The organism is Pseudomonas sp. KCJK8993 (genome assembly GCF_046230915.1).
In the GTDB taxonomy this organism is placed as follows: domain Bacteria; phylum Pseudomonadota; class Gammaproteobacteria; order Pseudomonadales; family Pseudomonadaceae; genus Aquipseudomonas; species Aquipseudomonas piscis.
Genome location: NZ_JBJJLO010000040.1, coordinates 1 through 48,990, shown reverse-complemented (window position 1 = coordinate 48,990; position 48,990 = coordinate 1). Strand labels below are relative to the sequence as shown.

Annotated in this window: 48 protein-coding genes and 2 pseudogenes; 19 read left to right on the top strand and 31 right to left on the bottom strand. The window is 65.2% G+C overall.

Annotated features, from left to right (window positions below):
• Positions 1-127: 127 nt before the first annotated feature.
• The 5 genes from ACK6AU_RS15120 to aceK form a co-directional block, all read right to left on the bottom strand.
• Positions 128-361 (bottom strand): anti-sigma factor, encoded by a 234-nt coding sequence (locus ACK6AU_RS15120; RefSeq protein WP_185698072.1) that lies wholly within the window; start codon positions 359-361, stop codon positions 128-130.
• Positions 355-969, bottom strand: coding sequence for an RNA polymerase sigma factor (locus ACK6AU_RS15115; RefSeq protein ID WP_185698071.1), 615 nt, complete (start codon positions 967-969; stop codon positions 355-357). Before ACK6AU_RS15115 ends, ACK6AU_RS15120 begins: the two co-directional genes overlap by 7 nt.
• Positions 970-1,048: 79 nt before the next feature.
• Positions 1,049-2,170, bottom strand: a complete 1,122-nt coding sequence (locus ACK6AU_RS15110) for a beta-ketoacyl-ACP synthase III (protein ID WP_409299799.1) — start codon at positions 2,168-2,170, stop codon at positions 1,049-1,051.
• A gap of 252 nt (positions 2,171-2,422) precedes the next feature.
• Positions 2,423-6,334: an ATP-dependent RNA helicase HrpA gene (gene hrpA, locus ACK6AU_RS15105; protein WP_409299797.1), complete on the bottom strand. Its 3,912-nt coding sequence runs from the start codon at positions 6,332-6,334 to the stop codon at positions 2,423-2,425.
• A gap of 91 nt (positions 6,335-6,425) precedes the next feature.
• On the bottom strand, positions 6,426-8,147 hold the full coding sequence (aceK, locus tag ACK6AU_RS15100; protein WP_185698068.1) for a bifunctional isocitrate dehydrogenase kinase/phosphatase: 1,722 nt from the start codon (positions 8,145-8,147) through the stop codon (positions 6,426-6,428).
• Positions 8,148-8,393: 246 nt separating this feature from the next.
• On the opposite strand from aceK, the gene ACK6AU_RS15095 reads away from it, so the two are divergent.
• Positions 8,394-9,287 (top strand): DMT family transporter, encoded by an 894-nt coding sequence (locus ACK6AU_RS15095; RefSeq protein WP_185698067.1) that lies wholly within the window; start codon positions 8,394-8,396, stop codon positions 9,285-9,287.
• 19 nt (positions 9,288-9,306) lie between these two features.
• Here the strand turns inward: ACK6AU_RS15095 and ACK6AU_RS15090 are convergent, their stop codons facing one another.
• From ACK6AU_RS15090 to ACK6AU_RS15075, 4 genes are read right to left on the bottom strand one after another with little or no spacing between them, the layout of a single operon-like run.
• On the bottom strand, positions 9,307-10,887 hold the full coding sequence (locus ACK6AU_RS15090; RefSeq protein WP_409299794.1) for an aldehyde dehydrogenase (NADP(+)): 1,581 nt from the start codon (positions 10,885-10,887) through the stop codon (positions 9,307-9,309).
• A 40-nt stretch (positions 10,888-10,927) separates the two neighbouring features.
• On the bottom strand, positions 10,928-11,923 hold the full coding sequence (gene araD1, locus ACK6AU_RS15085) for an AraD1 family protein (protein ID WP_409299792.1): 996 nt from the start codon (positions 11,921-11,923) through the stop codon (positions 10,928-10,930).
• Positions 11,924-11,976: 53 nt separating this feature from the next.
• Positions 11,977-13,152 carry an L-rhamnonate dehydratase gene (locus ACK6AU_RS15080; protein WP_409299790.1) on the bottom strand — a complete coding sequence of 392 codons (1,176 nt, stop codon included), beginning with the start codon at positions 13,150-13,152 and terminating at the stop codon, positions 11,977-11,979.
• 35 nt (positions 13,153-13,187) lie between these two features.
• The gene (locus ACK6AU_RS15075) at positions 13,188-14,513 is read right to left on the bottom strand and encodes an MFS transporter (RefSeq protein WP_409299788.1); all 1,326 of its coding nucleotides are present in this window, start codon (positions 14,511-14,513) and stop codon (positions 13,188-13,190) included.
• Between the two features lie 252 nt (positions 14,514-14,765).
• Here ACK6AU_RS15075 and ACK6AU_RS15070 point away from each other — a divergent pair, with 252 nt between their 5' ends.
• Positions 14,766-15,710 (top strand): LysR family transcriptional regulator, encoded by a 945-nt coding sequence (locus ACK6AU_RS15070; protein ID WP_409299786.1) that lies wholly within the window; start codon positions 14,766-14,768, stop codon positions 15,708-15,710.
• A gap of 76 nt (positions 15,711-15,786) precedes the next feature.
• Here the strand turns inward: ACK6AU_RS15070 and ACK6AU_RS15065 are convergent, their stop codons facing one another.
• The 3 genes from ACK6AU_RS15065 to cysK all read right to left on the bottom strand — a co-directional run bounded on the left by ACK6AU_RS15065 (position 15,787) and on the right by cysK (position 19,124).
• Positions 15,787-16,650, bottom strand: a complete 864-nt coding sequence (locus tag ACK6AU_RS15065) for a DMT family transporter (RefSeq protein ID WP_185698061.1) — start codon at positions 16,648-16,650, stop codon at positions 15,787-15,789.
• Positions 16,651-17,000: 350 nt separating this feature from the next.
• Positions 17,001-17,939, bottom strand: coding sequence for an aspartyl/asparaginyl beta-hydroxylase domain-containing protein (locus tag ACK6AU_RS15060; RefSeq protein WP_409299784.1), 939 nt, complete (start codon positions 17,937-17,939; stop codon positions 17,001-17,003).
• A gap of 210 nt (positions 17,940-18,149) precedes the next feature.
• Positions 18,150-19,124, bottom strand: coding sequence for a cysteine synthase A (cysK, locus tag ACK6AU_RS15055; RefSeq protein WP_022642925.1), 975 nt, complete (start codon positions 19,122-19,124; stop codon positions 18,150-18,152).
• 126 nt (positions 19,125-19,250) lie between these two features.
• Between cysK and ACK6AU_RS15050 the strand changes: the two genes are divergently transcribed.
• The 3 genes from ACK6AU_RS15050 (at position 19,251) to ACK6AU_RS15040 (ending at position 22,659) form a co-directional block, all read left to right on the top strand.
• Positions 19,251-20,327, top strand: a complete 1,077-nt coding sequence (locus ACK6AU_RS15050; protein WP_409299782.1) for a DUF748 domain-containing protein — start codon at positions 19,251-19,253, stop codon at positions 20,325-20,327.
• Between the two features lie 143 nt (positions 20,328-20,470).
• On the top strand, positions 20,471-21,316 hold the full coding sequence (locus ACK6AU_RS15045; RefSeq protein ID WP_022642923.1) for a MoxR family ATPase: 846 nt from the start codon (positions 20,471-20,473) through the stop codon (positions 21,314-21,316).
• Positions 21,317-21,480: 164 nt separating this feature from the next.
• Entirely contained in the window at positions 21,481-22,659 is a 1,179-nt protein-coding gene (locus tag ACK6AU_RS15040) for a VWA domain-containing protein (protein WP_185698058.1), read from the top strand.
• Positions 22,660-22,780: 121 nt separating this feature from the next.
• Here the strand turns inward: ACK6AU_RS15040 and ACK6AU_RS15035 are convergent, their stop codons facing one another.
• From ACK6AU_RS15035 to ACK6AU_RS15015, 5 genes and pseudogenes are all read right to left on the bottom strand, one after another.
• The gene (locus ACK6AU_RS15035) at positions 22,781-23,698 is read right to left on the bottom strand and encodes a biotin-dependent carboxyltransferase family protein (RefSeq protein WP_409299780.1); all 918 of its coding nucleotides are present in this window, start codon (positions 23,696-23,698) and stop codon (positions 22,781-22,783) included.
• Positions 23,695-24,399, bottom strand: a complete 705-nt coding sequence (locus ACK6AU_RS15030) for an allophanate hydrolase subunit 1 (protein WP_185698056.1) — start codon at positions 24,397-24,399, stop codon at positions 23,695-23,697. Before ACK6AU_RS15030 ends, ACK6AU_RS15035 begins: the two co-directional genes overlap by 4 nt.
• The gene (locus ACK6AU_RS15025; protein WP_409299778.1) at positions 24,396-25,148 is read right to left on the bottom strand and encodes a 5-oxoprolinase subunit PxpA; all 753 of its coding nucleotides are present in this window, start codon (positions 25,146-25,148) and stop codon (positions 24,396-24,398) included. The genes ACK6AU_RS15030 and ACK6AU_RS15025 overlap by 4 nt, the downstream gene beginning before the upstream one ends.
• A 68-nt stretch (positions 25,149-25,216) precedes the next feature.
• Positions 25,217-25,336, bottom strand: a pseudogene (locus ACK6AU_RS15020) (hypothetical protein); the annotation flags it as partial.
• Positions 25,327-25,513 (bottom strand): annotated as a pseudogene (locus tag ACK6AU_RS15015) (MFS transporter); the annotation flags it as partial. The pseudogenes ACK6AU_RS15020 and ACK6AU_RS15015, both read right to left, overlap by 10 nt.
• A gap of 133 nt (positions 25,514-25,646) precedes the next feature.
• Here ACK6AU_RS15015 and ACK6AU_RS15010 point away from each other — a divergent pair.
• Positions 25,647-26,567 (top strand): LysR family transcriptional regulator, encoded by a 921-nt coding sequence (locus ACK6AU_RS15010; RefSeq protein ID WP_409299776.1) that lies wholly within the window; start codon positions 25,647-25,649, stop codon positions 26,565-26,567.
• A 16-nt stretch (positions 26,568-26,583) separates the two neighbouring features.
• Here ACK6AU_RS15010 and ACK6AU_RS15005 read toward each other — a convergent pair whose 3' ends face one another.
• The 3 genes from ACK6AU_RS15005 to ACK6AU_RS14995 are packed head-to-tail and all read right to left on the bottom strand — an operon-like array spanning position 26,584 to position 28,423.
• On the bottom strand, positions 26,584-27,126 hold the full coding sequence (locus ACK6AU_RS15005; protein ID WP_185698053.1) for a DUF2937 family protein: 543 nt from the start codon (positions 27,124-27,126) through the stop codon (positions 26,584-26,586).
• Positions 27,127-27,136: 10 nt separating this feature from the next.
• Positions 27,137-27,913 (bottom strand): class II glutamine amidotransferase, encoded by a 777-nt coding sequence (locus ACK6AU_RS15000; protein ID WP_185698052.1) that lies wholly within the window; start codon positions 27,911-27,913, stop codon positions 27,137-27,139.
• 33 nt (positions 27,914-27,946) lie between these two features.
• On the bottom strand, positions 27,947-28,423 hold the full coding sequence (locus ACK6AU_RS14995; protein WP_409299773.1) for an MFS transporter: 477 nt from the start codon (positions 28,421-28,423) through the stop codon (positions 27,947-27,949).
• A 109-nt stretch (positions 28,424-28,532) separates the two neighbouring features.
• On the opposite strand from ACK6AU_RS14995, the gene ACK6AU_RS14990 reads away from it, so the two are divergent.
• Both ACK6AU_RS14990 and ACK6AU_RS14985 read left to right on the top strand, forming a co-directional pair.
• Positions 28,533-30,587 carry a S9 family peptidase gene (locus ACK6AU_RS14990; RefSeq protein ID WP_409299771.1) on the top strand — a complete coding sequence of 685 codons (2,055 nt, stop codon included), beginning with the start codon at positions 28,533-28,535 and terminating at the stop codon, positions 30,585-30,587.
• Positions 30,588-30,668: 81 nt separating this feature from the next.
• Entirely contained in the window at positions 30,669-31,142 is a 474-nt protein-coding gene (locus ACK6AU_RS14985; RefSeq protein WP_185698049.1) for a cyclic nucleotide-binding domain-containing protein, read from the top strand.
• 18 nt (positions 31,143-31,160) lie between these two features.
• Here ACK6AU_RS14985 and ACK6AU_RS14980 read toward each other — a convergent pair whose 3' ends face one another.
• On the bottom strand, positions 31,161-31,454 hold the full coding sequence (locus ACK6AU_RS14980; protein WP_185698048.1) for a hypothetical protein: 294 nt from the start codon (positions 31,452-31,454) through the stop codon (positions 31,161-31,163).
• A 181-nt stretch (positions 31,455-31,635) separates the two neighbouring features.
• Between ACK6AU_RS14980 and ACK6AU_RS14975 the strand changes: the two genes are divergently transcribed.
• The 3 genes from ACK6AU_RS14975 to ACK6AU_RS14965 all read left to right on the top strand — a co-directional run bounded on the left by ACK6AU_RS14975 (position 31,636) and on the right by ACK6AU_RS14965 (position 33,039).
• Positions 31,636-32,013, top strand: coding sequence for a YajD family HNH nuclease (locus tag ACK6AU_RS14975; protein ID WP_185698047.1), 378 nt, complete (start codon positions 31,636-31,638; stop codon positions 32,011-32,013).
• 100 nt (positions 32,014-32,113) lie between these two features.
• A complete protein-coding gene (locus ACK6AU_RS14970) occupies positions 32,114-32,581 on the top strand; it encodes an RNA methyltransferase (protein ID WP_185698046.1) in 468 nt (155 codons plus the stop codon).
• 83 nt (positions 32,582-32,664) lie between these two features.
• Complete coding sequence (locus ACK6AU_RS14965; RefSeq protein ID WP_185698045.1) at positions 32,665-33,039, top strand: DUF2892 domain-containing protein; 375 nt, start codon at positions 32,665-32,667, stop codon at positions 33,037-33,039.
• 10 nt (positions 33,040-33,049) lie between these two features.
• On the opposite strand, the gene ACK6AU_RS14960 is transcribed toward ACK6AU_RS14965, so the two are convergent.
• Positions 33,050-34,285 (bottom strand): hypothetical protein, encoded by a 1,236-nt coding sequence (locus tag ACK6AU_RS14960; RefSeq protein ID WP_409299768.1) that lies wholly within the window; start codon positions 34,283-34,285, stop codon positions 33,050-33,052.
• 62 nt (positions 34,286-34,347) lie between these two features.
• Complete coding sequence (locus tag ACK6AU_RS14955) at positions 34,348-34,797, bottom strand: YcgN family cysteine cluster protein (protein WP_022642907.1); 450 nt, start codon at positions 34,795-34,797, stop codon at positions 34,348-34,350.
• Between the two features lie 270 nt (positions 34,798-35,067).
• Here ACK6AU_RS14955 and ACK6AU_RS14950 point away from each other — a divergent pair, with 270 nt between their 5' ends.
• Positions 35,068-35,661, top strand: a complete 594-nt coding sequence (locus tag ACK6AU_RS14950; protein WP_185698043.1) for a nitroreductase family protein — start codon at positions 35,068-35,070, stop codon at positions 35,659-35,661.
• A 33-nt stretch (positions 35,662-35,694) separates the two neighbouring features.
• On the opposite strand, the gene ACK6AU_RS14945 is transcribed toward ACK6AU_RS14950, so the two are convergent.
• The 4 genes from ACK6AU_RS14945 to ACK6AU_RS14930 form a co-directional block, all read right to left on the bottom strand.
• Positions 35,695-36,627 (bottom strand): D-2-hydroxyacid dehydrogenase, encoded by a 933-nt coding sequence (locus ACK6AU_RS14945; protein ID WP_185698042.1) that lies wholly within the window; start codon positions 36,625-36,627, stop codon positions 35,695-35,697.
• Positions 36,628-36,746: 119 nt separating this feature from the next.
• Positions 36,747-37,040, bottom strand: a complete 294-nt coding sequence (locus ACK6AU_RS14940; protein WP_031321118.1) for a YcgL domain-containing protein — start codon at positions 37,038-37,040, stop codon at positions 36,747-36,749.
• Positions 37,037-38,170 carry a ribonuclease D gene (rnd, locus tag ACK6AU_RS14935; RefSeq protein ID WP_185698041.1) on the bottom strand — a complete coding sequence of 378 codons (1,134 nt, stop codon included), beginning with the start codon at positions 38,168-38,170 and terminating at the stop codon, positions 37,037-37,039. Before rnd ends, ACK6AU_RS14940 begins: the two co-directional genes overlap by 4 nt.
• Before the next feature lie 124 nt (positions 38,171-38,294).
• Positions 38,295-38,951: a class I SAM-dependent methyltransferase gene (locus tag ACK6AU_RS14930; protein ID WP_409299764.1), complete on the bottom strand. Its 657-nt coding sequence runs from the start codon at positions 38,949-38,951 to the stop codon at positions 38,295-38,297.
• Between the two features lie 174 nt (positions 38,952-39,125).
• Between ACK6AU_RS14930 and ACK6AU_RS14925 the strand changes: the two genes are divergently transcribed.
• Complete coding sequence (locus ACK6AU_RS14925; protein ID WP_409299762.1) at positions 39,126-39,908, top strand: transporter substrate-binding domain-containing protein; 783 nt, start codon at positions 39,126-39,128, stop codon at positions 39,906-39,908.
• Here ACK6AU_RS14925 and cynR read toward each other — a convergent pair.
• Entirely contained in the window at positions 39,887-40,774 is an 888-nt protein-coding gene (gene cynR, locus ACK6AU_RS14920) for a transcriptional regulator CynR (RefSeq protein WP_409299760.1), read from the bottom strand. The genes ACK6AU_RS14925 and cynR overlap by 22 nt on opposite strands.
• Before the next feature lie 108 nt (positions 40,775-40,882).
• On the opposite strand from cynR, the gene ACK6AU_RS14915 reads away from it, so the two are divergent.
• The 5 genes from ACK6AU_RS14915 to ACK6AU_RS14895 all read left to right on the top strand — a co-directional run bounded on the left by ACK6AU_RS14915 (position 40,883) and on the right by ACK6AU_RS14895 (position 45,469).
• Complete coding sequence (locus ACK6AU_RS14915; RefSeq protein WP_185698037.1) at positions 40,883-41,542, top strand: carbonic anhydrase; 660 nt, start codon at positions 40,883-40,885, stop codon at positions 41,540-41,542.
• A gap of 35 nt (positions 41,543-41,577) precedes the next feature.
• A complete protein-coding gene (cynS, locus tag ACK6AU_RS14910) occupies positions 41,578-42,048 on the top strand; it encodes a cyanase (protein ID WP_068586127.1) in 471 nt (156 codons plus the stop codon).
• 178 nt (positions 42,049-42,226) lie between these two features.
• Positions 42,227-43,411, top strand: coding sequence for a cyanate transporter (locus ACK6AU_RS14905; RefSeq protein ID WP_185698036.1), 1,185 nt, complete (start codon positions 42,227-42,229; stop codon positions 43,409-43,411).
• A gap of 31 nt (positions 43,412-43,442) precedes the next feature.
• Positions 43,443-44,363, top strand: coding sequence for a DMT family transporter (locus tag ACK6AU_RS14900; RefSeq protein ID WP_185698035.1), 921 nt, complete (start codon positions 43,443-43,445; stop codon positions 44,361-44,363).
• A 167-nt stretch (positions 44,364-44,530) separates the two neighbouring features.
• On the top strand, positions 44,531-45,469 hold the full coding sequence (locus ACK6AU_RS14895) for a LysR family transcriptional regulator (protein ID WP_409299757.1): 939 nt from the start codon (positions 44,531-44,533) through the stop codon (positions 45,467-45,469).
• A 34-nt stretch (positions 45,470-45,503) separates the two neighbouring features.
• Here ACK6AU_RS14895 and ACK6AU_RS14890 read toward each other — a convergent pair whose 3' ends face one another.
• The 3 genes from ACK6AU_RS14890 to ACK6AU_RS14880 all read right to left on the bottom strand — a co-directional run bounded on the left by ACK6AU_RS14890 (position 45,504) and on the right by ACK6AU_RS14880 (position 48,158).
• Positions 45,504-45,869, bottom strand: coding sequence for a 5-carboxymethyl-2-hydroxymuconate Delta-isomerase (locus ACK6AU_RS14890; RefSeq protein ID WP_409299755.1), 366 nt, complete (start codon positions 45,867-45,869; stop codon positions 45,504-45,506).
• Between the two features lie 78 nt (positions 45,870-45,947).
• The gene (locus ACK6AU_RS14885) at positions 45,948-47,135 is read right to left on the bottom strand and encodes a low temperature requirement protein A (RefSeq protein WP_409299753.1); all 1,188 of its coding nucleotides are present in this window, start codon (positions 47,133-47,135) and stop codon (positions 45,948-45,950) included.
• Positions 47,136-47,231: 96 nt separating this feature from the next.
• Complete coding sequence (locus tag ACK6AU_RS14880; RefSeq protein ID WP_185698031.1) at positions 47,232-48,158, bottom strand: LysR substrate-binding domain-containing protein; 927 nt, start codon at positions 48,156-48,158, stop codon at positions 47,232-47,234.
• Between the two features lie 152 nt (positions 48,159-48,310).
• On the opposite strand from ACK6AU_RS14880, the gene ACK6AU_RS14875 reads away from it, so the two are divergent.
• A complete protein-coding gene (locus ACK6AU_RS14875; RefSeq protein WP_312026247.1) occupies positions 48,311-48,976 on the top strand; it encodes a GntR family transcriptional regulator in 666 nt (221 codons plus the stop codon).
• Positions 48,977-48,990: the final 14 nt, after the last annotated feature.

The following is a 48,990-nucleotide window of genomic DNA, read 5'->3' as shown; positions in this document are numbered from 1 at the left end:
TTATTTTTGTGCGAACCGACGCGCAGCGAGCACGACGCGGGCGGGAATCACGGACGTGATTCCCAGGCAGGAACAGGCAGAAAAACATCGCGGCGGATGCCTGGCGACATCCGCGGCTGCATGACGCTCAGCGCTCGCGTCTACTCTCGGCGGCCAGGCGTTCGGCCAGTTCGTCGAGACCTTCCAGCGGTGGTTCCGGCAACACGCGCAAGGTGGCCTGCAGCAGGCGCATCTGGCGAATGAAACGCCGGCAATTGGGGCAGAACAGCAGGTGATGGCGCATCAGCAAGCGTTGGCGAAAGCTCAGTTGGCCATCGAGATAATCGCTGGAGCGCGCCACTTGTTCCTTACAGGTCAGCATTGGCCGGTTTCCTCAAAATGCTCCACCGTGGCGAACACCTTCAACCGCGCCCGGTGCAACAGTACCCGGACATTGGACAGGGTGATCCCCAGAAGATTACAGATTTCCTCGAGCTCCAATCCCTCGCGCTCGCGCAGCGTCAGCACGCTGCCTTGTAGCTCGGAAAGACTGAGCAGGGTGTGCTCCAGGCAATCGCGCAGCTCGGCCTGGGTCAACAACGCTTCGGGAGTGTCTTCGTGCCAGGCGAAGGGCGCCACCAGCCAGTGGCCGTCGCTGGAGGAAAACCGCTCGTCGCCCACCGTACCGTGGGGCGCGGGCAGGTCATCGAGCAGGACTTCGCGGCGATGTTGCTTGTAGCGGCCCTTGGCCGCGTTGGCGGTGATGGTCAGCAGCCAGGTCTTGAGGCTGGAACGCCCCTGGAAGCCCGACAGGTTGCGCACCACCGAAAGCCAGGCGTCCTGCACCACCTCGTCGGCGTGCCGATTGCCGACGATGGCGTAGGCTACCGCGCGCATGGCGCTCTGGTAGGTACCGACCAGTTCCTTGAAAGCCTTCTGTTCGCCCGCCAGAAGGCGCTTGAGCAGTTGCGTGTCATCAACAGCAGCCATTCGTGCCTCGTTCAATCATGCGGGGTTGCCCGGGTGTGACGCCTCGCAGGCGCCTCGCGCCACACCCGGCCCGCGCCGATCAACGCTTGCGCAGGAGCACGCTGCCGATGGAATAGCCCGCGCCGAAGGAGCTGAGCACCGCCAGGGCACCACTGGCCAGGTCGTCCTGGTACTTGTGGAAAGCGATCACCGAACCCGCCGAACTGGTGTTGGCATAGGTATCGAGGATCACCGGCGCCTCTTCCAGCGTAGCCTCGCGGCCCAGGAGTTTCTTGACGATCAGGTGGTTCATGCTGAGGTTGGCCTGGTGCAGCCAGAAGCGCTTCACGTCGCTGACGTTGAGCTGGTTTTCCTCCAGGTGGACGGCGATCAGCTCGGCCACCATCGGGCAGACGTCACGGAATACCTTGCGGCCTTCCTGGACGAACAGCTTGTCCCGGGCCCCGATGCCTTCCTCGGCTGCGCGGTTGAGGAAACCGAAGTTGTTGCGGATGTTGTTGGAGAACTGGGTCAGCAGCTTGGTGCTGACGATCTCGAACTGGTGGGCCGAAGTGGCCTGGTCGGCCCGCTCGATGACCACCGCGGTGGCAGCGTCACCGAAGATGAAATGGCTGTCGCGGTCGCGGAAGTTCAGGTGCCCGGTGCAGACTTCCGGGTTGACCATCAGGATCGCCCGGGCCTGGCCCAGCTGCACGCTGTTGCAGGCGGCCTGGATGCCGAAGGTGGCCGAGGAACAGGCGACGTTCATGTCGAAACCAAAGCCCTGGATACCCAGCGCGGCCTGGACTTCGATGGCAATGGCCGGGTAGGCGCGCTGCAGGTTGGAACACGCGACGATCACCCCGTCGATGTCGGCGGCAGTGCGGCCGGCCCGTTGCAGGGCTTGCTCGGCGGCGGCCACGGCCATCTGGCAGAGCACCGACCATTCGTCGTTGGAGCGTTCCGGCAGGCGTGGAGTCATGCGTTGTGGATCGAGGATGCCGTCCTTGTCCATGACGAAGCGGCTCTTGATGCCCGAGGCTTTCTCGATGAAGGCGGCGTTGGATTCGGTCAGGGCCTGCACTTCGCCACGCTCGATGGCGGCGGCGTTGTCGCTGTTGAACTGGTGGACGTAGGTGTTGAAGGACTCCACCAGCTCTTCGTTGGAAATGCTGTTGGCCGGGGTAAACAGGCCGGTGCCGCTGATGACGACGTTATGCACGGTCGTTCCTCTAGTGTGTATGAGGCAGAAGGTATTGGCACTCTCGTGCCAAACCGTAAAGGGAGCGCCCCGCTGCTCAGGCTGTGCTGGGGCGCGTTCCAGGCATCGCTTTATTCCGCTTCGCCCGGGCCGCCTGGGTTACAGGCAACCGGGGCCGGCATTTATGACGGCGAAGTTTGCCATAACCTCTGGCGTTTCGCCGCAATTGCAAGATCGACGGAGCCCGGCTCCGGGGAGCCGGGACTGCATGGATCAGGCCTCCACCTGGCTCCACTGCTTGTTCAGGCGCTTGTCGGAGATCGGCACCTTGGTCCCCAGTTGCTGGGCGAACAGCGATACCCGGTACTCCTCCAGCCACCAGCGGTACAGCTCCAGCTGCGGGTCACGCTTGCCTTCCTGGGCGTGCTTCTGGGCCCGGGCCTGGTATTGGGTCCAGAGCCCGGCGAGCTCGGTGCTCCACACCCGGTCCTTCTGCACCTGGCTGCCCAGCTTGTCGAACCGCAGCTCCACCGCCTTGAGGTAACGCGGCAGTTCCTTGAACCACAGGGCCGGGGTTTCACGAACGAAGCCCGGGTACACCAGGTTGCCGAGCTGGGCCTTGATGTCGTTGAGGGCCACCGCCTGGGCCAGGTCGATCTTGCCCTTGAAGCGCTTCTGCAGGCCGTGCCAGAGCTTGAGGATCTCCAGGGCCAGGCGCGCCAGGCGCTCGGCATGTTCGGTCCAGGCGCCGCGCTTGCGTTCGGCCAGGGAGGCCAGGCCCGCGCCATCCCGGGGCAGGCTGGCCTCGCCGTCGAGGATGCAGCTGTCGAGGCTGGCCAGGAGGATATCCTCCACCAGGGCCTCGATTCGCCCCAGCTCGCGGTACAACAGGCCCAGCTCGGTGAGCCCCGGCAGCTTGCCGCGCAAGAACTTGGCCGGCTCGGCCAACTGCTGCAACAGCAAGCGCTGCAAGGCCCGGCGATGCTGGAACTCGGCCTCGGCGGCGGTGGAGAAGCGCCCTTCCTTGACCGTCCCGGCTTCTTCCACCAGGGCCGGATAGACCGTCATCGACAACCCGGCGATCTTCTGCTGGGTCTTCTGCGCCACCGCGGCGAACACCTTGGCTTCCACCGGCTGCTGGCTCTTGGCGGTCTGCGGCACCGCCAGGGCCGCCTGGCTGGCCTCGGCGAAGCGCGCGGTGAGCTCGGCCAGGTCCCGGCCTTCGCCGAGGAACTTGCCCTGGGCATCGACGATTTCCAGGTTCATCCGCAAGTGGCTTTCCACCTGCTGCGCGGATTCGCTCCAGGCTTCGTCGCTGACCCGCGCGCCGGTCATGCGCAGCAACTCGCGCCCCAGGGCCTGGGGCAGCGAACCGTCGGCAAAGTCCATGCGCTGCAAGGCCGCCTTGACGAAGTCCGGCACCGGCACGAAGTTCTTGCGCAGGGCCTTGGGCAGGTTGCGTACCAGGGCGATGCACTTGGCCTCGATCAGGCCCGGCACCAGCCATTCCAGGCGCTCGGCAGGCAGCGCCGGCAGCAGCGGCGCCGGCACCCGCAGGGTCACGCCGTCGCGGGGATGGTTGGGCTCGAAGTGATAACTCAGGGCCAGTTCCAAATCGCCGATGTGCAGGGTGTCCGGGTACTGCCTGGCGGTGACTTCGCTGGCCTCGCGGGCCAGCACGTCTTCCTCGCGCATGATCAGCAGTTGCGGGTCCCTCTGGCTGTTGACCCGGTACCAGCTGTCGAAGGTGGCGGTCTGGTGAATTTCCGCCGGCAGCCGCGCATCGTAGAAGGCGAACAGGGTTTCCTCGTCCGCCAGGATGTCCCGGCGCCGGGCCTTGGCTTCCAGGGCGTCGAGCTGCTCCAGCAGGCGGGTATTGGCCGCCAGGCACTTGGCCTTGGACTGGATCTCGCCCCGTACCAGGGCCTCGCGGATGAACAGCTCGCGAGATACCACCGGGTCCACCGGGCCGTAGTGCACGGGCCGGCGGCCGACGACGATCAGGCCGAACAGGGTGATCTGCTCGTAGGCCACCACTTGGCCGCGCTTCTTTTCCCAATGGGGTTCGAAGTGGTTCTTCTTCACCAGGTGGCCGGCCAGGGGTTCGATCCAGTCCGGCTCGATCTTGGCCACCATGCGCGCATAGAGCTTGGTGGTCTCCACCAGCTCGGCGGTCATCAGCCACTGCGGGCGTTTCTTGCCCAGGCCCGAGGACGGGTGGATCCAGAAACGCCGCTGGCGGGCGCCCAGGTAGTCGCCATCCTCGGTCTTCTGGCCGATCTGGCTCAGCAGGCCCACCAACACCGCCTTGTGCAGTTTCGGGTAGTCCGCCGGTTCCTTGTTCAGGCTCAGCTGCAGGTCACGGCAGATCAGGCTCAACTGGCGATGGGCGTCGCGCCACTCGCGCAGGCGCAGGTAGTTGAGGAAATTCTTGCGACACCAGTTGCGCAACGGGCTGGCCGTCAGGGCCTGGCGCTGTTCTTCGAAACCACGCCACAGGTTGACCAGTGCGGCGAAGTCCGAGTCGGCGTCCTTCCACTGGGCATGGGCCTGGTCCGCCGCCTGCTGGCGCTCCGGTGGGCGTTCGCGCGGATCCTGGATCGACATCGCACTGGCGACGATCAGCACTTCCTGGAGACTGCCCAGGCGCGCCGCCTCCAGCAGCATGCGGCCCATGCGCGGGTCCACCGGCAAACGCGCCAGCTGCCGGCCCAGGGGCGTCAGCTGGCTGTTGCGATCCACCGCCGAGAGTTCTTGCAGCAGGTTGAAGCCGTCGCTGATGGCCTTGCCGTCCGGCGGCTCGATGAAGGGGAAGGCGGTGATTTCACCCAGGCGCAGGTGGAGCATCTGCAGGATCACCGCCGCCAGGTTGGTCCGCAGGATTTCCGGATCGGTGAACTCCGGCCGGGCGAGGAAATCCTCCTCGCTGTACAGGCGCACGCAGATCCCCGGTTCGACCCGCCCGCAACGGCCCTTGCGCTGATTGGCGCTGGCCTGGGAAATGGCCTCGATGGGCAGGCGCTGGACCTTGGCCCGGTAGCTGTAGCGGCTGATGCGCGCGGTACCGCTGTCGATCACGTAGCGAATGCCCGGCACCGTCAGCGAGGTCTCGGCGACGTTGGTCGCCAGCACCACCCGCCGTCCCGGGTGGGACTGGAAGATGCGCTGCTGTTCGGCCGGCGACAGCCGCGCATACAAGGGCAGGATCTCGGTGTGCTTGAGCTGGGCCTTGCGCAGCATTTCCGCGGCATCGCGGATTTCCCGCTCGCCCGGCAGGAACACCAGCACGTCGCCGGGGCTGCGGCGCTCGCTGCGTTCATGGGCGGCGATCTCGTCGAGGGTGGCGAGGATCGCCTGGTCCACCGTCAGGTCGTCCTCGACGCGGTTGCCCTCCTCGTCCTGCTCCAGGGTCAGGGGCCGATACCAGGTTTCCACCGGGAAGGTACGACCGGAGACCTCGACGATCGGCGCATCGTCGAAGTGCCTGGAGAAGCGCTCCAGGTCGATGGTGGCCGAGGTGATGATCACCTTGAGGTCCGGGCGCCGTGGCAACAGGGTCTTGAGGTAGCCGAGGAGGAAGTCGATGTTCAGGCTGCGCTCATGAGCCTCGTCGACGATGATGGTGTCGTAGCGCTCGAGGAAGCGGTCGTTCTGGGTTTCCGCCAGCAGGATGCCGTCGGTCATCAGTTTGATCAGGGTGCTGGCATCGCTCTGATCCTCGAAGCGCACCTGGTAGCCCACCAGCGAACCCAGGGGCGTGGCCAATTCTTCGGCGACCCGGCTGGCGACGCTGCGGGCGGCGATCCGCCGGGGCTGGGTATGGCCGATCAGGCCGTGCTGGCCGCGACCGATTTCCAGGCAGATCTTCGGCAACTGGGTGGTTTTCCCCGAGCCGGTCTCACCAGCGATGATCAGCACCTGATGCTTGAGCAGCGCGTCCTTGATTTCGTCGCGCTTGGCGGCGATCGGCAGGCTGTCGTCATAGCGGATAGCGGGCACGCTGTCGCGCCGCGCCGTCACCAGGTTGCACGACGCCTGCATCCGCTCCAGCCACTGGGCGAGCTTGGCCTCGTCGGGCTTCTTGCGCAGTTCGAGCAGCTGCCGACGCAACCGGTGGCGGTCGGCGAGCATGGCTTGATCGAGGTTTTTCAGTAGTTGGTCGATAGCAGGCGATTGGTCGGTCATGGGAAAGCAGCGACTGGCTTCAAGCGAAAAGCCGCAAGGTTAACGCAGCTTGGCGCTTTTAGCTTGCAGCTTGTGACGGCCTTTCGCCGCGTTATTCCTCGTCGCGCCCCTTGCGCCGATACGGGAAGACATCGATCACCTTGCCGGCGAGGATCGCCTCCTGCAGTCCCTTCCAGTAATCGGCGTTGTACAGCTCGCCGTGCAACTGGTCGAACAGACGGCGCTGGCCGATATCGGCGAACAGGAACGGCGGGAACTCCTCGGGGAACACATCGTGGGGGCCGATGGAGTACCAGGGCTCGGACGCCATCTCGTCCTCTGGGGTGCGCGGTGCCGGGATATGGCGGAAATTGACCTCGGTGAGGTAGCTGATTTCATCGTAGTCGTAGAACACCACCCGGCCGTGGCGGGTGACCCCGAAGTTCTTCAGCAGCATGTCGCCAGGGAAGATATTGGCCGCCGCCAGTTGCTTGATGGCCAGGCCGTAGTCTTCCAGGGCCTCGCGCACCTGGGCCTCGTTGGCGTGCTCCAGGTAGAGGTTGAGCGGGGTCATGCGCCGTTCGGTCCAGCAGTGGCGGATCAGCACCGTATCGCCCTCCACCACCACGGTGGACGGCGCCACCTCCAGCAGCTCCTCGAGGCAGGCCGGATCGAACTTGGACAGGGGGAAGCGGAAGTCGGCGAACTCCTGGGTATCGGCCATGCGCCCTACCCGGTCGACGCTCTTCACCAACCGGTACTTCTCGATCACCGTGGCCCGGTCGACGTTCTTGGACGGCGAGAAGCGGTCCTTGATGATCTTGAACACGGTGTTGAAGCCCGGCAGGGTGAACACGCTCATGACCATGCCGCGGACCCCGGGCGCCATGATGAAACGATCGTCGGTATTGGCCAGGTGGTTGATCAGCGCCCGATAGAACTCCGACTTGCCGTGCTTGTAGAAACCGATGGAGGTGTACAGCTCGGCGATGTGCTTGCCCGGCAGGATGCGCTTGAGAAAGCCGATGAACTCCACCGGCACCGATACATCCACCATGAAGTAGGAACGGGTGAAGGAAAAGATGATCGAGACCTCGGCCTCGTCGGTGATCAGCGCGTCGACCTGGATGCCCCGGCCTTCGCGGTGCAGCAGCGGGATCACCAGCGGCCACTGCTCCTCGTGGGTATAGATGCGCCCCACCAGGTAGGCGCCCTTGTTGCGGTAGAGCACCGAGGAAAACAGCTCCACGGTCAGTTCCGGGTCCTTGCACACCCAATCCGGCAGGTTCTCGCGCAGCTGCGCCTCCAGGCGCCGCATATCCCCGGACAGGTCGGCGTAGTCCACGCTGAAGCGATAGTCGGTCAATATCTGCCCGAGCATGCTCGACAGCTCTCCCCGAGGCATGTAGCTGCGGGTCTGGGCGGCCCGGGCGCGGCGCAGGCTGGGCCGGGTGGTATGGATGAACATGCAGCCGTCGCTGATCAGGTCATGGCTGAACAGCCCGCAGAAGATCGAGTTGTACCAGGTCTCGGAGAGTTCATCGTCCAGGCGCAGGTCGATCATGCCGATGCAGGCGCTCTTGGCCAGCGGCCATTGGCTGACGTCCATCAGCACCTCGTCGCTGAAGGCCTGGTGCAGCCGCGCCACGGTTTCCCCGACCTTCTCCTCGTAGAGGTTGATCCGCGCGGTGGAGGCCCTCTGCGCTTCCTGCCATTGCGCTTGTTCGAAGCGGTGCCGGGCGCCATCGGCAATCCGGCGGAAGTTGTCGCGGTAGTCGTCGAAGCCACTCAAGATGATTCGAGCGATGTCGGCGGCGGGCCATGACTGCGGCATAGGAAGACCTCTACGGGAATTTGGATTGCCTGAGCTTAGCCACTGCAATGGCCCGAGGAGAAGCGCATTTTTGTGACCCGACGGTCGCCTCGCCCTGTATCGGTCGCCAGAGATCGGCCCCGGGAAAATCCGCCACGACCATCGAACGCAACAATCGGAGTGCAGGCTTGGCCCGTGCGCCAATAAGGTTTGCCATGCCCACCCGCGCTGGGCAAGATTCCCGCCCTGCCACCCAAGGAACCTTCCGTGAGACCTGTCGATCTGTTGCGCCTGTTGTCGCTAGCCGCCATCTGGGGCGCGAGCTTTCTGTTCATGCGCATCATCGCCCCGGTCCTGGGCAGCGTGCCCACCGCCTTCTTTCGGGTGTCGATCGCCGCCGCCGGCTTGCTGGCCATGCTGGCGCTGATGCGGGTCGGCTGGAACTTCCACGGCAAGTTCAAGACCGTCCTGCTGCTGGGCGTGATCAACTCGGGGCTGCCCGCCACCCTGTACTCGGTGGCGGCCCTGGTGCTGCCTGCCGGCTACTCGGCGATCTTCAACGCCACCACGCCGCTGATGGGGGTGCTGATCGGCGGCCTGTTCTTCCATGAGCGCCTGACCCCGGCCAAGCTCGCCGGCGTGTTCCTGGGGCTGCTCGGGGTCGGCATCCTGAGCCGCGCCGGGCCGGTGGCCTTCGATCATGAACTGCTGCTCGGCGCCCTGTCCTGCCTGCTGGCCACCACCTGCTATGGCTTCGCCGGCTTCCTCGCGCGGCGCTGGCTGGACCAGGCCGGGGGCCTGGACAGCCGCCTCTCGGCCCTGGGCAGCATGCTCGGCGCCACGCTGTTCCTGTTGCCGCTGTTCGCCTACAGCGCCCTGAGCCAGCCACCGGCCAGCTGGGGTGGCGTGAGCGTCTGGCTGTCGTTGCTGGGCCTGGGCCTGGGTTGCACCGCCTTCGCCTATGTCCTGTACTTCCGCCTGCTGAGCTCCATCGGCCCGGTGCGCTCCATGACCGTGACCTTCATGATCCCGCCGTTCGGCGTGCTCTGGGGTGCCCTGTTGCTGGACGAGCCGCTGTCCATGGGCCACCTGTATGGCGGGGTGCTGATCGCCGCGGCCTTGTGGCTGGTCCTCAGGCCAGCGGCGAAGACCGCGGCCTGAGACCGCCGGGCATCCGGCTTCAAAGAGCGGCGCTGCTGGGCTCTCCGTCCACCAAACGGCGGATACCCAATGGGTTGGCATCCTGCAAAGCCCTGGGCAAGAGCGCATCGGGGTAGTTCTGGAAGCACACCGGGCGCAGGAAGCGCTCGATGGCCAGGGTGCCCACCGACGTTCCCCGTGGGTCCGAGGTTGCCGGATAGGGGCCGCCGTGGACCATGGCCTCGCAAACCTCGACACCGGTGGGATACCCGTTGATCAGCAGACGGCCGACCTTCTCCTGCAGGCTGTCGCTCAGCCAACGCTGCGCCAGCAGCTCCTGCTCCTGGCCGATCAGGGTCGCGGTCAACTGTCCACGCAAGCCCTGCAGGGCCATGGCCAGCTCGGCCATATCGGCCACTTCGATGATGATGCTGGCCGGCCCGAAGACCTCTTCCTGCAACAAGCCATCGCCCTCCAGCAGCAGGCTCGCATCGGCCTGGAACAACTGCGGGCAAGCCTGGCCGCCCTGTTGCGCCTGGCCCGCCAGCCGCCGAACCCGCGGGTGCCGAGACAGGGCCTGCACGCCCCGGCAATAGCTGGCCAGGGTGCCACTATTGAGCATGGTCTGCGGCGGCTGCTGGTTCATCTGCGCGACCAACTGTTCAAGGAACGAGCTGAAGGCCGTTGAGCGCAGGCCAATGATCAATCCCGGATTGGTACAGAACTGGCCACAGCCTTGGGTCACCGAACCTGCCAGCTCAGCGGCGATCTGCGAGCCACGCGCCTGCAAGGCCTCGGGCAGCAGGATCACCGGGTTGATGCTGGACATCTCGGCGAACACCGGGATCGGCTGTGGTCGGTTCGCCGCCATCTGGCACAGGGCATTGCCGCCCTTGAGGGAACCGGTGAAGCCCACGGCCTGGATGGCCGGGTGCTTGACCAGCCACTCTCCGACCCCGGCGCCATAGACCATGTTGAACACTCCGTCGGGCATCTGGCAGCGCTGCGCCGCACGGATGATCGCATCGGCCACCCATTCGGCGGTCGCCATGTGCCCGCTATGGGCCTTGAACACCACCGGGCAACCGGCGGCCAGGGCTGCCGCGGTATCGCCACCGGCGGTGGAGAACGCCAGGGGAAAGTTGCTGGCGCCGAACACCGCTACCGGTCCCAGGCCAATGCGGTACTGGCGCAGGTCGGGCCGCGGCAGGGGTTGGCGCCGGGGCTGGCCACGATCGATCCGCGCCCCGAGATAGTCACCACGACGCAGGACCTTGGCGAATAACCGCAACTGGCCGCAGGTACGCCCCAGCTCGCCCTGTATACGCGCCGTGGGCAAGGCGGTCTCCCGGCATACCGTGGCGGTGAAGTCGGCACCCAGGCCTTCCAGCTCCGCGGCGATGGCGTCGAGGAACAGGGCCCGTTGTTCAGGGCCAAGATCGCGATATTCGGCGCAAGCGCCGGCTGCCGCCCGGGCCGCGGCATCCACCTCCGCCTCGGTGGCCTGGTAGAAGACGCCTGGCAGGGCTTGCCCGGTCTGGGCGTCGAGGCTTTGCAACTGGACATGGCCCCGGGCACTGCGGGTGCCACCGATGTAGTTGTATCCGGACGATGAAGTCATGGGTTCTCCCTGGCCGGCCGCCACGGCCGGCAATTGAAAGTCACAAGCCACGAACCTGGCCGGCCGCCACCGGACGCGGGCCTTCGCCGATGCCGTTCTCCAGCGGGGCGCCGAATGCCTCGAGGCTGATCTGGAAGCGGTCGCCGGGCCGGGTCCGGATGCCGTCGGCAAAGGACAAGGTGGCGGTGCCGAAGTAATGCACATGGACATCGCCAGGACGCAGGAACTGGGCGTACTTGAAATGGTGATATTCGAGGTTGGCCAGGCTGTGGCACATGTTGTCCTCGCCACTGAGGAACTCCTGTTCCCAGAGCACCTTGCCGTCACGCAGCACCCGGCTGGTTCCGGCCAAGTGGCCCGGCAATGCACCCACCCGCAACTCAGGACCATAGGCGCAATAGCGCAGCTTGGAATGGGCCAGGTACAGGTAGTTGCGCCGCTCCATCACATGGTCGGAGAACTCGTTGCCCAGGGCATAACCCAGGCGATAGGGCCGGCCATCGGCACCTATCACGTAGAGGCCGGTCAACTCCGGCTCCTCGCCCGCATCCTCGGCGAAGGGCGGCACCGGAAAGTCGCCGCCGGGCCGCACGACAATGCTGCCATCGCCCTTGTAGAACCATTCCGGCTGCGCTCCCACCTCCGTGGCCAGCGGCTTGCCCCCTTCCAGGCCCCACTTGAAGATGCGCATGGTGTCGGTGACACCGGCATCGCCCTGGGCCGGCTGCTGGTGCATCTTGTCCCGGGCGGCGGCACTGCCCAGGTGGGTCAGGCCAGTACCACTGACCAGGCAGTGGGCCGGGTCTGGATGGTCCAGCGGCGGCAGCAGGCGCCCCTGCTCCAGCAACCGGGGATAGTCGAGGCTGCTGGCGCTGCCACGGGCTTGGGCTTCTTGCAGCAGGCCGCGTTCATTGTCGATCGCCGCCAGGGCCAGCTCGCGAGTGCTGGCGGTATCGCGCAAAACGTGGACCCGGTCGCCTTCGACCCTACCGACCTGGCGCTGGCCGGCATCGTTCTCAAACTGAATCAGGCGCATGCCCGTCCTCCTGGATGTCATGGCGGCAGCCGTCCACGGACGGCTGCCGAGGCTTATTCGATGATGTTGAATTCGCCGAGATGGTCTTCGCAGATTTCCAGGCCCAGGCCCGGCTTGTGGTCGTCGAGCTGGATATAGCCTTGCACCGGCTGCGGCTCGCCCTTGAACACGTAATAGAACAGCTCGTTGCCGACCTCGACATCGAACACCGGGAAGAACTCGGCCATGGGCGAGGCGGTGCTGGACAGGGTCAAGTGATAGTTGTGCATCTGGCCGGCATGGGGGATGACCGGCACCGACCAGGCCTCGGCCAGGGCGTTGATCTTGCGCGCCGCGGTGATGCCACCGACGCGGTTGGTGTCGTACTGGATCACGTCGACGGCACGCCGCTCCAGCAATTCCTTGAAGCCGTAGGAGGTGAATTCGTGCTCGCCGCCGGAAATCGGCATGATGCCCATCTTCTTCAGCTCGACGTAGCCTTCCAGGTCATCGGCGATCACCGGTTCCTCCAGCCAGCGCGGCTCGAATTCGGCCAGCTTGGGCAACATGCGCCGGGCGTACTCCAGGGTCCAGCCCATATAGCACTCGAGCATGACGTCGACATCCGGCCCCGCCAGTTCCCGCAAGGCGCGCACTTGCTCGATGTTGCGGCGCATGCCTGCCGGCCCATCCTTGGGGCCGTAGCCGAAGCGCATCTTCAAGGCATTGAAGCCCTGGTCGAGGTAGCCCTGGGCCTCTTCCAGGAACAGATCGAGATCGTCGTTGGCGTAGAGCTTGGAGGCATAGGTCCAGATCCGCTCCTTGGTGCGTCCGCCCAGCAGCTTGAACACCGGCTTGCCCACGGCCTTGCCCATGATGTCCCAGATGGCGATGTCGATCGCCGAGATCGCCGCCATGCCGATGCCCTTGCGCCCCCAGGCATGGCTCTGGCGATACATTTTCTGCCAGATGTATTCGTTGTCGAAAGGGTCCTCGCCGATGGCCAGCGGTGCCAGGTAGGTATCGATGATCTGCTTGGCCACACGCGGCGCCAGGGCACAGTTGCCGATGCCCACCAGGCCGTTGTCGGTTTCCACTTCCACCACCAGCCAACCGTGGAAACGGAACGAGCCCATGGCGTCGCCGCGCTCGAACAGGATGTCCGAGGCGTTGGTGCAGAAGTGCGCCTTGGGGGGGACGACCTTGCCTTTCCATTCGAAGACACGGGTACGGATCGCTTTGATTTTCATGCGGGGGGGGGTCCTTGTCAGGGCTTGGGTAATGATCAGTCGAGCCGGGCCGGAGCCAGTGGCTCGGTGGAGCACTCGACGGGCCGGGCACTCAGGCGCGAGAGCAGGATGGCGCCGAGAATGCCCACCAGGGCCAGGGCGAACATTCCGGCACGGGGGTCGGCGAACTGGGCTTCGGTCAGGGTCTTGAGATTGGGAGCGACGAAACCGCCGAGGTTGCCGATCGAGTTGACCAGGGCAATCCCTCCCGCCGCCGCGGCGCCGCTGAGATAACCGGTGGGAATGGTCCAGAACAGCGGCTGCACGGCGACGAAGCCGGATGCGGCAAAGCAGAACGCCAGGACCACCGCGACCATGCTGCTGCCCAGGGCCGAAGCGGCGATCCCGATGGCGGCCATGCTCAGCATCAGCACCGCCAGGCGCCGATGCTGGCCACTGCGGTCGGCATGCCGGGTCACCAGGCGGGTGACCAGCAGCGCACAGATCCAGGGAATCGCGGTGATCAAGCCGACGCTCAAGCCCACATGGCCGTCCAGCAGACCGGCAATCCGGGTCGGCAGGTAGAACACCACTCCATAGACGCTCATCTGGATGGTGAAGTAGGCCAGGCAGAACTGCAGCACGCGCGGATTGCGCAGGGCGCTGAAGAATCCATGGGGACTGCTGTGCTGCTTACGCGCATCTTCTTCGGCCAGGGCGGCTTGCAGCGCCTGCTTCTGCGCCGCGTCCAGCCAGCGAGCATCGGCCGGGCGGTCGACCAGGTAGAAATAGGCCGCGACTCCCACTACCGATGCCATCAAGCCTTCGACCACGAACAGCCACTGCCAGTTGGTCAAGCCGAATATGCCGTGGAACTCCAGCAGCCAGCCCGACAGCGGGCTACCCAGCACCAGGGCCAGGGGCAGGCCGAAATAGAACCACCCCAGGGCCTGGCCACGGCTCTGGGCCGGAAACCAGTAAGTGAGGTAGAGGATGATGCCCGGGAAGAATCCGGCCTCGGCCACCCCTAGCAGGAAACGCAGCACATAGAAGGTCTGGGCGTCGTGGGCGAACATCATCGCCGCCGACACCAGGCCCCAGGTGACCATGATCCGACACAGCCAGACCCGGGCGCCGAGACGGTGCAGCATGAAATTGCTGGGCACCTCGAAGAAGGCATAACCGATGAAGAATATGCTCGCGCCGAACGCGAAGGCAGCATCGCCCAAGCCGGTATCCGCCTGCAGCGCGGCCTTGGCGAAACCGACATTGGAACGGTCGATGAAGGCCAGGATGTACATCAGGATCAGGAAGGGCAGCAAGCGCAGCCGACTTTTGGAGAGGGCGCTGGCAAGTACCAGGGCAGGGTCTGGACGAGTCATTTCGATGTTCCTTGAATGCCGGTCAGTGCCTTGCGCAAGGGACAAGGCGGCTTTTTGTAGTTGTGCGCCCCTTGAAGACAGCGGCTTGGCAACAGCTCAAGGGGTGAAGCGACTGTAGCCAGCCGGCCGAGCCCCGGCTAATCACTTATGGGCATCCGCTGATAACCCCAGGTAATCGCTAATCTGCATTTGTTAGCAGTTAGGGTTATCGGATAGCTTGGGATCGCCCCATCCACCGACCAAGAGCCGCCCATGACCAGGATTCCCGATGCCCATCTGATCCACAGCCGCCTGCGCCTGCGGCAACTGCGGCTGGTGCTCGCCTTGCAGGAGTTCGGCTCGCTGCGCCGTGCCGCCGAGCACATCGGCATGACCCAGCCCGCGGCAACCAAGATGCTCCACGAGGCCGAGACTCTGCTGGGCGTCGAGCTGTTCGAGCGGCTGCCACGGGGAATGCGCGCCACGCCGTTCGGCGAAACGGTGATCTATTACGCGCGAATGGTCTTCGCCGAGCTCAGCGGCATGCGTGAGGAACTGGTGTCCCTGGAGTCGGGCAACCTGGGTCGGGTCACGGTCGGGGCCATTCCGGCCCTGGCCTCGGGGCTGCTGACCCGGACCATCGCCACCCTCAAGCAAAGCCATCCACGGCTGTCCATGAGCATCCAGGTGGATACCAGCGACGTCCTGGTGCAAGCCTTGTTGCAGGAGCAGCTGGATGTCGTCCTGGGGCGGATTCCAGCCGGAGCGCGGGCCGAGGAACTGTCGTTCGACAGCCTTGGTGAAGAAGCCCTGTGCGTGATCGCCGGAGCCCGCAACCCCTTGGCCCTAGCCACGCAACTGGACTGGGCGCAATTGCAGGAGCAGACTTGGGTATTGCAGCAGCATCCCAGCCCCATGCGCTCGATCGTCAACCAGGTGTTCCACAACGCCCGGGTGGATATTCCCAGCAGCATCGTCGAGACCACCTCGATCATGACCCTGCTGTCCCTGGTCCAGCAGACAGACATGATCGGCGTCACCCCGGTCTCGGTGGTCGAGGACTATCCCGGCCGGCACCTGCTGGCCGTCCTGCCGATCCAGTTCGAAGCGCGCCTGCCGCCCTTTGGCTTGATCACCCGGCGCCAGCGGATCCAGTCGTCGGCGATGCAGGCCTTCATGGATGCCGTACGCCAGGAGCAGGCCCCCCTGCGCAACTGAAGGGTGGCGTGGCGAAGGAGCAAGCTCCCTCGCCACTGCCTGCGACCGGGCATTGCACCCGGCCGGTGTACCTCGATCAGGCGCTCTTGCGGAACACGAACACCAGCCCGACGATGATCAGGCCCATGCCGAACAGGCTCAGCAGCGCCAGGCGATTACCGAAGATCAGGTAGTCCATCAGCGCCGTCACCGCCGGCACCAGGTAGAACAGGCTGGTGACATTCACCAGGTTGCCCTGGGCGATCAGGCGGTACAGCAGCAAGGTGGCCAGCACCGATACCACCAGCCCCATCCACAGCACCGGGATCAGGAAACCTGCGTCGTATTCGAAGTGGAACGGCTGGAACGGCACGAACAACGCACACAACAACAGCCCGGCCAGGTATTGCACCGGCAGGGTGCCCAGGGGGTTGTCGGTGATGCGTTTCTGCATGATCGAGCCGGCGGTCATGCTCACCAGGGCCAGCAGGCCGCAGAGCATGCCGGAGATCGAGATGCCTGCCAGGCCGATGCCCTGGTACACCACCATGATCAGGCCGGCGAGCCCCAGGCCCAGGCCGAACAGGCGGCTCCAGGAACGCTGGCGCTCCATCAGCACCACGGTAAGGATCGGTTGCACCCCCATGATGGTGGCCATCACCCCGGGGGTGACCTTCAGGTCCAGGGCCAGGATGTAGAAGATCTGGTAGGCGCCCAGCAGCACCAGGCCCGTGGCCACGGCGAACCCCATGGCCCGGCGCCCCCTGGGCCAGCGCAGCTTGAGCACGGGCACCAGCAGCACCAGGCCGGCCAGGGCGATGACGAAGCGCACCAGTAGGAAGGCGAAGGGCGAGGCATGGGCCAGCCCCCATTTGGAGAAGATCGCGCCGCTGCTCCAGAGCAGGACGAACAGACTCGTGGAAGCCGCCGCATAAGCGGATTTTTTTGATATGAGCAACATGAAACCACCTGTAGTCAGGCAAGAAGCCAATTCAGCCAGGGCTGAAGTTCAGTAGTGTTTTTTCAGGCGGGCAGGAGAAACAGCAGCGGTTGCTGATCAGCCCGAGAAGCCAACGCCCGGCGGTGATACGACTGCGTACACCGGCGTGCTACTGACAGGTGGGGGGTTCTGACCGATCTGCACAGGCTGCTGATTCCCGCACGGCACGACGCCAGCGTTGACCGCTGAAACCACTACCGCGTTGATGAGGGATAAGGCCATGTGCCGAGGGTTCTCGAAGGAAGAAAAGAATGAGTCGCTTGACTCATCGAGCGCCGAATATAACCAGCGCCCGATATTCATTGCAAGATTTATCCGAACAGCCATTTCCACAGGATGACCAGCACCACCACCGCCAGGACCGGGCGCAGGATGCGGTACAGCTTGGGATTGCGACGCTTCCACTGCTTGACCACGCCGCTGAAGCTGTCGCTGAAACGCTTGCTCCAGGCATAGGCCTGGTTGATGCCGCCAACCCGCTCGTCGTCGAGGTTCTGCGGTGCGGTGGCCCGCCCCAGCTGGGCACTGACCCAACGGTTGACGCGAGTCATCAGGCCGCTGCTCAACGGACGCTCGATGTCGCAGAACAGGATCACCCGGGTGGTCTCGGTTTCGTTCTTCACCCAATGCACGTAGGTCTCGTCGAACATCACGTCCTCACCGTCGCGCCAGGCGTATTCCTCGCCGTCGACGAAGATCCGGCAAGCGTCGGAGTTGGGCGTCGACAGGCCCAGGTGATAGCGCAGCGAGCCGGCGAAGGGGTCGCGGTGCGGGTTCAGGTGGCTGCCGCCGGGCAACAGCGCGAACATCGCGCCCTTGACGTTGGGAATGGCGCTCACCAGCTCGACGGTCTTGGGGCACAGGGCCGCGGCCGAGGGCAGCGGCTTGTCGTACCACTTGAGGTAGAAGCGCTTCCAGCCCTTCTTGAAGAAGGAGCCGAAACCGGCGTCGTTGTTCTTCTCGGCGGCGCGGATGTAACCCTCGTCGAACAGGTGCATGGCCTCGTCGCGAATGGTTTCCCAGTTGTCGCGCAGCACATCCAGCTCGGGGAACTTGCTGCGGTCCAGGTACGGCTTGGAGGGCACGCCGGAGAACAGGTACATCAGCGTGTTGTAGAGGGCGAACAGCGCCGAATGGTTGACGAACTGGCGCAGTACCGGCAGGCGCGCCTTACCGCGCAGATGCACGAAAAGGATGCTGCCGATGAACAGCGACAACACCGCGAACTTGGCGGCAAAGGAAAAGCTCATGCAACAACTCCTTGGAAATAGGCACCGGTGGGGGAGCGATCACCCGACCTGGCAGCCGGTCATGATAAACACTCCTGACCCCCGGAAAAACCCGCACGACCGAACATTCAGCGTTAACGGTCGTGCAACAACGGCGTTAAGTAGCATAAGCCGCACAAGCAGCGACTGATATGGATCAGCCATCGGTCCATGGGCCGACGGCCAGCCGTGTTACTGCTGGGTCTCCTGCTCGGTGAACAGGTCGCTGAACAGCATGCTCGACAGGTAGCGCTCGCCGGAGTCCGGCAGGATCACCACGATGGTCTTGCCTTGCATTTCCGGGGTTTCCGCCAGGCGCACCGCCACCGCCATCGCCGCGCCGCAGGAAATCCCGCAGAGGATGCCCTCCTCCTGCATCAGGCGCAGGGCCATGGCCTTGGACTCCTCGTCGGTCACCAGCTCCACCCGGTCGACCATTTCGAGGTCCAGGTTCTTGGGCACGAAACCGGCACCAATGCCCTGGATCTTGTGCGGGCTGGGCTTGATCTCCTGCCCGGCGAGCTTCTGGCTGATCACCGGCGAAGTGGCCGGCTCCACCGCTACCGCGAGGATCGGCTTGCCCTGGGTCTTCTTGATGTAGCGCGACACGCCGCTGATGGTGCCGCCAGTGCCGACGCCGGCCACCAGTACATCGACCGCGCCATCGGTGTCGTTCCAGATCTCGGGGCCGGTGGTCTTTTCGTGGATCGCCGGGTTGGCCGGGTTGTCGAACTGCTGCGGCATGAAGTACTTGCCCGGGTCGCTGGCGACGATTTCCGCCGCCTTGTCGATCGCGCCCTTCATGCCCTTGGCCGGCTCGGTGAGCACCAGTTCTGCCCCCAGGGCCTTGAGCACCTTGCGTCGCTCGATGCTCATGGAGGCCGGCATGGTCAGCATCAGCTTGTAGCCACGGGCCGCGGCGACGAAAGCCAGGCCGATCCCGGTGTTGCCCGAGGTGGGCTCGACGATGGTCATGCCCGGCTTGAGCCGGCCCGTGCTTTCGGCGTCCCAGATCATGTTGGCGCCGATGCGGCATTTCACCGAGTAGCCCGGGTTACGCCCTTCGATCTTGGCCAGGATGGTCACCCCGCGCGGGGCGATGCGGTTGATCTGCACCAAGGGCGTGTTACCGATGGAATGGGCATTGTCAGCAAAAATTCGGCTCATGGCTGGGTCCTTATGCAGCAGTGAAGAAGTCCTCAAGGTTATGCCTGGCATCCTTGAGCGTCCAGTCGCGCCGAACGACCTGGAGCCAGGGCAGTCAATGCCTTTATAGGACTGGAGGCTGTCCCCATGAAACGTCGCTATCGTTGGCCCCTGTGGACTCTGGCGGGCCTGGTCGTGCTGCTGGCCGGCCTGCATATCGCCCTGCCCTACCTGGTGCGTGACTACCTCAACGACAAGCTCGCGGACATGGGCGACTACCGTGGCCAGGTCAGCGATGTCGACCTGGCCTTGTGGCGCGGTGCCTACCGCATCAACGGCCTGGAGATCGTCAAGGTCAGCGGCAAGGTGCCGGTGCCTTTCGTCAAGGCACCGTTGATCGACCTGGCGGTGAGCTGGCATGCGCTGCGGTACGACCATGCGGTGGTGGCGCGGGTGCAGTTCGTCCAGCCCCAGGTGAACTTCGTCGATGGCGGCGCCGACCGCCAGGCCTCGCAGACCGGTGAAGGCACTGATTGGCGGGCGCAACTGGGCAAGCTCTTGCCCATCACCCTGGATGAAGTGCGGATCGACGACGGCACCCTCCACTTTCGCAACTTCGGCTCCAATCCACCGGTGAACCTGGGCGCGACCCAGGTCAATGCCAGCTTCTACAACCTGACCAACGTGGTCGACACCCAGGGCAAGCGCGACGCTCGCTTCGAGGGCAAGGCCCTGCTACTGGGCCAGGCCCCCCTGGAAACCAACGCCACCTTCGATCCCCTGAGCGACTTCGAGGCGTTCGAGTTCCGCCTGCGGGCCCGGGATATCGAGCTCAGGCGTTTCAACGACTTCGCCTCGGCCTACGGCAAGTTCGACTTCAAGGCCGGGCACGGCGACCTGGTGATCGAGGCCCAGGCCGAGAAGGGCCAACTGCACGGCTACATCAAGCCGCTGCTGCGGGACGTGGAAGTCTTCGACTGGCAACAGGACGTCGAGAACCGCGACAAGAATATCTTCCGCTCGGTCTGGGAAGCCCTGGTGGGCGCCGGGGAAACCCTGCTGAAGAACCAGCGCAAGAACCAGTTCGCCACCCGGGTCGAGCTCAGCGGCAACGTGCACCAGCAGGATGTCAGCGCATTCCAGGCGTTTTTACAGATTTTGCGCAACGGTTTCGTCCAGGCCTTCAATGCCCGCTATGAACAACCCAAGCCGTCGACTGACTGAGTCACCCCGTGACGCTCCATTCAGAGACTGAATGGGGCGTCTGCGTTCACAGTCAAGCGAGCGCCGCGTTATAGTCGCGCCATTCGTGTCCATTCAAGCGACCTGCCCCGGGCAGCTCGTCGTCACCGTTCGAGGAATTGCAGATGAAGTTCGAAGGCACCAGCGCATACGTTGCCACCGATGACCTGAAGCTGGCGGTCAACGCCGCCATCACCCTGGAGCGTCCGCTGCTGGTCAAGGGCGAACCCGGTACCGGCAAGACCATGCTCGCCGAGCAACTGGCCGAATCCTTCGGTGCCAAGCTGATCACCTGGCACATCAAGTCCACCACCAAGGCCCACCAAGGGCTCTACGAGTACGACGCGGTGAGCCGCCTGCGCGATTCGCAACTGGGCGTGGACAAGGTCCACGACATCCGCAACTACCTGAAGAAGGGCAAGCTCTGGGAAGCCTTCGAGTCCGAGGAGCGGGTGATCCTGCTGATCGACGAGATCGACAAGGCCGACATCGAGTTCCCCAACGACCTGCTGCAAGAACTCGACAAGATGGAGTTCTACGTCTACGAGATCGACCAGACCATCAAGGCCAAGCAGCGGCCGATCATCATCATTACCTCCAACAACGAGAAGGAACTGCCGGACGCCTTCCTGCGCCGCTGCTTCTTCCACTACATCGCCTTCCCTGACCGCACGACCCTGCAGAAGATCGTCGACGTGCACTACCCGGACATCAAGAAGGACCTGGTCAGCGAGGCGCTGGATGTGTTCTTCGACGTGCGCAAGGTGCCGGGCCTGAAGAAGAAGCCCTCGACCTCGGAACTGGTGGACTGGCTCAAGCTGCTGATGGCCGACAACATCGGCGAGGCGGTGCTGCGCGAACGCGATCCGACCAAGGCCATCCCACCGCTGGCCGGCGCCCTGGTGAAGAACGAGCAGGATGTACAGCTCCTCGAACGCCTGGCCTTCATGAGCCGACGCGGCGGTCGTTAGGCTCTGCCCAGAAGCTGCCTGCGCGTCGATCATGCTGCGTTAGAAACCGGTTCGGAATGCTCATTTAGCTCGCTAAACTCCGCCTCCTCACCTGTTTCTGCCTTGCCTGATCGCCGCTCGGCGAGCTTTTGAACAGATCCCTAGATCATTAGAGAGCGATAACCATGCTGCTCAACCTGTTCAATGAAATGCGCGCCGCCAAGGTACCGGTGTCGGTGCGCGAGCTGCTGGACCTGATCAACGCGCTCAAGCAGCGCGTGACCTTCGCCGACATGGACGAGTTCTACTATCTCGCCCGGGCGCTGCTGGTGAAGGACGAGCGCCACTTCGATAAGTTCGACCGGGCCTTTGGCGCCTACTTCAACGGCCTGGAGAAGCTCGACGACCACCTGCAGGCACTGATCCCCGAGGACTGGCTGCGCAAGGAGTTCGAGCGCTCGCTCAGCGATGAGGAACGGGCGCAGATCCAGTCCCTGGGCGGCCTGGACAAGCTGATCGAGGAGTTCAAGAAGCGCCTGGAAGAGCAGAAGGAACGCCACGCCGGCGGCAACAAGTGGATCGGCACCGGCGGCACCAGCCCCTTCGGCTCCGGCGGCTTCAACCCCGAAGGCATCCGCATCGGCGATGCCGGCAAGCGCCAGGGCAAGGCGGTCAAGGTCTGGGACCAGCGCGAATACAAGAACCTCGACGACTCGGTGGAACTGGGCACCCGCAACATCAAGGTGGCCCTGCGCCGGCTGCGCAAGTTCGCCCGCCAGGGCGCGGCCGAGGAGCTGGATATCGACGGCACCATCGACCACACCGCCCGGGATGCCGGCCTGCTGAACATCCAGATGCGTCCGGAACGGCGCAACAGCGTCAAGCTGCTGTTGCTGTTCGACATCGGCGGCTCCATGGATGCCCACGTGAAGATCTGCGAGGAACTGTTCTCGGCCTGCAAGACCGAGTTCAAGCACCTGGAGTACTACTACTTCCACAACTTCATCTATGAATCGGTGTGGAAGAACAACCTGCGCCGCGGTTCGGAACGGACCTCGACCCAGGACCTGTTGCACAAGTACGGCGCCGACTACAAGGTGATCTTCGTCGGCGACGCCGCCATGGCGCCCTATGAAATCACCCAGGCCGGCGGCAGCGTCGAGCACTGGAACGAAGAAGCCGGCTACGTGTGGATGCAGCGCTTCATGGAGAAGTACAAGAAGCTCATCTGGATCAACCCCTACCCGAAGGACACCTGGGGCTACACCGCCTCCACCAACATCGTGCGCGAGCTGATCGAGGACCAGATGTATCCGCTGACCCTGCGCGGCCTGGAAGAAGGCATGCGCTTTCTGTCCAAGTAGGCCGTCAAGCAAGGCCCTGCGGGCCTTTTCGCAGCCTCGTGATGACTCGACAGCGGCTACAGATCAATACCCTGTAGCCGCTGCCGCAGGCTGCGTACCGGCGCGCAGCGGCCGCCAGCCATTACACAAAGCGGCGCAAGAACGCCAACTGCTGCCGATGCGCGGTCTCCTGCACCACCGGCGCCAGGCGCACCTTGCTGCCGGGCAGGCATTGCGCCAGCCGGGCCAGGGACAAGGGCGTCAATGCGCCCAGGCGCGGATAACCGCCGATGGTCTGCCGGTCGTTGAGCAAGACGATCGGCTGGCCATCCGGCGGCACCTGGACCGCCCCCAGGGCGATGCCTTCGGAAATCATCGGCTGGCCCTGGTACTCCAGCACCGGTCCCAACAACCGGGCGCCCATGCGGTCGGCCCGGCTGTCCAGGGTCCAGTTGCGGTTGAAGGCATCGAACAGGCTCAGGCCACTGAACTGGCCGACCTGGGCCCCGAGGATCAGCTCCAGCGGCGCAGCGCCTGGCCAATCCGCCAGCTGTGCGGCCGACAAACACTTGAGCGCACCACCGGTTCCGGAATACCCCCGTACCCCGCCCTCGCCCAGTGCCCGCCCCTGCCCGTCGAGACCGCCCAGGGCCTCGCGCTGCACACTGGAACAACTGCCCAATACCTGCGGCGCGTCGAAACCGCCGGGGGCCGCAAGATAGGCCCGGGCCCCGGAATGCGGCTGGGTAAAACGCAAGCGCTGGCCCTTTTGCAGGACGAAACTACGGCCCGGGGCCAGCGGTCGCTCATCTACATAAGCCCCCAGGTCGGCCCCGGCCAGCGCCAGCAGGCAATAGTCCTCGGCCAGCAAGGCCAGGCCGCCGAGGGTGACTTCCACCACAGGGGCATCCAGGGCATTGCCCAGCAGCCAGTTGGCCCAGGACATCGACACCCAGTCCAGCGCCCCGCCCTGGGTCACGCCCAGGTGGCGCACACCGAACCGCCCGGCGTCCTGCAGCAGGCACAAAGGCGTGCTGGCCTCGATCGACAAACGGCTCATGCCGGCACCTCCAGCGGGCTGTCGTCGCCACCCAGGCGCAGGAACTCGGCCCGCTCCACTGCCGCGAAGCGCACCCGGTCTCCCGGCTGCAACAGGCTGTAGCCCTCGCGCTCGCGGTCGAACAAGCGGCTCGGGGTCCGCCCGATCAGGTTCCAGCCGCCCGGCGACACCGCCGGATAGGCCGCGGTCTGGCGTTCGGCGATGCCGACGCTGCCCGCCGCCACACGCTTGCGCGGGGTATCGAGCCGGGGCGCCGCCAGTTCAGGCGCCACCAGGCCCATGAAGGCGAAGCCGGGAGCGAAGCCCAGGGCGAACACCCGATATTGGTGCTGGCTGTGCCGACGGATCACCTCGACCACCGGCAAGCCGCTGCGCCGTGCCAGCAGCGCCAGCTCCGGCCCGACGCTGGGGTCGTACCACACCGGCAGCACATGCTCGCGCCCGCCTCCGGCATCCAGCGGAACCAGGTCCGCCAGGGCTGCGTCGATCAGCTCGCGGGCCTGGCCCGGGTCCAGGCTGCGCAGGTCGTAGTGCACCATCAGCGTGGTGTACGACGGCACCAGGTCGATCAGACCCGCGCCGAAGCCCTGGCGCAGGCGCTCGGCGGCGGCCAGCATCCAGGGCATGTGGTCTTCGGCGATCCCATCGAACAGGCGCACCATCAGGCAATCGATGGCCGCCACCTCCACCCGGTAGTTCATGAGTCGGACTGCTGGTCCAGGGCCTCGCGGATGCGCTGCACCGCCGCCACCGAACTGGCGTTGTCACCGTGCACGCACAAGGTATTGGCCTGCAGGAGCAAGGCACTGCCATCGCTGGCCACCAGGGGTTCGCCACGGGCGATGGCCAGGGCTTGGCGGACTATGGTGTCCGAGTCGTGGTGCACCGAGCCCGGCACTTGGCGCGAGACCAGGTGCCCGGCGCTGTCGTAGGCGCGGTCGGCGAAGGCCTCGAACCACAGGGTCACGCCGTGCTCATCGCCCAGGGCCTGGGCCGCGCGGTTGTCGCGGGTGGCCATGAGCATCAGCGGCAATTGCCGGTCGTAGGCCGCGACCGCCTGGATCACCGCGCGCAACTGGCTCGGCTTGGCCATCATGTCGTTGTACAGGGCGCCGTGGGGCTTGATGTAGCTGACCCGGGTGCCTTGTGCCCGGCAGATGCCATCGAGGGCGCCGACCTGGTAATGCAGCAGATCCTGGATCTCCGTGGCGGAATAGCTCATGGACCGGCGCCCGAAACCCGCCAGGTCCTGGTAGGCCGGGTGGGCGCCGATACGCACGCCGTTGGTCAGGGCCAGGGTCACGGTCTTGCGCATGATGCCCGGATCGCCGGCATGGAAACCGCAGGCGATGTTGGCGCAATCGATGAAAGGCATGACCTCGGCATCCAGGCCCATGGTCCAGTTGCCGAAGCTTTCGCCGATGTCGCAGTTCAATAGCAGGCGGCTCATGGTCGGTGCTCCTGTGTTTTTATCAGTGCCGGCCACGGGGGCCGGGTGCAGTGTCCGCAGGTTATCAGCTAGCGGGCCTCGAGTTCCTTGCCACGGGCCTCCGGCAGGCTCAGGGCGGCCAGCACCACCACGCCATAGGACACCGCGGCGAAGGTGCCGACGGCCACGCCCAGGGGCACAGGCTGGCTGCGGCCGAGATGATGCCCCGCAGGGCGATCAGGGGCGGGATCACGACTGAGCATCTGGGTGTCCAGGCCGTAGCCAATCTTGCAGCTCCAGAACGCCCGGCGCTCCTGCTGGTCGATGTCGCGATACCAGCCGACGCGATGCGGGGCCTTGGCGGCCTGTGGATCGGGCGCACTCATGGCGATCTCCCGGATTATCGGTGTTGTTCTGGACCACGACGACGCCTATCGTGGGTCGGTGCATTTTTCGACTCGGGCAGCGCCCACGTCCAACTAATAAAAGCCGCTCCAAGGCATAAGAAAAGTTGATCCCATGAATCTCAAGTTCCTCGAAACCTTCGTCTGGGTCGCACGGCTGAAGAACTTCAGCCTGACCGCGGAAAAGCTCTGCACCACCCAGGCCGCGATCTCCAGCCGCATCGCCGTGCTCGAGGACGAGCTGGGGGTCAAGCTGTTCCGGCGCGATTCGCGGGGCGTCAGCCTGACCCCCGAAGGGGTGAAGGTGCTGGAGCATGCCGAGCAGATGCTCGATACCCTGCAGGTGCTGAAGCAGTCGATCGAAGCGCCCTCGTGCAAGGTCGGACGGCTGCGCATCGGGGTCATGGATACGGTGATCCATACCTGGCTCAGCCCCCTGGTGGCGCAGATGATGGATCACTATCCCCAGGTGGAAATCGAGCTGGTGGCCGACACCTCGCTGAACCTGTGCGAGCAGTTGCAAAAAGGCTTTCTCGACCTGGTACTGCAAACCGACCTGCTTCGCCAGGAAAGCATTCGCAGCCTGGAACTGGCCAGCTATCCGGTGTGCTGGGTCGCCGCCAGCAACTCGATCTACCACCGCCCCTACGGCTCGCTGGTGGAGCTGGCCCGGGAGCGGATCGTCACTTACTCGAGGAACTCCCTGCCCCACCAGCAGATCCTGAGCCTGATGCAGGCCAACGGCGTACTGGCGCCGCGCCTGAACTGCGTCAATTCGGTATCGGCCATCACTCGGCTGCTGCGTGATGGCTTCGGCATCGGCGCCCTGCCGCCGGTCCTGGTGCGCGAGGAGCTGGCCCGGGGCGAGCTGACGCTGCTGGCCATCGAGCAGCGACCGCCGAACCTACAGGTGGTGGTGTCGTGGCGAGTGGGGGTGGAACTGGTGGAGGAGATCGTGCAGCTGTGCCAGCGCGTGGTACAGCGCTACGCCCAGCAGGTCGGCCAGGAGCACCTGCTCCTGGCGCCATCGCCATAGACGCTACGACACGGACTCAGAGCCCCTTGAGGTCGCGCTCCTCGATCGGCCGGCTCTGGCGTTGGCGGCGACCGCCGAGCACGACCCAGTCGATCAGCCGATACAGGCATTCCAGGCCGAAGGACAGCAACATGGCGCCGCCCATGGCCCAGGACATCGCCTCCGGGGTCAGCAGGATCTGGTAGCTGTAGCCATCCCAGGTTTCCTTGCGGATCGCCGGGTCGGCCGCCAGTACCACTTGCAGCAAGCGGATGTACCAGGGGCCTTGCATCGCCTGGTACTGCTTGTCCAGGGCCAGCTGGCGGCCGAGCAAGGCGCTCAGGCTCTGGGCATCGCTACGAAACACCGGGTCGTCGCTGGCCCGGTAGTGAGCCACCAGGGCGTTCAGGTCGCCCTTGAAGAACTGCTGCGCCGTGGCCTGGAAGCCCTGCAGGCTGTTCTGCGACTCGATCAGGTGGGCTTCGACACGCTTGGCGTAGTCGTTGATGAACCCCGGCACCTGCACACCGATCAACAGACCGGCGGCGAACAGCACCAGACGCAGATAACTGAGCAACATAGGGATGTCCTTATTCGGTCTGGCCCTGGCTGACGCATTCGCCGCGCCGCCAGAGGCCCCACTGTCCCGGCTGGTAGCGGGTCCAGGTTTCGTTTTCGGTCAAGGGTTCGGTGGCGATCACCGTGACCACGTCGTCGGGGGTGGTCTCGGCCTGGAAGTCGACGATCACGTCCACATCCTTCAAGCGGGCCGGGCCGAACGGTGCGCGCCGGGTGATCTGCGCCAGCTTGGTGGAGCAGAAGCAGAACAGCCAGTCGCCATCGCTGAGCAGGGCATTGAACACACCCTTGCCGCGGTACTCGCTGCACGCCTGGATCAGTATCGGCAGCAACAGCTCGATCTGTACCGGCTCGGGAAAAACCGTGCGGACCCGGTTGAGCAGGTCGCAGAACGCCGCCTCGCTGTCAGTGTCGCCCACGGCCCGGTAGAAACCGGCCTCGGGGTGGAAATCCGCCAGCTGGCCGTTGTGCGCGAAGCACCAGTTACGGCCCCACAGCTCGCGGACGAAAGGATGGGTATTGGCCAGGCAGACCTTGCCGACGTTGGCCTGGCGGATGTGGCCGATCACCACTTCGCTCTTGATCGGGTAGCGCTGCACCAGGTTGGCCACTTCCGATTCGCTGCTGGCGGCCGGGTCCTGGAACAGGCGCAGGCCACGGCCTTCGTAGAAGGCGATGCCCCAGCCATCGCGGTGGGGGCCGGTCCGGCCGCCACGCTGCATCAGCCCGGTGAAGCTGAAGACGATGTCGGTCGGTACATTGGCGCTCATGCCCAACAATTCACACATGCTCGGACTCTCGCTGCAGTGCCGGAAACGGGGTTACAGGCGTGGCTCGACCCGCGCGCCAGCCACGGACGGGCGGCCATAGCGGTCGTTGCCGGCGCTGCCAAAGGGCTGGTCATCTTCGACCTCGGCGGCCTTGGCCGCGGCTTTGGCCGCTTCGTTGCGCTGCCGGCGTTCCCGGGCGGCGCGTTCGATGGGCCAGCGGATCAGCACGAACAGCAGGTACACGCCGAAGGCGATCATGCCGTACATGAACAGATCGGAAACCGCGCGCCAGGCGTTGTTGCCCACCTTGAAGGCGACGTCCAGGGCGGTGATGGCCACGGCCGGAGCGAGCTTCTCCTTGACCGGGTCGATGATGGTCGGGCTGAACAGCAGCACCGCCATCAGCACGCGCAGCGGCTCGCGCAACCAACGCCACATCCAGCGGGTCAGGCGCATCCACACCAGCAGGCAACCCAAGGCGGCGAAGGCGTAGCAACCCCAGGCGATCAGATAGTCGTTCTCGGTCATGGTGTCCGTGGCAAGGCAGGCAAAGAGGCGCTTATGATAACGACTTTTCCCGTGTCAGGCTGCACCGCCGTCTGCCGAGCCTTCATTTGTCATCGTCCGAGAGCCTCCCATGCCCGTACCCGCCCATGACACCAACGCCCCGATCGCCCACAAGGCCGGCGGCGCTGACCCGTATGCCTGGCTGCAGGAGCGCGACACCGACGCGGTGCTCGACTACCTGAAGGCGGAGAACAGCTACCAGGAACGCCAACTGGCCCAACAGGCGCCCCTGCGCGAGGCGCTGTTCCAGGAGATCAAGGGACGGATCCTCGAGACCGACCTGTCCCTGCCCTCGCCCTGGGGGCCGTACCTGTACTACACCCGTACCACCGCCGGCGACGAGTATCCACGCCACTACCGCTGCCCGCGCCCGGCGGACGACAGCCTGGTGGTGGACGAAAGCCGCGAGCAGCTGCTGCTGGACCCGAACGTCCTGGCCAACGGCGGGTTCTTCGCCCTGGGTGCGTCCAGCATCAGCCCCGCCCCCCAGCGCCTGGCCTACAGCCTCGACACCAGCGGCGAGGAAATCTACAGCCTGTTCGTCAAGGAGCTGGCCAGCGACCAGGTCAGCGAACTGCCGTTCGAGCAATGCGACGGCAGCATGACCTGGGCCAACGACAGCCAGACCCTGTTCTTCGGCGAGCTGGACGAGACCCACCGCCCGCACAAGCTGTTGCGCTACCGCCTGGGCGACAGCGCTGCTGAAGAGGTATTCCACGAACCCGACGGGCGCTTCTTCCTGCATTGCTATCGCGCCAGCTCCGAACGCCAGTTGCTGCTGTCCATGGGCAGCAAGACCACCAGCGAAACCTGGGCCCTGGACGCCGATCAGCCGCACCTGCCGTTCACCTGCGTCGCGCCGCGCACCGAAGACCATGAATACGATGTCGACCACGGCCTGCTCGATGGCCAGTGGACCTGGTTCATCCGCAGCAACCGCGATGGCATCAACTTCGCCCTCTACCAGGCGCAGGACACCGGCGGCGTCCCCACCCAGGACACCTGGCAACTGCTGGTGCCGCACGATCCCGAGGTGATGCTCGACGGTGTGACCCTCAATGCCGGGGCCATGACCCTGAGCCTGCGCGAAGGCGGCCTGCCGATCATCGAAGTGCGCCCGCAAGGCCTGCCCGGCTACCGCGTGCAGTTGCCGGATGCGGCCTATAGCCTGCATGTGCAGAACAGCCTGGAGTTCGGCAGCGAGTGTATCCGCCTGCGCTACGAAGCCCTCAACCGCCCGGCCCAGATACGCCAGCTGCAACTGGCCGACGGCCAGCAGCAAGTCCTCAAGCAGACCCCGGTGCTGGGCGAGTTCGATGCCGACGCCTACGTCAGCCAGCGCTTGTGGGCCACCGCCGCCGACGGCACCCAGGTGCCCATCAGCCTGGTGGTCAAGCGCGAGTACCTGGGCCAGCCCACGCCCCTCTACCTGTACGGCTACGGCGCCTATGGCGCGAGCCTCGACCCCTGGTTCTCCCATGCCCGCCTGAGCCTGCTCGAGCGCGGCGTGGCCTTCGCCATCGCCCACGTGCGCGGTGGCGGTGAACTGGGCGAAGCCTGGTACCGCGCCGGCAAGCAGGAGTACAAGCAGAACACCTTCGACGACTTCATCGCCTGTGCCGAGCACCTGGTCGCCCAGGGCCTGACCACTTCCCGCCAACTGGCCATCAGCGGCGGCAGCGCCGGCGGCCTGTTGATCGGCGCGGTGCTCAACCAGCGCCCCGAGCTGTTCCAGGTGGCCATTGCCGAAGTGCCGTTCGTCGACGTACTCAACACCATGCTCGACCCGGAACTGCCACTGACCGTCACCGAGTACGACGAATGGGGCAACCCCGAGGACCCGCAAGTGCATGCGCGGCTCAAGGCCTACGCCCCCTACGAGAACGTCCGGGCCCAGGCGTACCCGGCCATCCTGGTGATCGCCGGCTATAACGACAGCCGCGTGCAGTACTGGGAGGCGGCCAAGTGGGTGGCCAGGCTGCGCGCCACCAAGACCGACGCCAACCTGCTGTTGCTCAAGACCGAACTGGGCGCCGGCCACGGCGGCATGAGCGGGCGCTACCAGGGATTGCGTGACGTAGCCCTCGAATATGCCTTTGTCCTGAACATTCTGGGCCTGGGCTGAGGAACTCCCGGCGGCGCTCCTGTCTTAACCCAGGACCGCCGCCGATCCAGGCCCGAGCCACAGACACAAGAAAAAGACCCCATGTCCGAACCCACTCTCCTGAACAATGAAATCCGCGATTGGCTGATGGACTGCGGCCTGTTCGACCAGTTGCTGCCCGCCGACTTCAACGCCGCCGCCGGCTACTTCAGCATCAACAGCATCGCCCAGGGCGATGTGATCTTTCATGAGGGCGATGCCGGCAGCTTCATGTGCATCATCCACAGTGGCCAGGTGGCGGTGCAGAAGCGCGGCCATGATGGCCAGCTCGTCAGCGTCGCCACCCTGCGCAGCGGGCGCGCCTTTGGCGAAATGGCGGTGCTCGATGGCGAGCGGCGCTCGGCCACCTGCGTGGCCGCCACCGATTGCCAACTGCTCAACCTGGGCAAGGACTCCCTGGAGAAGATGCTCAACGACGCGCCGAAGATCGCCGCCAAGATCATCCGCGCCCTGGCCGTGTCGCTGTCCAGGCGCCTGCGCATGGCCGACGGCCAGTTGCTCGCCCAGCAGATCTGAACCACGCCCCCCAGGGGCCTAGTGCCCGCTCTTGCTGTCGTTCTGCTCCAGCCCTGGCAGGGTCTGGTCCTTGGGCGGCTTGGGCATGTCGATGGGCGGCAGCAACGGCGCGCTGCCATTGGCGCCAGCCTTGGGCGTGCTGGGCGGGGTCACTTGCGGATAAGGGGTCGGGGTAGCGGTTCCCGGCGCGCCGAGGGCCGGTGTCGGGGTGACCACCGGGGCCGCTTGCGGCTCGTCGGCCCGGGCCTGGCCCGCGACCGCGGCGAGCATCGCCAATGCGGCGGCCAGCACCGTTGCAAGAGTGCGCTTCATCAATGACTCCATGGCTATTGTCAGGTGTCAGGCTACTCCCAACCGCGCTATTTTGCCTTCTCCAATACACGCCCTCGCGCAGCTTTCGTCGCGCTGCCCGCCCGGGAGACTGCCGGGACACCCGGGGCCTGCGCTAAACTTCGACCATCACCGTCATCAGCCTCTCACCAAAGGTCAAGCCATGAGTTCGTCCACTCCTTCGTCCACCACTTCCAAGCTGGACCGTATCCTCGCCGATGCCCAGCGCGACCGGGAAATGGGCTATCGCGACAAGGCGCTGAAGATGTACCCCCACGTCTGCGGCCGCTGCGCCCGGGAATTCTCCGGCAAGCGCCTGAGCGAGCTGACCGTGCATCACCGCGACCACAACCATGACAACAACCCCCAGGACGGCTCCAACTGGGAGCTGCTGTGCCTGTACTGCCATGACAACGAGCACTCGCGCTACACCGACCAGCAGTACTTCGGCGAAGGTTCCCTGAGCACCCCCAAGGTCGCCAAGGCGACCCACAATCCCTTCGCCGCCCTGGCCGGGATGATGAAGAAGGACGAACAGTAGGCCGCCCCCTGGCGAGGTACCCCCGGCCCTCGCCAGATCAGCCCCCCGCCCTGGAACAATCGCCGTATAATCGCGCTTTTTTCTCCAAGGCTTCTCGCTCGTGGCAAACAAAAGGTACAGCTGCATCGGTTTGTATAACCCCAAGTCGCCGGAGAACGTCGGTTCGGTGATGCGCGCCGCCGGCTGCTATGGCGTCGCCTCGGTGTTCTACACCGGCAAGCGCTATGAGCGTGCCCGCGACTTCGTCACCGACACCAAGAAGGTCCACCAGGACATTCCGCTGATCGGCATCGACGACCTGAAGAAGATCCTTCCCCTGGGCTGCATTCCGGTCGCGGTGGAACTGGTGGACGGCGCTCGCCCGTTGCCCGAGTACACCCACCCCGACCGCGCCCTGTATATCTTCGGCCCGGAAGACGGCTCCCTGGACAAGGAGATCCGCGACTGGTGCGAAGACGTGATCTACATCCCCACCCACGGCTGCATGAACCTCGCGGCGACGGTCAACGTGGTGCTCTACGATCGCCTGGCCAAGGGCAACAACACCCGCTCCGGCCCCAAGTTCTGAATCACCCGCGCCCAATCTCCGGGAACCGGCAAGGTCCCGGTGCAGTCAGCCCTATATCCCCCACCTCCCCAAGGAGACAGATCATGAGCGAGCGCAAACAGCTGCAATCCATCGAGTCGACCCCGTTCCAGAGCCATCCCCGGCAGAACGTCCAGGGCTGGGAACGCATCGGCTCGCTGGCCGGCGGCGTGGTGATGATGGGCAAGGGCCTGCGCCGGGGCGGCGTGTTCGGCCTGGTGCAGATGGCGATCGGCGGCGTGGCCCTGGCCCGTGGCATCACCGGGCACAGCTCGGCCAAGAGCCTGTTGGAAAAGAGCCGCCGGGACATGCAGGAGGTGCGAAGCAGGATCGAACGCGCCGGCGCGCAGCTGCGCGATCTCAAGGCCAACGCCGACGTCGCGGGGCGCACCGCCAAGACGATCGAGGAAGCGGCCAAGGCGCCCGAAACCAAGGTCTGAAGCGGGCGACTCAGCGCAGCAGCGGGCTGTCCAGCACCTGGGACGACCCGCCCAGCACGCTTTCGCTCAGCTGGATGAACTGGGCGGTAGTGACCCGCTCCAGGCGCATCGCTCCTTGCAACACATCGTCCAGCGAGCGCTTGTTGCGGGTCTTCAGGCGAATCTCCCGGTCCAGTTCCTGCAACAGCAGCACGGCCCGGGCCACGGTGGCTGCATTCACCTGCTCGCCGCGCAAACTGCTGACGCCCTGGCCATCCCGCACCAGGCGCTTGTGCAGTACTTGATAGCGCTCGTCGCTGATGCCACCGGCCCGGCGCAGCAGCTCGATGGCGTAGTACTCGGCCAGGCCTTCGCTGATCCAGTCGCTGTGCTGGCTATCGTTGATGCGCCCCAGGGATTGCACCAACTCGCGCAGCAACGGACTGACACCGCTCTCGCCGACCAGCGGCAGGCGGCTGTGCAAGTACAGCGAATCGCGCCCGGCGAGGCTACCGCGCCACATCGGATCACCGGCGCCGACGATCAGCAGCTTGCCCGGCTGGCGTGGAAACACCGCTTGCACCTGGGGCCAGACGAAGGTCAGCAGGGTCAGGACATCCATGCGCCGCATGCCCTGGCCCAGGGGCGACACCACGCTGACTTCCGTAGCGCCCAGGCGGGTGCGGCGGCTACCCAGGTTGCCGGCGAGCATCCAGCCGGTGGGGCGATCGAACAGGCGTTCGGGGTTATCGATGCGAAAGCGCTGCTTGCCGATACGCGGCCAGGCGGTCTCGACGCTCTTCCAGCCATTGGGCAGTTCGAAGTCCAGGCGCGCCACCAGCTCGGCGCCATCTTGCTGGTCGAGCCGAGCTGGCGGCACCAGCGTCTCGCCACGCAACAAGGCCCAATTGGCAGTGCTGCGGCTGTCATAGCTGCCCTTCTTCGGGCTGTGGCTCAGGCGTACCCGGTAGCTCAGGCTGGCCTTGCCGCCAGCCGGACGCCAGGTGCCACGCCGGCCACCCGCCTGGGCGGTGACGGCCTGCCATTGGCCATCGGCCTTGAAGTCGCTGTAGTCGCCGTCCTTGCCCAGGTCGAAGTCCAGGCTGCGCAGCGCCGCGCCGTCAGCCAGGGTCAGGCGCACTTCAGCCTGGTCGCCCTGGGGCAGGAACCGCACGTGATAATCCAGGTCGACCTTCTTCGCCGCGACAGCCGCCGCGCTCAATCCCAGCAGCACCCAGGCCAGCGCCAGCTTCGCCCCCACCCTCATACACACTCCTTGCTTGAGAACCTGTCTGCGAGCCGTGCGGCCTTGAAAAGGGGCCGGGTCACTCAGCCCGCGCGGAAAATCAGATGGTCTTCCCAATCATCTTCCGCGACGCTGCCCTCGGCGAGCATGCGCCCGGATTGGGAAATCCGCTCGTGGTGCACCGCATCGCGATCGCCGCACACCAGGTGATGCCAGAGCGGCAGGTCCTTGCCTTCGCTCACCAGGCGGTAGCCGCAGGTGGGCGGCAGCCACTTGAACTCGTCGGCCTTGCCCGGGGTCAGCTGGATGCAGTCGGGCACCGACTCGCGGCGGTTGGGGTAATCGGTGCACTGGCAGGTCTTGAGGTCCAGCAGCTTGCAGGCGATACGCGTGTAGTAGACGCTGTTGTCGTCTTCATCCTCGAGCTTTTGCAGGCAGCACAGGCCGCAGCCGTCGCACAACGACTCCCATTCCTCCTGGTCGAGTTGTTCGAGGGTCTTGCGTATCCAGAATGGTTCGACTTTGGCGGCCATGGCTCAAGCATCAATATCCGAGGGTGAAAAGGCCGCCAGTCTAGTGCCGAAGACCCGGCGGGCCAAGCACTGGCGACTGTCGGTAACCCGGCGCTTGCCAGCCGCCAATGGGCACAGTAGCTTTGCTTCCCGAGCCGACCCTCGCCCCGGATGCCATCCACGCTCGCCGCGTTGTATCCGGCGCACCCCACGGGGTCAGGAAAGCCTCTGCGCCCAGCCAACTGCGCCTGCCGGTTATTCCATTTTCCCAACGTTGTATGGAGTCTTTGCATGAGCGCCAATCCCCGCGTTGCCGACCACGCCATCCACCCGCAATTCACCGAGCGCTGGTCGCCACGGGCCTTCACCGCAGAAACCATCCCCGAAGCAACCCTGCTGAGCTTCTTCGAAGCCGCGCGCTGGGCGCCTTCGGCCTACAACTCGCAACCCTGGCGCTTTCTCTATGCCCGGCGCGACACGCCGAACTGGGAGCGCTTCCTGGGCCTGCTCAACGAGTTCAACCGCGGCTGGGCACAACACGCCTCGGCGCTGGTGATCGTGATCTCCAAGACCACCTTCGCCGCCCCCGGCGCCAGCGAGGAAACCCCGGCCCTGTGGCACACCTTCGACACCGGCTCGGCCTGGGGCCACCTGGCGCTGCAGGCCAGCCTCAGTGGCTGGCACACCCACGGCATGGCCGGTTTCGACCAGGAACTGACCCGCAAGGAGCTGAAGATTCCCGAAGGCTATGCGCTGCATGCCGCCGTCGCGGTGGGCAAGCTGGGCGACAAGTCGAGCCTGGCCGAATACCTGCAGGCCCGCGAAGTACCGAGCCCGCGTCGCCCGCTCAGCGAAACCGTGTCCGAAGGCGACTTCAACCTCTAAAGCCTCAAGCTTGGAGCTTGCAGTTCCGACGTCCTAGTAGCCCCGGGCGAAGTCCACTTCGCCGCGCAGGGGCTGCTTGGCCTGGTAGGCCCGCAGGTTTTCCACGAACAGTTGCACCATCAGCTCCGGCGAGGTGGGAGCGGAACTGTGGCCGGTGAGCAGCAAGCCCCAGGCGGTCCAGAACGGATGCCGCTGTGGCAGCGGTTCCTGGCGGCAGACATCGATCACCGCGCCCGCCAGGTGGCCATCCTTGAGGGCCTGTACCAGGTCCGCGTCGACCACCGAGACCCCGCGCCCGACGTTGATGAACAGCCCGGTGGACTTGAACTGCTTGAACAGGGCCGCGTCGTACAGGTCGTGAGTGCTCGGGGTGTTGGGCAACAGGTTGACCACATAATCCACCTCCCCCACCAAGCGTCCCAGGTCCTCCAGGCCGGCCACTTCGACGAAGGGTGCCTGCTCCCGGGGCCGGCTGGCGATGCCATACAGCTTGACCCCGAACGGCACCAGGAACTGCGCCACGCTCTGGCCGATATCGCCGGTCCCGACGATCAAGACCTTGCGCCCCGCCAGGCTCTGGCCCAGGCGGTTGTCCCACTTGCGTTCCACCTGGCTGACCAGCCGCGCCAGCACTTCACGCTCATGACCCAGGATGTAGGTCAGCACGTACTCGGCCATCACCTGGCCAAAGATCCCCACCGCCCGGGTCAACCGGTAATGCCGGGACAAGCCGTCGGCCAGCAGCGGCGTGATGCCGGCCCAGGTCGATTGCAGCCACTGGGGCTTGTGCCCCTGGCGCAACAGGGTCGCCAGCAGGTCCGGCTGGCCCAGCCATACCGGGCAGTCCGCCGCCAGGCGAGCCAGCTCGGCGGAGTCGCCGCTGGTCAGCACATCCAGGTCCGGGGCCGCCTGACGCAACAGGCGGGCATAAACAACGTGATCGTGTTCGGCAATCAGAACGCGCATGGTTCAAACCTTAAAAAACGGTACAGGCCACCGCCGACGGAGTATCGCTCCATCGTTCCAGGCGAAGGCCAGGGCAGTCAGGTGCACAGGGAAAGCGCCCGGGATCGAGCGCCTAGGAATCAGACCGGATCATTGCGACGCAGCAGCTCTTCGGGCAAGTGCTCGATGTACTCGTCTTCGGCCGGTGGCATCTGCAGGTGATACCCCTGCTTATCGAGGTTCTCCAGCACCTTCTGGATGTCCTCCCGGGCCAGCTGGCGCTCCGGGGTCAGTACCAGGTCGAAGGCATGCTGCGGCTTGCCGAAAGCCGCGAGCAGGGTTTCCGGTACGCGCTCCAGTGCTTCGCTCTTGAGCACGTAGAGGTACATCTCGTTCTTGCGCGGGCTTCTGTAGATCGAGCAGATACGTTTCAAGGCTGTTCTCCGACGGTGGCCAGGCTATCCAGCAGCGCCTGGCCCATCAATTCGCGGCGCCAGCCACGCAGCGAATCGGGCAATTGGTAGGGTCCGCTGGGGAATCCGCTCTTGAGCAGGCTCTCCAGGGTTTTCTTGCGCAGCATCACTTCCGGGGCGATGCCTAGGCGCTCGGCTTCGGCCTGGCCCACGGCCTTGAGGCGCTTGAGCAGGGCCGAGGCTTCGATCGGCAATGGTTCGGGCAGGGCCGGCGGCCAGTGCTCCGGGCCCAGCTTGGCACTGCGCTTGATCAGGTCGAGGAGGAACTCGCCATCCTGGCGCACGGTACGCGGATGCATGTCTTCGATCTTGGCCAGCGCCGACAGGGTATCGGGCTGGGTCCTGGCCAGGGGCCAGAGCGCATGCTCGCGCACGATGCGGTTGCGCGGCAGGTCGCGGGCGCGGGCTTCACGCTCGCGCCAGGCACACAGCTCGCGCAGTACCGCCAGTTGGGCGCGGGACAGCTTCCAGGCCAGCTTGGCATCGCGATAGACCTCGTAGGGGTCCACCTCGCGGCGCAGGTTGGCCACCAGCTCGGCACCGTCCTCGAGCACCCAGCGGTACTTGTCCTCGGACAGCTTCGGGCGCAGCTGGCTGAACACCTGGGCCAGGTGCACGGCATCTTCGGCGGCGTAGCTGACCTGGGTTTCCGATAGCGGGCGCTGCAGCCAATCGGAGCGGGTCTCGCCCTTGGGCAATTCGATACCCAGGACTTCCTGCACCAGGCGCGAGTAGCCCATGGAGAATCCCAGGTTCAGGTAGGCGGCCGCCAGTTGCGTATCGAACAACGGCGCCGGCAGGCTGCCGGTCAGGCGCAACAGGACTTCCAGGTCCTCGCTGCAGGCATGCAGCACCTTGAGCACCGCCGGGTTCTCCAGCAGTTCGGCCAAAGGTTGCCAGTTGTCGATGGTCAAAGGGTCAATCAGGTAGGCGCACTGTCCATCGCCTACCTGCAACAGGCCGGCGATGGGGTAGAACGTGTCGACCCGCATGAATTCGGTGTCGAGGGCGACGAAGGGCAATTGCTGCCATTCGGTGCAAAGCTGACCGAGGCTATCGTTGTCGCGAATCCAGTGTATATCGATGGCCACACGGCTCTCCCTTGAAGAATGGCGCGCAGTATATATCGCCTCCGGCGATTTCCGAGCATTGCCCCCCGATAAGAGCAAGCACGAAATCTGCTGCCGGAGAGCAAGAATAGTCCGAGAGTCGGGACTAACCCTGTTTTCTCAGCACGTAGACCCGTGAAGGTGCGCAACCAGGCAACAAGTCCTGATGGCTGAGGATCTCGAATCCAGCCTCGGCGAACTCGCTTTCCAGCTGCGCCTTGTCGGCCAGTGGCAGGCCCGCTTGCACCGCTGGCCGCCAAGACTTGAGAAAGAATTCGACCCGGGCGGCGACGATCACCGAGTCACGGCTGACCCGGTGGAACTCGCGCAGCAGGGCCAGGCGATCCTCGCTATGGTGGATGTGGGCGAACAACTGCATGCAGATGATGCTGTCCACCGCGTTGGCCGACAGCCCGATATCGAACGCCGAGCTGTGGAAGGTCTTGACCCGCTTCAACAGGCCGGCCGGATGATGGGTCTGGGCATGGTTCAACATGTCCTGGGATGGATCCGCCGCGAGGATCACCCGGTTGCCATGCTCGGCCAGCAACGGCCAGTAGCGACCGGCGCCACAGGCCACGTCGAGGATCAATCCCGGCTCGCCGGCGACCTTCAGCGCATGGCGTACCAGGTGCGCCATGCGCCACAACCCGAGTCGCGCGCCCATCCCGGTAGGACGAGGCTCACGGCAGACGCGCGCGTGTTCCTGGTCGTAACGCCGAGCGAACTCCAGCTCGATGGACGGTGGGGGGTGGGACGACATGGCGGATGAGCTCTGGTGGTGATCCTGGGCCACAGGTTAACCAGCCATTCGTGAAAAAAAGGTCGAAAGCCAGTCAAACCGCCATTAGTCGCCACTGCGCACAGGGTTCCAGGCCCTTGCCCGGCCCGATGTGGCTCCTGCACTATGCCCTGCCGCCACTCAAGGAACGACTCGATGCTCCCGCGCCTTCTGCTCAGTACCCTGTTGGGCCTCGCGGCCCCCGCCCTCTGCCTCGCCCAGGAGCCGACCTCACGCCTGGACCAGGTGCTGGAAAGCGGTCACCTGACGGTCTGCACCACCGGCGACTACAAGCCCTACAGCTACCTGCGCGACGACGGGCACTACGAGGGCATCGACATCAGCCTGGCCGAGTCCCTGGCCCAGAGCCTCGGGGTCCGGGTGAAGTGGGTCAACACCACCTGGAAGGGCCTGATGGCGGACTTCCAGAGCCAGCAGTGCGACATCGCCGTCGGCGGCGTCTCGGTGTCCCTGGAGCGCCAGAAGAAGGCCTTCTTCAGCCAGCCCCTGGGCGTGGACGGCAAGATTCCCCTGGTGCGCTGCCAGGACCTCAAGCGCTACCAGACGGTGGAACAGATCAACCAGCCCTCGGTGCGCCTGATCGAGCCCCCGGGAGGCACCAACGAGGTCTTCGCCAGGACGCGCCTGCCCAACGCCGACCTGACCCTGTTCGCCGACAACGTGAAAATCTTCGACCAGTTGCTCAACCACCAGGCCGACGTGATGATCACCGATGCCTCGGAGGCGCGCTTCCAGCAACGGCGCAAGCCGGGGCTGTGCGCGGTCAATCCCGAGCATGCCCTGCAATACAGCGAGAAGGCCTTCCTCCTGCCACGGGACGACGTGGCCTGGAAGAGCTACGTCGATCAGTGGCTGCACCTGAGCAAGGCCACCGGCGCCTATGACCAGGTGGTCAATCAGTGGCTGGTCGTGCCGTAGTCCTGCTCCAGCAACTGCCGGAAGGCCTGGCAAGCCGCGCTGCGATAGGCCCCCCGACGCCCCAGCAGCACCACGCTGCGCGGCGCCAGCGGTGAGGCCAGGGCCAGCGCGCGCAAGCCCGGCTGCTCCCGGGCAATGGCACTGGGCAACAACGTCACCAGCTGCCCGCGACGCACGATCTCCACCAGCGCACTGACCGAATTGGCCTCGATGGCGATGCAGGGCGCAATGCCCTGCTGGCGGCAATACAGGTCGATATGGCGGCGGGTGGCGAAGTCGCCACTGAGCAGCGCCAGCGATTGACGCCCCAGCGCCTCGGCGTCCAGCGGCTCTTGCTCCCGGGCCTGGTACCGCGGGCCGACCACCAGGCTCAGGGTCTCGCTGAACAGGTCCTGGCTCTCGATTTCCGCCAGGTGTTGGCCGGCAAAGGCAATGCCCAGGTCCAGGCGATCTTCGGCCAGGGCCGCCTCCAGGCGATCCTGGGTCATTTCCTCGACGCTCAGGCGGATGCCCGGATAGCGCTGGTTGAAGCGGCTGAGCAAGGGCCCGGCCAGGTAAGCGGTGAAGGTCGGGGTCAGGGCCAGGCGCAACGAGCCGCGGCTCAGGTCCTGCACGTCATGCATGGCTCGCCGGGCGGCCTCCAGGTCCTGCAGGGCACGCCGGGCATAGGCGACATAGGCCTGGCCGGCATCGGTCAGGCGCACGCTGCGCCCGGAACGGTCGAACAACGGCGCTCCCAGGGACTCCTCCAGTTGCTTGACCTGTTGCGACAAGGTCGGCTGCGACACGTGCAGCGCCTCGGCGGCGCGGGTGAAGTTGCGGTGCTCGGCAACGGCCAGCAGGTAACGGATATGACGCAAGAGCATGACGGCTCCAACTATAGGCATGACTTATGGAAAGCATAATAAACCGGTCTTGGACCCTATAGCTGAAAACTCCCATCCTTGCCCCATCAGCGACGCAAGGAGACCCCCATGCAGCACATCATCGACGGCTTCCTCAAGTTCCAGCGCGAAGCCTTCCCCCAGCGCAGCGAACTGTTCAAGCAACTGGCCAGCACCCAGAGCCCCGGCACGCTGTTCGTCACGTGCTCCGACAGCCGGGTGGTACCGGAACTGCTGACCCAGCAGGAGCCCGGCGACCTGTTCGTGATCCGCAACGCCGGCAACATCGTGCCCAGCTACGGCCCCGAGCCCGGCGGCGTATCGGCCACGGTGGAATACGCGGTGGCGGTACTGGGGGTGAGCGATATCGTCATCTGCGGCCACTCCGATTGTGGCGCCATGACCGCCCTCTCCACCTGCAAATGCCTGGACCACCTGCCAGCCGTGGCCCACTGGCTGCGTCACGCCGAATCGGCCCGGGTGATCAACGCAGCCCGGCGCCATGCCTCGCCCGCCGAACACCTGGACGCCCTGGTCCGGGACAACGTCATCGCCCAGTTGGCTAACCTGAAGACGCACCCCTCGGTGGCCCTGGCCCTGGAACAGGGCCGGCTGAACCTGCATGGCTGGGTCTACGACATCGAGAGCGGCGCCATCGTCGCCCTCGACGGCCCTACCCGGGGCTTCGTTTCCCTGGCCGAGCACCCGTATACCTGCGCCCTGGCCAGCCGCCCTTCGACCGCTGCCTGAGCAGCAACCTTCACTCACCCAAGAGGAATCCACCCATGCTGCAATCCCAATTCGCCCAAGCCCCACGCCTGGCCCTGGCCGACACCATCATCGACGCCAAGGCGCGCAAGAACCTGTCCTGGCAGGACCTCACCGACGGCACCGGGCTGAGCCTGGCCTTCGTCACCGCCGCCCTGCTGGGCCAGCATGCACTGCCGGCCGCCGCGGCCGACCTGGTCTGCGACAAGCTCGGCCTGGACCAGGACGCCAGCCGCCTGCTGCAGAGCATTCCCTCCCGCGGCAGCATCCCTGGCGGCATCCCCACCGACCCGACCGTGTACCGCTTCTATGAAATGCTCCAGGTCTATGGCTCGACCCTCAAGGCCCTGGTCCACGAGCAGTTCGGCGACGGCATCATCAGCGCCATCAACTTCAAGCTGGACATCAAGAAGGTCGAGGACCCCGAAGGCGGATCCCGCGCGGTCATCACCCTGGACGGCAAGTACCTGCCGACCAAGCCGTTCTAAGGGCGGCCTCAAGCAGCAAGCCTCAAGCGCATGCTTGGAGCTTGCCGCTTGCCGCTTGCCGCTTGCCGCTTGCCGCTTGAGTCTTATTTAATTTTTAAATAGTGCTGCAAACTTTCTGATTTGCCCCCGGCACGCACGGCACCGCCTAATCAGCCCACTGCTTATTGAAGGTCTGGTTATGGAAAGCGTTCGTGCAACCTCCCGCCCCGCACTCTGGCTGATGGCCAGCGTGATCCTGGTGGCCCTCAACCTGCGGCCGTCGATGGCCGCCGTCGGCCCGCTGCTCTCGGGCATTCGTGGCGATATTCCCTTGAGTTTCAGCCTGGCCTCGCTGCTGACCATGCTGCCGGTCATGGCCATGGGCCTGGCGATGTTCTTCGGCATGGACATCGCCCGGCGCCTGGGCGAACACCGCACCGTGGTCTTGTCGTTGCTGATCATCGGCCTGGCCACGGCCTCGCGATTGTTCATGGATTCGGCGGCGCAGCTGATCCTCAGTGCCGTGCTGGCCGGTATCGGCATCGCCCTGATCCAGGCGCTGATGCCGGCGCTGATCAAGTCGCGCTTCGCCGACAACGTCTCGCTGTTCATGGGCCTGTATGTCACCTCGATCATGGGCGGCGCAGCCATCGCCGCGTCCTTCGCCCCCCTGGTAATGAACCAGAGCGGCAGCTGGCGCCTGGCCCTGGCGATCTGGGCCGCCCTGGCCTTGCTGGCCCTGGTGTTCTGGTATGCCCAGCGGCGTTCCCTGCCCAGCCTGCCGGGCGCCAGCGGTGGCCGCGAGTCGTTCGCCGGTAATCGCCGGGCCTGGTTGCTCGCGGTGTTCTTCGGTCTCGGCACCGCCTCCTACACCTGCGTGCTGGCCTGGCTCGCGCCCTACTACGTGGAGAACGGCTGGAGCGAACAGAGCGCCGGCCTGCTGCTGGGCTTGCTCACCGCCATGGAGGTGATCTCCGGGCTCATCACCCCGGCCATCGCCAACCGCAGCCAGGATCGACGCCTGGTCCTGGTGGCGCTGTTGCTGTTGATCATCGCCGGCTTCTGCGGGCTGATCCTCAGCCCGCGGCACCTGAGCCTGCTCTGGCCCTGCCTGCTGGGACTGGGTATCGGCGGGTTGTTCCCCATGAGCCTGATCGTCTCCCTGGACCATCTGCACGACCCGCGCCGCGCCGGTGGCCTGACGGCCTTCGTGCAGGGTATCGGCTACCTGATCGCCGGGCTGTCGCCACTGCTGGCGGGCCTGATCCGCGACCAACTGGGCAGCTTCGAATGGGCCTGGTGGTCGCTGACCGCGGTGATGCTGCTGATGATCCTCATGGTGCTGCGCTTCGATCCCCGGCACTACGCCAGGCACATTCGTTGAGCCGCCTTGTACCCCGGCCCGGGAGGCCTGCATGAACCCTGTGAACTTCACCCAGGCCAACTTCGGCATGCTGCTCTGGGCGGCGTTGATCGCTGCCTCGTTCTTCGCCGCCGCCCAGGTCGGCCAAGCCATCGATCCGGTGCTGCTGACCGCCTTGCGCTTGCTGTTCTCGGCGCTGCTGTTCGTGCCCCTGCTGTGGCTCAAGGGCTTCTGCGTGCCGAACCTCTGGGGGCTGGCGGCCCACGGCCTGCTGGGCCTGTTGCTGGCGCTGTACTTCGGTTCGCTGTTCGAAGCCCTGCGCTACACCTCGGCGGTGAACACCGGGACCCTGTACACCCTGGTGCCGCTGCTGACCCTGTTGTTCGAAGGCTGGCTGCTGCCCGGCGACAGCCGCAGGCGCAGGCTGCTGCCGATGCTGACGGCCGCCGCCGGCGCACTGCTGCTGATCCTCAAGGGCGGCGCGCCAGGCCAATGGCCGTCGTGGTACGCGGTAGGGGTCTACGCCCTGGGTTGCCTGGCCATGGCCGCCTATCCGCCCCTGAGCCAGCGCTTCAAGGCTCGGGCCCTGCAAGGTCGAAGCCCGGCGGCCATGACTTTCTGGAACATGCTGTTCGGCTCGCTGTTCCTGTTCATCGCTTGCCTGGCCAGCGGCGGCTGGCGCAGTGCGGCGCAGCTCACCGGCCACGATCTGGCGTGGCTGCTGTACCTGGCGCTATTCGCCACCCTGGCGACCTTCTGGCTGCTGCACCGGGCCATTGGCGTCATCGCCCCGTCCACGGTGATTTCCTATGTCTATCTCAGCACGCTGTTCCTGACCCTGTTCCATTGGTCATGGCTGGGCCAGGTGCCGCGTCCCGGGGAAATGTTCGGCGCCCTGCTGGTGGCGCTGGGCATGTTCGGCCTGGTGCGCAGCAGCCGACCGCAGCCGGCCATGGCGGCCAATCCCCCCTGAAAACGGGACAGTTTCGCGGGCCTGAATGCCCAAGTCGTATTATCGGAAATTTATGTCCCGATGCTGTCCGCGAATCCCCGCCCCGGGCATTTAACTAGGACGATCGTTCCGCTAGCATCGACCCGGTTGCGCGCCACCGGCGCCAGGTGCCCAGCAGGATGTAACGGATGCTCATCAGCAATGTGCTCAGGAAACTCGACATGCAGGACCTCATGGTCTTCGTGGCCGTGTACGAGCAAAGCAGTGTCACCGGGGTTTCGGAAACCCTTTGCGTCAGCCAGTCGACCGTCAGCTACTGCCTGAAGAAACTGCGCAACGGCTTCCAGGACGAGCTGTTCATCCACACCCGCACCGGCATGCGTCCGACCTACAAGGCCACCAGCATGTACAGCCACGTGCTGAAGATCCTGGAGAGCATCAACCTGTGCCACGGCGCGATGCCGGCGTTCGATCCGACCCACCAGGCGGTAACCTTCAATCTCTGCGCTCCCGAATACTTCGAGCTGTTGATCCTGCCGCGCCTGCTCAAGGGCTTCGACTACGCCGACCTGCCGGTGACGGTCAACGTGCAGAAACTGGAAGCGGACATTCCCGCCGACGAGTTGCGCGACGGCAGCCTCGACCTGGTGATCTGCTTCGGCCCCAACTTCCACCGCAGCCACGCCGATCTCCAGTCCCAGGTGCTGTTGGAGGACGAACTGGTCTGTGTCTTCGACAAACGCGCGACGCCGCCCACGCAATCGCGTTTCAGCCTGCAGTCGTTCGTCGAGCGACGCCATGTGTTCCCCACGCCCTGGACATCCGACAGCAACATGGTGGATGGCTGGCTGGCCCGACAGGCCCAGAAACGCCAGATCGCCGCGCGCTCCAACAGCTACAGCGCAGCGCTGAAGATGATCACCGGCACCGACTTCATCCTCACCCTGCCCCGGCGCATCCAGGCCCTGCTGGCCAACGAGGCGGTGTTCAACCACTGCGAGGCGCCCGCCGGATTGCCGGGGTTCACCCTGGACATGCAATGGAGCCAGGCCAGTGACCAGGACAGTGCCCAGGCCTGGCTGCGCGAGCAGGTGGTCAAGGTCTGCGCCGAACCGGGCCTGCTCTAGGCGGTGCCCGCCGCAAGCCCGGCTTTGGGAAGGGTCAGAGACCGAGGGCGGCCTTGGTATAGGAGGCCCGGTCGATATCGATGAGTTCCACGCACAGCTGGATCTGCAGCTCTGCCGGCCAGGGCGCCAGGTCTTGCAGCACCACCAGCAGGCTTTCGGACAGCTGCTTCTTGATTTCCGGCGAACGGCCGCTGAGCAGCGCCAGCTTGACGTGGACGAAGGCGCGCTCGCCAAGGCCGGTGCCGACCCGGAACGTATCGACCTTCACCGCCCGGCTCTTGATATCGAACTCATCGGAGAACTGCCCGGACGCCACCAGCGCATGGTTCAAGCGCAGCAGCGCCTTGTCGGCATCCAGTTGCGGCAGGTTGGCGGTGTATTCCATATGCAGGTGCGGCATGGCAAAGCTCCCGGTCATTCAGGGAAAAGGGCGCTCAATACTACACAAGCGCCGAGGGCCTTGAATCATCCATTGGTGTCATTGCCTTGCCGCTGCGCGCTCGCGCAGGGCCAGGGTTTCCCAGGCCGCCACCAGCAGCATCACCAGGGTGGTCAGGCTGCCCAGCGCCAGGGCGGAAAACACTTGGCCCAAGGCCACCGGCAACAGCAGCGTCAGGCCGGCCAGCCCCGCCAGGTGCGACAGCGGCGGCCAGGGCCGGTCGTTCATCACCCACTTGAACAAGGCGCAACCGAGCAGGAACAACCAGGGCCCGCCGATGATCACCAGTATTCCCGCCTGGCGGGCGTGGTCCGGATGGACCAGCACCAGTTCGTCGGCCACCGCGCTGACGATGATCCCGGCGACGATCAGCAAGTGAATGTAGGTATAGGCGATCCGCGCCTGGCGCCCGGGGTCGGTGGAATGGGCGATGCGGTGATGGGCACGTTCGGCGCCACTGTCGAAGTACACCCACCACATGCCGATGCTACCCAGCACCGCGACGATGAAGCCCAGCAAGCCTTGGGCGGTGGTGGCCAATTCGGCGAAGGTCGCGCCGGTGACCAACAGCGATTCGCCCAGGGCGATGATCACGAACAGCGCGCAACGCTCGGCCATGTGGTTGCCTTCGATGTTCCAGTCCTCCAGGGTCGAGCGGCCCAGCCCCGGCACCCAGAAATACAGCGATGGCGCCAAGACCTCGATGCCCAGGGCCAGGGTCCAGCAGGCCAGGCGTCCCGGGCCCTGGAGCAGGCCGCCGGCGATCCAGAACACCCCGGAGAACATCAACCACAGCAGGATCCGCTGGAAGTTGCGGGTCATGTTCAGCGGCTCGCCACGCACCGCCCACAGTGAGTAGGCGGTACGTCCCACTTGCATGAACACATAGGCTGCGGCGAACAGCAGGCCACGGTCACCGAAAGCCTTGGGAATCGAGGACGACAGCAACAACCCGGCCACCATCAACACCAACAGCCCGAGGCGGATCGGCAGGGTCTGCGGGTCCAGCCAGTTGGTGATCCACGAGGTGAAGATCCACACCCACCACACCGCCACCATCAGCAACGCCACCTGCAGCGCGCCGGCCAGCGACAGGTGCGCCAGCAGCGCATGGGACAATTGGGTCACGGCGAACACGAACACCAGGTCGAAAAACAGCTCGACCATGCCCACCTTGCCGCTGTCATGACTGCCGCGACCACGCAGCAGGGAACGGGATCGAATCATGGACACTCTCCGCCGGTGGAGGATTGGCTCGGGGGTTTGTACTGAGCAAAGCAGGTGCCGCCGACAATGCCAGCCCGGCCCGGCGGGAACCACCGATCAGGTAGCCAGCGGCAGTGGCGTGCGCTCGCTCATGAAGGCTTCCAGGCGCGAACGCAGCCAGCGTTCGGCTGGGTCGGTGTCGACGTGGCTGAGCCAGACCATGGACAGGTCCAGGGTCGGGGTCTTGAACGGAAACGGTTCGCAGTACAGCTGCCCGGTGGTCGCCATGGCCTGGGCGGCGTAGTCCGGCAGGCTGGCGATCAGCTTGGTCCCGGCCAGCAGCGCCGGCAGCGAACTGTACTGCGGCACCGACAGCACCACTTGGCGGGTGCGGCCGATCTCCGCCAGCCACTCATCGGCGAAGCCGGCGACGTTGGCGGTGTGGGACACCAGAACATGGGGCCGCGAGCAGTATTCGTCGAGGCTCATCGGCGTGTCGCTGGCATCGGCCCGCAGCACGCTGGGGGTGATATGGCGCAGCAACTTGCGCTTGGCATTGGCCGGCAGGCCGCGGGTCTGGCTGATACCGACGGTGATATCGCCGGAGGCCAGCAGGTCGGGAATCCGCCAGTAGTCCACGTGCTGGACCACGACCACCACCTGCGGCGCCTCCTGGCGCAAGGCCCGCAGCAAGGGCGGCAACAGGCCGAACTCGACGTCATCGGACAGGCCGATGCGAAAGGTCATGGTGCTGCTGGCGGGATCGAAATCGTGGGTCAGGCTCAGGGCCGAGGACAGGGCGTCCAGAGCCGGCGACAGGTGCTGGATCAACTGCTCGGCACGGGCGGTGGGCTCCATCCGATGGCCGACGCGAATGAACAGCGGATCGTTGAACATCGCCCGCAGCCGGTTGAGCGCGGAGCTGATGGTGGGCTGGCCGAGAAACAGCTTCTCCGCCACCCGGGTCACGTTGCGTTCGAGCATCAGCGCCTCGAATACCACCATCAGGTTGATGTCAGCCTTGCGCAGTTCATTGCGATTCATCGGCGATGTTCCATGGCCCAGTCGGCGCCCAGTGTAGAAAGGCCCGGGGGCTGGCGTCCAGGCGGATGTCGCGGCTGGGCATGGTGCGGTTTTTCCAGGCCCTGGGGTTTCGTATAAGATATCCGCACCCTCAACCGCCTTCGGTAACCTCCGTGCCACTTCCCTTCAACAAAGCGCCGAACCTGGGCGTGACGCCCTCGACCTCGGAAATCATTGCCAAGCACCTGCGTGAAGCGATCATCTGCGGCCAGCTGGCCGAAGGCGAACCCGTTCGCCAGGACGATATCGCCCAGGCGTTCAACGTCAGCAAGATCCCGGTTCGCGAAGCGCTCAAGCGCCTGGAAGCCGAAGGGCTGGTGGACTTCCATCGCAATCGCGGTGCCCTGGTCACCCGGATCTCCGAACCCGAGCTGGCGCAGATGTTCGAGGTGCGGGTGCTGCTGGAGGTCAAGGCAATCCGCCTGGCCGTGCCGAACATGACCGAGGAGACCTTCGCCAGGGCCGAGGCCATCTGCGCCGAATTCGTCGGCGAAAACGATATCGGGCGTTGGGCCGAGCTCAACTGGGAGCTGCATGCCTGCCTCTATGAGCCGGCCCAGCGGCCCTTCCTGGTCAACCTCATTCGCTCGATCCACGACAAGATCGAGCGCTACCTGCGCATGCAGATGAGCCTCTCGGCGGGCAAGGACCGGGCCGACCACGAGCACAAGGATATCGTCGCCGCCTGCCGCGCGCGGGATGTCGAACTCGCCGCCCGGTTGATCGAGACCCATATCAACGGGGTGTGCCAGAGCCTGTACGAACACCTGCCACACTGAATGCTCCTTTGCGT

Excerpts from the sequence above, each read along its gene's own strand:
- ACK6AU_RS15075 (WP_409299788.1), bottom strand. The coding sequence starts at position 14,513 with ATGACTCGTCCAGACCCTGCCCTGGTACTTGCCAGCGCCCTCTCCAAA.
- ACK6AU_RS14945 (WP_185698042.1), bottom strand. The coding sequence starts at position 36,627 with ATGCGCGTTCTGATTGCCGAACACGATCACGTTGTTTATGCCCGCCTG.
- ACK6AU_RS15090 (WP_409299794.1), bottom strand. The coding sequence starts at position 10,887 with ATGACTTCATCGTCCGGATACAACTACATCGGTGGCACCCGCAGTGCC.
- ACK6AU_RS15060 (WP_409299784.1), bottom strand. The coding sequence starts at position 17,939 with ATGAGCTTTTCCTTTGCCGCCAAGTTCGCGGTGTTGTCGCTGTTCATC.
- hrpA (WP_409299797.1), bottom strand. The coding sequence starts at position 6,334 with ATGACCGACCAATCGCCTGCTATCGACCAACTACTGAAAAACCTCGAT.
- ACK6AU_RS14880 (WP_185698031.1), bottom strand. The coding sequence starts at position 48,158 with ATGAATCGCAATGAACTGCGCAAGGCTGACATCAACCTGATGGTGGTA.
- ACK6AU_RS14995 (WP_409299773.1), bottom strand. The coding sequence starts at position 28,423 with ATGACCGAGAACGACTATCTGATCGCCTGGGGTTGCTACGCCTTCGCC.
- aceK (WP_185698068.1), bottom strand. The coding sequence starts at position 8,147 with ATGCCGCAGTCATGGCCCGCCGCCGACATCGCTCGAATCATCTTGAGT.
- ACK6AU_RS15005 (WP_185698053.1), bottom strand. The coding sequence starts at position 27,126 with ATGTTGCTCAGTTATCTGCGTCTGGTGCTGTTCGCCGCCGGTCTGTTG.
- ACK6AU_RS14960 (WP_409299768.1), bottom strand. The coding sequence starts at position 34,285 with ATGAGGGTGGGGGCGAAGCTGGCGCTGGCCTGGGTGCTGCTGGGATTG.
- ACK6AU_RS15000 (WP_185698052.1), bottom strand. The coding sequence starts at position 27,913 with ATGTGTGAATTGTTGGGCATGAGCGCCAATGTACCGACCGACATCGTC.
- ACK6AU_RS14890 (WP_409299755.1), bottom strand. The coding sequence starts at position 45,869 with ATGCCGCACCTGCATATGGAATACACCGCCAACCTGCCGCAACTGGAT.
- ACK6AU_RS14980 (WP_185698048.1), bottom strand. The coding sequence starts at position 31,454 with ATGAAGCGCACTCTTGCAACGGTGCTGGCCGCCGCATTGGCGATGCTC.
- ACK6AU_RS14975 (WP_185698047.1), top strand. The coding sequence starts at position 31,636 with ATGAGTTCGTCCACTCCTTCGTCCACCACTTCCAAGCTGGACCGTATC.
- ACK6AU_RS14965 (WP_185698045.1), top strand. The coding sequence starts at position 32,665 with ATGAGCGAGCGCAAACAGCTGCAATCCATCGAGTCGACCCCGTTCCAG.
- ACK6AU_RS15070 (WP_409299786.1), top strand. The coding sequence starts at position 14,766 with ATGACCAGGATTCCCGATGCCCATCTGATCCACAGCCGCCTGCGCCTG.
- ACK6AU_RS15035 (WP_409299780.1), bottom strand. The coding sequence starts at position 23,698 with ATGAGCCGTTTGTCGATCGAGGCCAGCACGCCTTTGTGCCTGCTGCAG.
- ACK6AU_RS14900 (WP_185698035.1), top strand. The coding sequence starts at position 43,443 with ATGAACCCTGTGAACTTCACCCAGGCCAACTTCGGCATGCTGCTCTGG.
- ACK6AU_RS14925 (WP_409299762.1), top strand. The coding sequence starts at position 39,126 with ATGCTCCCGCGCCTTCTGCTCAGTACCCTGTTGGGCCTCGCGGCCCCC.
- ACK6AU_RS15030 (WP_185698056.1), bottom strand. The coding sequence starts at position 24,399 with ATGAACTACCGGGTGGAGGTGGCGGCCATCGATTGCCTGATGGTGCGC.
- ACK6AU_RS14985 (WP_185698049.1), top strand. The coding sequence starts at position 30,669 with ATGTCCGAACCCACTCTCCTGAACAATGAAATCCGCGATTGGCTGATG.
- ACK6AU_RS14885 (WP_409299753.1), bottom strand. The coding sequence starts at position 47,135 with ATGATTCGATCCCGTTCCCTGCTGCGTGGTCGCGGCAGTCATGACAGC.
- ACK6AU_RS14905 (WP_185698036.1), top strand. The coding sequence starts at position 42,227 with ATGGAAAGCGTTCGTGCAACCTCCCGCCCCGCACTCTGGCTGATGGCC.
- ACK6AU_RS15010 (WP_409299776.1), top strand. The coding sequence starts at position 25,647 with ATGAATCTCAAGTTCCTCGAAACCTTCGTCTGGGTCGCACGGCTGAAG.
- ACK6AU_RS15115 (WP_185698071.1), bottom strand. The coding sequence starts at position 969 with ATGGCTGCTGTTGATGACACGCAACTGCTCAAGCGCCTTCTGGCGGGC.
- ACK6AU_RS15080 (WP_409299790.1), bottom strand. The coding sequence starts at position 13,152 with ATGAAAATCAAAGCGATCCGTACCCGTGTCTTCGAATGGAAAGGCAAG.
- ACK6AU_RS15040 (WP_185698058.1), top strand. The coding sequence starts at position 21,481 with ATGCTGCTCAACCTGTTCAATGAAATGCGCGCCGCCAAGGTACCGGTG.
- ACK6AU_RS15065 (WP_185698061.1), bottom strand. The coding sequence starts at position 16,650 with ATGTTGCTCATATCAAAAAAATCCGCTTATGCGGCGGCTTCCACGAGT.
- cysK (WP_022642925.1), bottom strand. The coding sequence starts at position 19,124 with ATGAGCCGAATTTTTGCTGACAATGCCCATTCCATCGGTAACACGCCC.
- ACK6AU_RS14955 (WP_022642907.1), bottom strand. The coding sequence starts at position 34,797 with ATGGCCGCCAAAGTCGAACCATTCTGGATACGCAAGACCCTCGAACAA.
- ACK6AU_RS15120 (WP_185698072.1), bottom strand. The coding sequence starts at position 361 with ATGCTGACCTGTAAGGAACAAGTGGCGCGCTCCAGCGATTATCTCGAT.
- ACK6AU_RS14895 (WP_409299757.1), top strand. The coding sequence starts at position 44,531 with ATGCTCATCAGCAATGTGCTCAGGAAACTCGACATGCAGGACCTCATG.
- ACK6AU_RS15045 (WP_022642923.1), top strand. The coding sequence starts at position 20,471 with ATGAAGTTCGAAGGCACCAGCGCATACGTTGCCACCGATGACCTGAAG.
- ACK6AU_RS15025 (WP_409299778.1), bottom strand. The coding sequence starts at position 25,148 with ATGAGCCGCCTGCTATTGAACTGCGACATCGGCGAAAGCTTCGGCAAC.
- cynR (WP_409299760.1), bottom strand. The coding sequence starts at position 40,774 with ATGCTCTTGCGTCATATCCGTTACCTGCTGGCCGTTGCCGAGCACCGC.
- ACK6AU_RS14915 (WP_185698037.1), top strand. The coding sequence starts at position 40,883 with ATGCAGCACATCATCGACGGCTTCCTCAAGTTCCAGCGCGAAGCCTTC.
- cynS (WP_068586127.1), top strand. The coding sequence starts at position 41,578 with ATGCTGCAATCCCAATTCGCCCAAGCCCCACGCCTGGCCCTGGCCGAC.
- ACK6AU_RS14930 (WP_409299764.1), bottom strand. The coding sequence starts at position 38,951 with ATGTCGTCCCACCCCCCACCGTCCATCGAGCTGGAGTTCGCTCGGCGT.
- ACK6AU_RS14990 (WP_409299771.1), top strand. The coding sequence starts at position 28,533 with ATGCCCGTACCCGCCCATGACACCAACGCCCCGATCGCCCACAAGGCC.
- ACK6AU_RS14950 (WP_185698043.1), top strand. The coding sequence starts at position 35,068 with ATGAGCGCCAATCCCCGCGTTGCCGACCACGCCATCCACCCGCAATTC.
- araD1 (WP_409299792.1), bottom strand. The coding sequence starts at position 11,923 with ATGCGCCTGATTCAGTTTGAGAACGATGCCGGCCAGCGCCAGGTCGGT.
- ACK6AU_RS15050 (WP_409299782.1), top strand. The coding sequence starts at position 19,251 with ATGAAACGTCGCTATCGTTGGCCCCTGTGGACTCTGGCGGGCCTGGTC.